36 protein-coding genes, 1 tRNA gene and 2 pseudogenes are annotated in these 46,988 nt (G+C 68.7%); 19 read left to right on the forward strand and 20 right to left on the reverse strand.

All coding sequences use genetic code 11. The features are described from left to right. Nucleotides 1-244: 244 nt before the first annotated feature. Nucleotides 245-628 carry a nitrite reductase small subunit NirD gene (gene nirD / locus JZ791_RS25540; protein ID WP_216897765.1) on the forward strand — a complete coding sequence of 128 codons (384 nt, stop codon included), beginning with the start codon at nucleotides 245-247 and terminating at the stop codon, nucleotides 626-628. Beyond that, nucleotides 625-1,953: a uroporphyrinogen-III synthase gene (locus tag JZ791_RS25545; RefSeq protein ID WP_216897766.1), complete on the forward strand. Its 1,329-nt coding sequence runs from the start codon at nucleotides 625-627 to the stop codon at nucleotides 1,951-1,953. Before nirD ends, JZ791_RS25545 begins: the two co-directional genes overlap by 4 nt. Nucleotides 1,954-2,308: 355 nt before the next feature. Here JZ791_RS25545 and JZ791_RS25550 read toward each other — a convergent pair whose 3' ends face one another. Beyond that, nucleotides 2,309-3,394, reverse strand: coding sequence for an aldo/keto reductase (locus JZ791_RS25550; RefSeq protein ID WP_216897767.1), 1,086 nt, complete (start codon nucleotides 3,392-3,394; stop codon nucleotides 2,309-2,311). A 136-nt stretch (nucleotides 3,395-3,530) separates the two neighbouring features. Between JZ791_RS25550 and JZ791_RS25555 the strand changes: the two genes are divergently transcribed. The 3 genes from JZ791_RS25555 (at nucleotide 3,531) to JZ791_RS25565 (ending at nucleotide 5,867) form a co-directional block, all read left to right on the forward strand. Beyond that, complete coding sequence (locus tag JZ791_RS25555) at nucleotides 3,531-4,364, forward strand: helix-turn-helix domain-containing protein (RefSeq protein WP_254206290.1); 834 nt, start codon at nucleotides 3,531-3,533, stop codon at nucleotides 4,362-4,364. 190 nt (nucleotides 4,365-4,554) lie between these two features. Beyond that, nucleotides 4,555-5,529 (forward strand): alpha/beta hydrolase, encoded by a 975-nt coding sequence (locus tag JZ791_RS25560; protein WP_216897769.1) that lies wholly within the window; start codon nucleotides 4,555-4,557, stop codon nucleotides 5,527-5,529. Nucleotides 5,530-5,531: 2 nt separating this feature from the next. Further along, complete coding sequence (locus tag JZ791_RS25565) at nucleotides 5,532-5,867, forward strand: TfoX/Sxy family protein (RefSeq protein ID WP_216897770.1); 336 nt, start codon at nucleotides 5,532-5,534, stop codon at nucleotides 5,865-5,867. A 5-nt stretch (nucleotides 5,868-5,872) separates the two neighbouring features. Here the strand turns inward: JZ791_RS25565 and JZ791_RS25570 are convergent, their stop codons facing one another. Further along, on the reverse strand, nucleotides 5,873-6,490 hold the full coding sequence (locus JZ791_RS25570; RefSeq protein ID WP_216897771.1) for a TetR/AcrR family transcriptional regulator: 618 nt from the start codon (nucleotides 6,488-6,490) through the stop codon (nucleotides 5,873-5,875). A gap of 55 nt (nucleotides 6,491-6,545) precedes the next feature. On the opposite strand from JZ791_RS25570, the pseudogene JZ791_RS25575 reads away from it, so the two are divergent. From JZ791_RS25575 to casG, 3 genes and pseudogenes are all read left to right on the forward strand, one after another. Beyond that, nucleotides 6,546-6,803, forward strand: a pseudogene (locus tag JZ791_RS25575) (NAD(P)-binding protein); the annotation flags it as partial. A gap of 24 nt (nucleotides 6,804-6,827) precedes the next feature. Further along, nucleotides 6,828-7,146: pseudogene (locus tag JZ791_RS25580) on the forward strand (serine hydrolase); the annotation flags it as partial. Between the two features lie 106 nt (nucleotides 7,147-7,252). Then, nucleotides 7,253-8,914, forward strand: a complete 1,662-nt coding sequence (gene casG, locus JZ791_RS25585) for a steroid-24-oyl-CoA synthetase (protein ID WP_216897772.1) — start codon at nucleotides 7,253-7,255, stop codon at nucleotides 8,912-8,914. A gap of 13 nt (nucleotides 8,915-8,927) precedes the next feature. Here the strand turns inward: casG and JZ791_RS25590 are convergent, their stop codons facing one another. Together JZ791_RS25590 and JZ791_RS25595 are read right to left on the reverse strand one after the other, a co-directional pair. After that, a complete protein-coding gene (locus JZ791_RS25590; RefSeq protein WP_216897773.1) occupies nucleotides 8,928-9,809 on the reverse strand; it encodes a TIGR03854 family LLM class F420-dependent oxidoreductase in 882 nt (293 codons plus the stop codon). A 92-nt stretch (nucleotides 9,810-9,901) separates the two neighbouring features. Continuing rightward, complete coding sequence (locus JZ791_RS25595; RefSeq protein WP_216897774.1) at nucleotides 9,902-10,477, reverse strand: TetR/AcrR family transcriptional regulator; 576 nt, start codon at nucleotides 10,475-10,477, stop codon at nucleotides 9,902-9,904. Between the two features lie 120 nt (nucleotides 10,478-10,597). Here JZ791_RS25595 and JZ791_RS25600 point away from each other — a divergent pair, with 120 nt between their 5' ends. Continuing rightward, the gene (locus tag JZ791_RS25600; protein ID WP_216897775.1) at nucleotides 10,598-11,332 is read left to right on the forward strand and encodes an SDR family NAD(P)-dependent oxidoreductase; all 735 of its coding nucleotides are present in this window, start codon (nucleotides 10,598-10,600) and stop codon (nucleotides 11,330-11,332) included. Between the two features lie 28 nt (nucleotides 11,333-11,360). After that, entirely contained in the window at nucleotides 11,361-11,795 is a 435-nt protein-coding gene (locus JZ791_RS25605; protein WP_216897776.1) for a YdeI/OmpD-associated family protein, read from the forward strand. A gap of 257 nt (nucleotides 11,796-12,052) precedes the next feature. Here the strand turns inward: JZ791_RS25605 and JZ791_RS25610 are convergent, their stop codons facing one another. The 5 genes from JZ791_RS25610 to JZ791_RS25630 all read right to left on the reverse strand — a co-directional run bounded on the left by JZ791_RS25610 (nucleotide 12,053) and on the right by JZ791_RS25630 (nucleotide 16,340). Then, a complete protein-coding gene (locus JZ791_RS25610) occupies nucleotides 12,053-12,424 on the reverse strand; it encodes a nuclear transport factor 2 family protein (RefSeq protein WP_216897777.1) in 372 nt (123 codons plus the stop codon). 67 nt (nucleotides 12,425-12,491) lie between these two features. Next, nucleotides 12,492-14,219, reverse strand: coding sequence for an NTP transferase domain-containing protein (locus JZ791_RS25615; RefSeq protein ID WP_216897778.1), 1,728 nt, complete (start codon nucleotides 14,217-14,219; stop codon nucleotides 12,492-12,494). A 264-nt stretch (nucleotides 14,220-14,483) separates the two neighbouring features. Beyond that, nucleotides 14,484-15,218 (reverse strand): VOC family protein, encoded by a 735-nt coding sequence (locus tag JZ791_RS25620; RefSeq protein WP_216897779.1) that lies wholly within the window; start codon nucleotides 15,216-15,218, stop codon nucleotides 14,484-14,486. A 61-nt stretch (nucleotides 15,219-15,279) separates the two neighbouring features. Beyond that, nucleotides 15,280-15,579 carry an MGMT family protein gene (locus tag JZ791_RS25625; RefSeq protein ID WP_216897780.1) on the reverse strand — a complete coding sequence of 100 codons (300 nt, stop codon included), beginning with the start codon at nucleotides 15,577-15,579 and terminating at the stop codon, nucleotides 15,280-15,282. Beyond that, a complete protein-coding gene (locus JZ791_RS25630) occupies nucleotides 15,579-16,340 on the reverse strand; it encodes an alpha/beta fold hydrolase (RefSeq protein WP_308163091.1) in 762 nt (253 codons plus the stop codon). Before JZ791_RS25630 ends, JZ791_RS25625 begins: the two co-directional genes overlap by 1 nt. Before the next feature lie 467 nt (nucleotides 16,341-16,807). Between JZ791_RS25630 and JZ791_RS25635 the strand changes: the two genes are divergently transcribed. Together JZ791_RS25635 and JZ791_RS25640 are read left to right on the forward strand one after the other, a co-directional pair. After that, entirely contained in the window at nucleotides 16,808-20,494 is a 3,687-nt protein-coding gene (locus JZ791_RS25635) for an ATP-dependent helicase (protein WP_216897782.1), read from the forward strand. Between the two features lie 237 nt (nucleotides 20,495-20,731). After that, entirely contained in the window at nucleotides 20,732-24,736 is a 4,005-nt protein-coding gene (locus JZ791_RS25640) for an ATP-dependent helicase (protein WP_216897799.1), read from the forward strand. Nucleotides 24,737-24,782: 46 nt separating this feature from the next. On the opposite strand, the gene JZ791_RS25645 is transcribed toward JZ791_RS25640, so the two are convergent. Further along, nucleotides 24,783-25,172 (reverse strand): DoxX family protein, encoded by a 390-nt coding sequence (locus tag JZ791_RS25645; protein ID WP_216897783.1) that lies wholly within the window; start codon nucleotides 25,170-25,172, stop codon nucleotides 24,783-24,785. Between the two features lie 126 nt (nucleotides 25,173-25,298). Between JZ791_RS25645 and nudC the strand changes: the two genes are divergently transcribed. Continuing rightward, a complete protein-coding gene (gene nudC / locus JZ791_RS25650) occupies nucleotides 25,299-26,231 on the forward strand; it encodes an NAD(+) diphosphatase (protein WP_216897784.1) in 933 nt (310 codons plus the stop codon). Nucleotides 26,232-26,296: 65 nt separating this feature from the next. Here the strand turns inward: nudC and JZ791_RS25655 are convergent, their stop codons facing one another. Then, nucleotides 26,297-26,527, reverse strand: a complete 231-nt coding sequence (locus JZ791_RS25655; RefSeq protein WP_216897800.1) for a mycoredoxin — start codon at nucleotides 26,525-26,527, stop codon at nucleotides 26,297-26,299. A gap of 60 nt (nucleotides 26,528-26,587) precedes the next feature. Beyond that, a complete protein-coding gene (locus JZ791_RS25660; protein WP_216897785.1) occupies nucleotides 26,588-27,265 on the reverse strand; it encodes a DUF4189 domain-containing protein in 678 nt (225 codons plus the stop codon). A 338-nt stretch (nucleotides 27,266-27,603) separates the two neighbouring features. On the opposite strand from JZ791_RS25660, the gene JZ791_RS25665 reads away from it, so the two are divergent. Together JZ791_RS25665 and JZ791_RS25670 are read left to right on the forward strand one after the other, a co-directional pair. Beyond that, nucleotides 27,604-29,775, forward strand: a complete 2,172-nt coding sequence (locus JZ791_RS25665; protein ID WP_216897786.1) for an ATP-dependent DNA helicase UvrD2 — start codon at nucleotides 27,604-27,606, stop codon at nucleotides 29,773-29,775. Between the two features lie 602 nt (nucleotides 29,776-30,377). Next, on the forward strand, nucleotides 30,378-30,644 hold the full coding sequence (locus JZ791_RS25670) for a WhiB family transcriptional regulator (protein ID WP_216897787.1): 267 nt from the start codon (nucleotides 30,378-30,380) through the stop codon (nucleotides 30,642-30,644). 82 nt (nucleotides 30,645-30,726) lie between these two features. Here JZ791_RS25670 and JZ791_RS25675 read toward each other — a convergent pair whose 3' ends face one another. Both JZ791_RS25675 and JZ791_RS25680 read right to left on the reverse strand, forming a co-directional pair. Further along, nucleotides 30,727-32,070, reverse strand: coding sequence for an ABC1 kinase family protein (locus JZ791_RS25675; RefSeq protein ID WP_216897788.1), 1,344 nt, complete (start codon nucleotides 32,068-32,070; stop codon nucleotides 30,727-30,729). 104 nt (nucleotides 32,071-32,174) lie between these two features. Then, nucleotides 32,175-32,864 carry an SDR family oxidoreductase gene (locus JZ791_RS25680; protein WP_216897789.1) on the reverse strand — a complete coding sequence of 230 codons (690 nt, stop codon included), beginning with the start codon at nucleotides 32,862-32,864 and terminating at the stop codon, nucleotides 32,175-32,177. A gap of 76 nt (nucleotides 32,865-32,940) precedes the next feature. On the opposite strand from JZ791_RS25680, the gene JZ791_RS25685 reads away from it, so the two are divergent. After that, the gene (locus tag JZ791_RS25685) at nucleotides 32,941-33,513 is read left to right on the forward strand and encodes a TetR/AcrR family transcriptional regulator (RefSeq protein WP_216897790.1); all 573 of its coding nucleotides are present in this window, start codon (nucleotides 32,941-32,943) and stop codon (nucleotides 33,511-33,513) included. A gap of 97 nt (nucleotides 33,514-33,610) precedes the next feature. Here the strand turns inward: JZ791_RS25685 and JZ791_RS25690 are convergent, their stop codons facing one another. The 3 genes from JZ791_RS25690 to JZ791_RS25700 form a co-directional block, all read right to left on the reverse strand. Next, nucleotides 33,611-34,540, reverse strand: coding sequence for a hypothetical protein (locus JZ791_RS25690; protein ID WP_216897791.1), 930 nt, complete (start codon nucleotides 34,538-34,540; stop codon nucleotides 33,611-33,613). A 206-nt stretch (nucleotides 34,541-34,746) separates the two neighbouring features. Next, nucleotides 34,747-35,469 (reverse strand): ROK family protein, encoded by a 723-nt coding sequence (locus tag JZ791_RS25695; protein ID WP_308163093.1) that lies wholly within the window; start codon nucleotides 35,467-35,469, stop codon nucleotides 34,747-34,749. Beyond that, a complete protein-coding gene (locus tag JZ791_RS25700) occupies nucleotides 35,373-36,764 on the reverse strand; it encodes a zinc-dependent metalloprotease (protein WP_216897793.1) in 1,392 nt (463 codons plus the stop codon). The genes JZ791_RS25695 and JZ791_RS25700 overlap by 97 nt, the downstream gene beginning before the upstream one ends. Nucleotides 36,765-36,814: 50 nt before the next feature. Between JZ791_RS25700 and JZ791_RS25705 the strand changes: the two genes are divergently transcribed. Continuing rightward, nucleotides 36,815-37,840 carry a YlbL family protein gene (locus JZ791_RS25705; RefSeq protein ID WP_216897794.1) on the forward strand — a complete coding sequence of 342 codons (1,026 nt, stop codon included), beginning with the start codon at nucleotides 36,815-36,817 and terminating at the stop codon, nucleotides 37,838-37,840. Between the two features lie 30 nt (nucleotides 37,841-37,870). Here JZ791_RS25705 and JZ791_RS25710 read toward each other — a convergent pair whose 3' ends face one another. Next, nucleotides 37,871-38,470 (reverse strand): PPA1309 family protein, encoded by a 600-nt coding sequence (locus JZ791_RS25710; RefSeq protein WP_216897795.1) that lies wholly within the window; start codon nucleotides 38,468-38,470, stop codon nucleotides 37,871-37,873. 213 nt (nucleotides 38,471-38,683) lie between these two features. On the opposite strand from JZ791_RS25710, the gene JZ791_RS25715 reads away from it, so the two are divergent. Then, nucleotides 38,684-41,686 (forward strand): UPF0182 family protein, encoded by a 3,003-nt coding sequence (locus JZ791_RS25715; protein WP_216897796.1) that lies wholly within the window; start codon nucleotides 38,684-38,686, stop codon nucleotides 41,684-41,686. 108 nt (nucleotides 41,687-41,794) lie between these two features. On the opposite strand, the gene JZ791_RS25720 is transcribed toward JZ791_RS25715, so the two are convergent. Continuing rightward, entirely contained in the window at nucleotides 41,795-42,343 is a 549-nt protein-coding gene (locus JZ791_RS25720) for a transglycosylase family protein (RefSeq protein ID WP_216897797.1), read from the reverse strand. 568 nt (nucleotides 42,344-42,911) lie between these two features. Between JZ791_RS25720 and JZ791_RS25725 the strand changes: the two genes are divergently transcribed. Next, nucleotides 42,912-42,985: transfer RNA gene (locus JZ791_RS25725), tRNA-Met, on the forward strand. Between the two features lie 85 nt (nucleotides 42,986-43,070). Here the strand turns inward: JZ791_RS25725 and JZ791_RS25730 are convergent. Beyond that, nucleotides 43,071-46,385, reverse strand: coding sequence for a hypothetical protein (locus JZ791_RS25730; RefSeq protein ID WP_216897798.1), 3,315 nt, complete (start codon nucleotides 46,383-46,385; stop codon nucleotides 43,071-43,073). Between the last annotated feature and the right edge of the window lie 603 nt (nucleotides 46,386-46,988).

Genomic DNA, 46,988 nt, shown 5'->3' on the forward strand with positions numbered 1-46,988 from the left:
AAGACGAATGGGCCGCAGTCCTGGAAGACCCACAGAAACTCTCCCGATTCGTCTCATTCGTCAACGCCCCCGACCAAGCCGACCCCACCATCGCCTTCGACGACACCGGAGAACGCAAGGTACCGGTGCTGCTCGGCCTGCCCGAGATGCCCCGTAATACCGCCATCCATGGGAAATAGGCGCGTAATCACGCCGAAACACTGCGTCTGTACCAATAGGTAAGGCGTTCGGAGGAGACAGACCGATGACCGTGATCGATACACCCGTACTAACCCCCGCTCGCACGGTTTCCTGGACTCGTGCCTGCCGGTTCGAGCAGCTGATCCCTGGTCGGGGGGTCGCCGTGCTACTGCAGGGCGGCCGGCAGGCTGCGCTGTTCCTGCTGCCCGAGGGCACCCTCTACGCCCTCGGCAACGTGGACCCGTTCGGGCGGGCGGCGGTCATGTCGCGCGGTATCGTCGGGGATCGCGCCGGGGAGCCGGTGGTGGCCTCGCCGCTGTTGAAGCAGGCGTTCTCCCTGGTGGACGGCCGGTGCCTGGACGACGACGCGGCGGTGCTGCCGGTCTACGCCGTGCGCGTGGACTCCGGCATCGTGTCGGTGTCCAGTGAACCGGTGGAGTGTCCATGACCGATCGCCCGATCAGCGCCACACCCGACAACACTCCGCTGGACGGCTTCACCGTCGGCATCACCGCCGCCCGGCGGGCCGAGGAACTCGCCACGATACTGATCCGCCGGGGCGCGACCGTCATCGCCGCGCCGGCCATTCGCATCATCCCGCTGGCCGACGACACCGAATTGGAGCGGGTGACGCGGCAGTTGGTCTCGGAGCCGCCGCAGATCACCGTCGCCACCACCGGAATCGGCTTCCGTGGCTGGATGGAGGCCGCGGAGGGGTGGGGCCTGGCCGAAGATCTGCGCGCGACACTGGGCTCCACGCGTTTGCTTGCCCGCGGTCCGAAGGCCAAGGGCGCCATCCGCGCCGCCGATCTGCGGGAGGAATGGTCGCCCGGCTCGGAATCCTCGGCCGAGGTGTTGGACCACCTGCTCGCCGAGGGGGTGGAGGGCGTCCGGGTGGCGGTGCAGTTGCACGGCGCCACCACCGAATGGGAGCCGGTGCCCGACTTCTGTGAGGTATTGCGTTGCGCGGGAGCCGATGTGGTGCCCGTGCCGGTGTATCGCTGGATCCCGCCGGAGGATCGGGCCCCGATGGACCGGATGCTCGAGGCGATCATCACCGGCGGATTGGACTGCGTCACCTTCACCAGCGCACCCGCGGTGGCCTCGATGTTGATGCGCGCCAAGGAAACCGGGCTGCTCGAGGCGGTGCTGCACGCTCTTCGTACACGGGTGCTGCCCGCCTGCGTCGGGCCGATCACCGCCGCCCCGCTCGAGGAGCTGGGCGTGCGCACGACGATGCCGGAGCGGGCCCGGTTGGGGGCGCTGGCCCGGCACGTCGCCGAGGAACTTCCCCGGCGCGCCAACCGGATGCGCGCGGCCGGACATGATCTGAGCGTGCGTGGGGGATGCGTGGTCGTGGACGGGACGCCGCGTCTGCTCGCGCCCGCGCCGATGGCGTTGATGCGGGCGTTGACCCGCCAGCCGGGCCGCGTGGTGTCGCGGGCCGATCTGCTGGCGGTGCTGCCCGGCGGCGGTGACGACACCCATGCTGTGGAGACCGGGATCGCGCGGTTGCGGGCCGGGCTGGGTGCGCCGAAAGTCATTCAGACGGTGGTGAAGCGGGGTTATCGGCTGGCGATGGATCCGACCGACTGTGTGGACAACACTCCGCAGCGGGTGGACAGTAGTCCGCGTCCGGTCGAGCGCACCCTGCGCGCTGTCGATGAGCCGTTGCGTCCAGTGGGCAATGCTCCGCGTCCTAACCCGATGCCCCCGGGAGGGGCAGGTTACGGCTCGTCGGCGCAACCGGTTTCGATCGCCAGGGTGTGGTGACTGCGAACCTTGCTGTGCCCCGTCATTCCCGCGTGCTGACCCGAAAATCAACGCGATCGGGCACGCGTCAGCACCCGGCGGAGCCGCATCGGCGAGCGCCACACCGATTTCAGCTTTCAACAAGCTCCCGCGCCAGCGGGGACAAAGGTCTTTGGCGGGAATCCACCTGGTACGCATAGGGTTACGGTGGATCCCGGCCAAAGCACGCCAGGATGACGGGGTTCGGGTGTCCTGCTGATGCGGCTCGGTGCCTGGTTGATGGGGCGTATGAGCCCGGTTGATGGGGCTGGGTTGCTCGGCTGACGGGGCTTGGGTGCCCGGATGATCGGCTGGGTGCCGGGGATGACGGGCTGGGTCAGGCGTGGGTCTGGATCTTCAGGTCGCCGCTGATCACGGTGCGGGTCATGTCCCGGCCGAGCATGTTGTGCGGGAAAATCGGTGTGACGGCACTGATCTCGTCGAGGCGGGCCAGGTGGGTGGCGTCGAATTCGACGTCCAGCGCGCCCAGGTTGTCCTCGAGCTGGGCGGGGGTGCGCGCGCCGATGATGGGCGCGGTGACCGCCGGGTTGCGCAGTGTCCAGGCCAGGGCCACCTGGGCCGGGGACTTGCCCAGCTCCGCCGCGACCTTCGTGACCTCCTCGGCGATCCGCAGGCTGCGCTCGGTGAGCGAGCCCTGGGCCAGGGCGACGTCCTTGCGCGTGCCTTCGGGGGAGGTCGTCCCCTGCGCCGTGATGTCCGTGACCTGCGCTCGCAGGTCCGCGGCGGTGTACTTCCCGGTCAGCACCCCGCTGGCCAGTGGGGACCAGGGGATCACACCCAGACCCATCTCCTGCGCCATGGGGATCAGATCATGCTCCACGGTGCGTTCGGCGAGGCTGTACTCGATCTGCAGCGCCACCAGCGGTGACCAGCCGCGCAGGTCGGCGATGGCCTGCATGCGGGAGACCTGCCAGGCCGGGGCGTCGGAGATCGCCACGTACAGCAGCTTGCCCTGGCGGACCAGATCGTCCATCCCGCGCAGGATCTCCTCGACCGGCGTCGTGAAGTCCCAGGCGTGCAGGTAGAGCAGGTCGATGTAGTCCGTATTCAGCTTCCGCAGGCTGTCTTCCACCGAGGCGACCATGCTCTTGCGGCTGTTACCACCGGAATTGGGGTCGCCCGGCCGCCGCAGCATCGTGTACTTGGTCGCCAGGACCAGCGCCTCGCGATTATCGCGCGTGAACTCGCCGAGCAGGCGCTCGGAGCTGCCGTTGGTGTAGACGTTCGCGGTGTCGATGAAGTTGCCGCCGCGTTCGACGTACAGATCGAACAGCTTGCGCGCGTCATCGGTGCCGGCGCCCCAGCCCCAATCGTCGCCGAAGGTCATCGTGCCCAGTGCCAGCGGCGAGACCCGCAGTCCGGAGCGTCCCAGCAACCGGTAGGTGTCCAGGGTGAGGGACATCGTGTCCTCCTGTATTCGTATTTTCTATGTCGGAATCCAGTCTGTTTCGCCGCGCGGACCGGGGTAAGGGAGAGATCTGCCCAGGAAGAATGTGCCTGGGAACGCCGGTCCCACCCTCGCCGTAGGATCGATCGTGATGACCCGCACCGTGGATACCACCCAGGAGTTGGCCGCTTTTCTGCGGACCCGGCGCGAGCGCCTGGACCCGCGCGATTTCGGCCTGCCGCAGCGGCGTCAGTCCCGGCGTACCCCCGGCCTGCGCCGCGAGGAGGTCGCCGACCTGGCCGGGGTCAGCACCGACTATGTGGTCCGGCTGGAGCAGGGCCGCGGGCTGCGACCCTCGGCCGAGGTGCTCGAGGCGCTGGCCCGGGCGTTGCGCCTGGCCCCAGACGAGCGGGTGTATCTGTTCGACCTGGCCCAGCACCGCATGCCCAACGCCGATAAACCGGCGATGATCCCGGACCCGGCGCTGGTGCGTCTCATGGCCGACCTGTCGCCGCGTCCGGCGATGCTGGTCAACCATCGCTTCGACGTGCTGGCCTGGAACCGCGAAATGACCCTTCTGCTGGTGGATTTCGACACCCTGCCCTTGTCGCAGCGCAATTCGATGTGGCTGTGCCTCAATCATCCGCAGCTGTGCGGGGATTTCTACGTCGAGCGCGAACGCGTGGTGCGCGAGGGCATCGCCGATCTGCGTGCGGCGTGGGCGGCGCACCCGGACGATCAGGCCCTGGCCGATCTCATTCACGAATTCACCACTGGTGATTCGGAATTCGCCCGGCTGTGGGCGCGGCGCGATGTCAAGGTCAACGGCCGTGGGACCAAGGTGATGCGGCATCCGGAGGTCGGGCGGGTCGCGGTGGAGTTCGAAGTGCTGATACCGGTGGAGGATCCGGATCAGCGACTGGTGATCTACCGGGCGGCCGACGCGGACAGTCAGGCCGCGCTGGATCGGCTCTGCGCGGAATAATGTCGAGGGTGTGCGCCTGACTCGGGCGTGACGAGCCGGTCTGCCCCGGCGCCTCAGATGGCTGATCGCGCAAAAATTGCTGCTCGGGGGAGACGGCGCGGCCGACATCACCGCGCTGCGTGCGCACGGGCAGGACGAACACGCGCGCTGATGCGGGCGGGGGTTCTTCTGCTCGAGGCATACTCGACATATGCACCGGCCGCTACGTTGCCTGTTCGTCCTGTTAGCTGTGGTCGCCTCACTGTTTCCCGCGGTCGCGTCCGCCGACACCGGCCGAGGTCCGGCGATCCTGGATGTGCGGCCGCTCGGTGGGCGTCAGTATCAGGTCGTCGTCTACTCCGCCGCGATGAACAGGCCGATCGCGCTGTGGGTTTCGCATCCGGATGCGCCCGCTCCCGCGCTGTATCTGCTCAACGCCGTCGACGGCGGTGAGGACGGCGGTCCGTGGAACGTCCGCACCGACGCGGCGAAGTTCTTCGCCGACAAGCCGGTCAATGTGATCGTGCCGATCGGCGGGCGGGCCAGCTACTACACCGATTGGCTCGCCGATGACCCGGTGCTGGGCCGCAACGAGTGGGCCACCTTCCTGACTCATGAACTGCCGCCGCTGTTGAACGCGCGTTTTCACATGACCGGCCGCAATGCCGTCGCGGGAGTGTCGATGTCGGGCACCTCGGCGCTGGATCTGGCGATCCAGGCGCCGGGGATGTATCAGGCCGCCGGGGTGTACAGCGGCTGCCCCGCCACCAGTGATGCGACGGCGCGGGCGCTGGTGTACTCGCAACTCGCGACGTTCGGCGCGAACGCCGCCAATATGTGGGGCGCACCGGGAAACATCGACTGGACCGCACACGATCCGGTGGTCAACGCGGGCCGGTTGCGCGGGGTGGCGATGTACATCTCGGCCGGTACCGGCGCCGCGGGCGCGCACGACACCCTGGCCGATCCCTCGATCGGCGGTCCCGGCGGACTGGTCAACCGCGTCACGGTGGGCGGCGTGATGGAGAGCGTGGTGAACAACTGCACCCGTACGTTCACCGACCGGCTTGCGGCGCTGGGGATTCCGGCCACCGTGGTCTTCCACCCCGGCACCCACTCGTGGCCGTACTGGCAGGACGACCTGCACAACTCCTGGCGGGTCTTCGCCCCGGCGCTCGGGGTGTGATCATGGCGTACGACGAGGAACTGGCCGAGCGGATCCGGGACCTGCTCGGTCCCACGTTGCCGGAGATGGCCGAGAAGAAGATGTTCGGCGGGCTGGGCTTCATGGTCGGCGGCAATATGGCGCTGGCGGCCAGCGGGCGGGGCGGGCTGATGGTGCGGGTGGATCCCGAGGAGGCCGAATCGCTCATCGACGGCGAGTCGGTATCGCCCATGGTCATGGGCGGTCGTCAGATGAACAACTGGCTGCAGGTCACCCTTGGAGTTGTCGAGGACGACGCGGCGCTACAGGAGTGGATCGAGCGTGGTGTCGCGTACGCGCGCACCCTCCCGCCGAAGTAGCCGGCTCAGTCCCGCGGCGCCTGCAGGGCCGGGAACCAGATGTCGGTCAGCACCTCCGCGGCCTGGGCGGCGGTGACATCGATGGCGCCCTGCATGGCCCACCGGGTGAAGAAGCGTTCAAGCTGGGCGACCAGCAGTTCGATGCGCAGCCGGGCCTCGTCGCGGCGCTCGCGCGGCCAGCGGGACAGGTAGGCGGGCATGCCGTCGGCGAGGGTCATGATGCCCTCGCGGGCCACTTCGCGGAATTCGGGTTCCAGGGCGGTCGCCTCGTCCCAGGCGGGCAGCAGATCCTTGTTCTGCACGAACCATCCGATCGCGCGGGTCATCCAGGCGCCGAATTCGCCGCGTGATCCGGTGAGCAGCACTCGGTCCAGATCCTCGTAGAACTGGCGGACGCCGGCGAGCGTGCCCTCGGCGCCGATCGCGCGCAGCACCTCGGTCTTCCCGGTGAAGTGCAGGTAGAAGGTGGCGCGGCTGCATCCGACCGCGGCCGCGATGTCGTCCACGCGCACGCTCGAATAGCCCCGGGTGACGAACAGCTCCCGAGCGGCCTGGAGGATGCGCTCATGGGTCAGGCGTTTCTGTTCCTCGCGAAGCGAGCCGCGACGGGGTTCCTCCGGCATGTCAGTCATAGTAGACGATCTGTAACTCACTAGACGCTATGTCTAGTGAGTGTTAGTGTGGCTCGCGTCACGCGAACTGCCCCGGGTGTGCGTCATCGGCGCCGGTCCGTCGGGGATCACCACGGCGAAGCGGCTGGCCGAACACGGCATTCCCTTCGACTGTTACGAGGCCTCCGGCGAGGTCGGCGGCAACTGGTATTTCAAGAATCCGAACGGCATGTCGGCGTGCTATCAGAGCCTGCACATCGATACCTCCACGTACCGTTTGCAATTCGAGGACTACCCGGCGCCCGCGGACTGGCCGGACTTTCCGCGACAGCGCGTTTGGTGGTCAAGGCTGAGCGGACGAAGGTTCCTCTCGCCGGAGGCCATCGGGCTCATCTTCGACCAGCAGTCCGACGGCGTCGACCTGGCGCTGCTGATCCCGCTGCGGTTCGGCATCGGTTTACGGCCTGCCGCATCCGCGGACCGTGCCACACGTGCCGCCGGGGCGGGTGTGCTGGTGGGCCGGATACGGCGGGGCCATGGTCGTCAACGACCTGGATCGCCGGATCACCTTCGTCTATGTCATGAATCGCATGGCTGACGGGCTGATCGGCTCGGACCGCTCGGATGCGTATCTGAAGGTCACCTTCGACGCCGGTTCCACTCTGTGAGGCATGTGCTCGACAAGTGCGGAAATGTACTGGTAGGGGTCTGGGTGGCAGCGTGCGCGGCGTGATCCGCAGTGGTGCTGCGCTCGACTCGAGAGAGAGGATGTCGATGGCTGAGACCACCGGCTCGCAGACCGTGGACCCGCAGGCCGCTGCCGCGCGGATCACCGCCGCCCTCACCGGGCCGGGCGGGCCATTCGAGATGATTGTCGAGCAAGTGCTCGGTGCTCCGATTCCGGTGGTACGAAACCGGCACCGATCGCTGATCGGGCTGCTCGACGCCTCGGAGGCTTGGGGTGAGCGCGACTATCTGGTGACCGCGGAGCGGCGGATGTCGTTCGCCGAGCACCGGGCCGCGGCAGGGGCGCTGGCTGCCGGGTTGGCGCAGCGATACGGCGTGGGTAAAGGCGACAGGGTCGCGATTCTGGCCGCCAACGCGCCCGAATGGGTCGTGACCTTCTGGGCCGCGCAGTGCCTCGGCGCGATCGCGGTCGGCTACAACGCGTGGTGGGCTCCGCGCGAGATCGACTACGCACTCGGGCACACCACGCCGACGGTGGTGATAGCGGATGCGAAAAGAGCTGCGCTGCTACAGCGGACCGATGTGCCGGTGCTCACCATGGAACGGAATGTGCCCGAGCTGATCGCCGCCCACCCCGGTGCCGCGCCGCGAGCGGTGGTCGCCGAGGACGATCCGGCGGTGATCCTGTACACCAGCGGCACCAGCGGGCGACCCAAGGGTGTGGTGCACTCGCATCGAAATCTGGTGGCGGTCACCGACTATCACCGCTTCACCGACGCCCTGTCGGCGGCGTTCCGGGGGCAGGAGTTCGCGGAGCCGAGCGATAAGCGATTCCTGTTGACCTCGCCCCTGTTCCACATCGCCAGCCTGCACAATCTGGTGATCCCGCGCCTGGCGACCGGCGCGGCCGTGGTGATTCACGAGGGCTCGTTCGAGGTCGACCGGGTGCTGCGGCTGGTCGAGAGCGAACGGGTCAGCAATTGGGGTGCGGTGCCGACGATGGCCGCGCGCATGCTCGATCACGATCTGAGCGGTTACGATCTGTCGTCCCTGGCCGCGTTCTCGCTCAACGCCGCTCCTTCCTCGCCGGCGTTCCATCGGCGGCTGCGCGAGCAGTTGCCGGTCGCGCAGGTGGCGCTGACCACCAGTTACGGACAGACCGAAAGCGGCACGGCCGCGACGGTCGCCACACCGCCGGAACTGCGCGCGCATCCGGAGACGGTGGGGCGGCCCATCCTCGGCGTCGCGGTGGAGATCCGTGACGAACAGGGCCGGGCCGTACCCGACGGCGACGAGGGCGAGATCTGTGTGCGCAGCCCTTACGTGATGCTCGGCTACTGGAACGACGATGCCGCCACCGCCGCCGCGATCGACGGCGAACGCTGGTTGCGCACCGGAGATTTCGGGATCCTCGAGGACGGTCGCCTGCGATTGTCCGGCCGCCGTACCGATCTCATTCTGCACGGCGGGGAGAACGTGTACCCCATAGAGATCGAGAACGCCCTGGACGAGCACCCCGCGGTGGTGGAGTCCGCGGTGCTCGGCATCCCGCACGAGGACCTCGGGCAGGAGGTCGCGGCAGTCGTCGTCGTCACCGGCACCGGGGTGGTCGACGAGGCCGAGCTACGGGGGTTCGTCGCCGAGCGGCTCGCCTACTTCAAGGTGCCCTCGCACTGGGTGATCACCGTGGAACCGTTGCCGCGCAACGCCACCGGCAAGGTTGTGCGGCGGGAGATAGAAATGAAGTGAGAACGAACTCGGGTCAGTTCTGGCGCGGGATCAGTTCGGCGACAAAGCGATCGATGAACTCGTCGTACGGACGGGTGCTGGAGGTGCTGACGACGAATTTGGTCAGTCCTGCCTCGATGTACCCGTCGAGCAATCGATGCAGCTCCGGCCAGCTGGTGGCGACGAGTTCGCTCGGATCGACATCGGGACGCCTGGCTCGAATCGCGGCCGTCCGCTGCTCGGGGATGCCGTCCTCGGCCAGGAACACGCTGATCCCGAAGTGGTCGGCTTCGATCTCACGGCCCGCCTCGTCGGCCGCGGTCTGGATGGTCTCGCGGGCCCGTCCGGCCTCGGCGGGCGTCAGAAAACTGCCCAGCCACCCGTCGGCCAGGCGACCGATCCGGCGCAACGCCGCCGGGGCCGACCCACCGAGCCAGATGTCCAGAGGCCGGCTCGGCCGAACCCCGATGCCGGTTCCCGCGACGGTGAAGAACTCGCCCGCGAAGTTCACCTCGTCATCGTCCAGCGCACTGCGCAGCAGGCGCAGCGATTCGTCGAATACCTTGGCGCGCTGCCCTTCCGGCACGGGAAACAGGTCGTGCTCGGCGGCCTGCGCCGGTCGCAGCCCGAACACCGGAAGCACCCGCTTGGGCGCCAGGGCCGCCAGCGTGGCCAACTGTTTGGCCACCAGAACCGGATGCCGCCCCGGCAGAATCGTCACCGACGTCCCCACCTTCAGCCGGCTCGTGCGCGACAGCGCGAACGACATCCCGACAACCGGGTCCACAGCCTTCGAATACACCAGCTCGGGCAGCCACAGCGAGTCCACTCCGGCCGCCTCGAGCTCGTCGACGATCCCGGCGAACTGCTCGGGTTCGGCGCCCGCGCCGACCGCCACCCCGAAACGAACCTTCATGCGCGAACTCCTCTGCCGGATGCATCCCTCATGCGCAACCGGTCGACGGCCACCATCCATTCCCGCGGTCTCGCCGCGCCGTAGCGTATTCGTCATACCGCCGTCGTGGCGATGGCGTTGTCGACGAGGACGGCTGCGATGGCGGCGGCGGTGGCGAGGGTCTCGGTGTTGAGGACTCGGCTGCGGGCCGAGGCGCCGTCCAGCAGCAGTGCCAGTTGCTCGCCGAGCTGTTCGGGGTTGGTGGCGCCGGCCTCGCGGGCGGTATCGACGAGCCGGGCGGCGAAGGCTTTCTTGTAGTCGCGGGCGTATACGCGTGCCGGGTGGTCCGGGTCGGGGATTTCGACGGCCGCCGCGATGAACGGGCACAGGGGCGCGTGCACCTCGAACGCGGCAAGGAGCCGTTCGCGAGGTGTGAGGTCGGTGCGGTCGAACACCTCGGGCAGGACGTCGGGATCGAATCGGCGTAGACATTCGGCGATCAGCTCGTCCTTGCCGCCGAAGTGCTGGTAAAGCGTGCGCTTGGACACCTCGGCCACCGCGCAGAGCTGGTCCGTGCCGGTGCAGTTGATGCCCTGATCGCGGAACAGCTGTTGTGAAGCGCTGACGATGCGCTCTCGTGCGCCCCTGCCGCGGCGCAGGCCTCGCGGCCCTTTCTCCAACTCTGTCACACACCCAGCGTAGCCCACTTGGGTACAGATCGGTGTGCATAGCTTGCGTCCCGGGCGGTCGTTCGATACTTTAAGTACTCAGATCGGTGTACATAAAATCGGCATGTGAATGGAGTAATCATGGGAAAGCTCGATGGCAAGGTTGCGGTGATCACGGGCGCGACCAGTGGGATGGCGCTGGCCGGTGCGAAGTTGTTCGTCGACGAAGGGGCTCACGTCTTCATCTCGGGCCGGCGAAAGGACGCGCTGGACGAAGCCGTCAGCCTGATCGGCCGGAATGTGACCGGCGTGCAGGCCGATTCGGCCGACCTCGATGATCTGGACCGTTTGTTCGAGACGGTCGAGCGGGAAAAGGGCACGCTCGACGTGTTGTGGGCAAGTGCCGGGATGGGCGAGCAGGGCAGGCTCGGCGAGATCACCGAGGCGCAGTTCGACGCCGCCTTCTCGGTGAACGCGCGCGGCACGCTGTTCACGGTCCAGAAGGCGCTGCCGCTGTTCAACGATGGCGGCTCGATCCTCATGACCGGGTCGAACGCGTCGCTGCGGGGCTACCCCGATTGGAGTGTGTACGCGGCGAGCAAGGCCGTGCTGCCCGCCTACGCGCGGGTGTGGGTGTCCGAGCTGAGGGACAGGAAGATCCGGGTGAACGTGCTGACTCCCGGCCAGGTCGCCACGCCGATGATGGAGGAGGTGATGGACGAGCAGGCCAAGGCGCAGTTCGAGTCCGTGATCCCGCGCCGGGAGATGGGCCGCCCCGAGGAGATCGCGTCGGTCGCGTTGTTCCTCGCCTCGGACGACTCGAGCTACGTCAATGGCATGGAGGTGGTCGTCGACGGCGGCACCACGGTGATCTGAGCGCGGGCCACTCCTCTACGCTGCGGTTATGCGGCGATTCGAGGCGAGGATCGAAAGTGCTCGCGGTGGTGGCGCGGTGGTGCCGGTGCCCGCCGACGTCGTCGAGGCCCTGGGGGGTGGCGGGCGCATACCGGTGCGGGTCACCTTCGACGGCGTCGAGTATCACGGGTCGATCGCCTCGATGGGGGCGGGACCGTGCATCGGGATGCTGAAAGCGATTCGCGCCGAACTCGGCAAGGGGCCGGGGGACACCGTCGAGGTGACCGTGGAACGGGATACCGCCGAGCGGACCGTGGAGGTGCCCGGCGATCTGGCCGCGGCACTTGCCGAGGCCGGGGTGCGCGAGGCGTTCGACGCCCTGTCCTACAGCCGTCGTCGTGAGCAGGTGACGGCGATTACCGAGGCCAAGCGCCCGGAGACCCGGCGCCGTCGCGTCGAGCAGACGGTCGCCGCGCTGCGGTAGTCGCGTACCGCCGGATCTCCGGTTGGTGTCCGGAATATGTCGGTACTACCCGGAAAGGCTGCTGAGGCTCAAGAGACTGCTGCCGAAGCTCAGAACACTGCTGCCGGCGCTCAGCGCCGTAGACAGAATGCTTTGGATATTCACTTCACTCTTTTCGAAGACGTCGCGAAATGTATCGATGACGATCGAAGCGTAGGTGCTCGGACACCCTCCCTGCGCGGCATACTTCTCAGTACCGGTGAGTGTGTTCGGCCATGCTATTGCCCGCCCAGCGCGGTCAGCGGGGCCATGTCGAAGTAGTCGCGCCAGGCGGCGATCTTGCCGTCGCGCACCTCGAAGGAGCCCATGACCGGCAGTTCGATCTTGTTATCGTTGATGGTGAAACGGTCGACGCGCTCGTTCATCACCGTGTCACCGATTTCGGCCTGATGGTGGATGTCGAAGTCGATATTGCCGAAGTTGGCGAGGAATCCGCGCAGAAATTCCAGAATGGCGGGCTTGCCGACCAGCGGCTGCATCGGAATGTTGTGGTAGACCGCGTCGTCGGTGAAGTACTCGACGATGGATTCGGGTGTGCCGGTGCGCCATTCGCTGCAGAACTCGGTGACCAGTTCGCTGGGTGTTGTCATATGAGCCTCCTGGTAGTTAGAACCTGTTCCAGAATGCTCAGTCGGGGTGGTGTGCGCAACCCTCGGCTCAGCTCGGCAGCGGCAGGAATTCGACCAGGTCGCCGTCGGCGGCGTGTGCCGGGACGACGGCCAGTCCGTCGCGGTCGAGCAGGCCCGCCAGATGGGCGGTGCGGATGTTCGGATCGCCGAGCCAGCCGCCCTCGGCCGCGGCACGGGCGGGCACGATTCGCGGTGCGGAGCCGGATATTTCGGCGGCGTTGTGCAGCGGGCCGGTGAGCGCGCGGCGCGGCGGGCGTGTGGTGCGGCCCTCGACGATCGACGGCGCCAGCGCCAGCAGCGTCGCCACCGCCGCGAACGGGTTGCCAGGTAGCCCTAGAACCGTTGTCCCACTGCCGATTTCGGCAACCACCGTGGAGCCGCCGGGGCGCAGGCGCAGTCGATGGACGGGAATGTGCGCGCGGGCCCGGTCCAGGGACGCGCGAAGCTGGTCCGCCGCACCGCCGCCGGTCGCGCCGACGATCACCAGCAGCTCGCAGTCGTCGGTGCCGGCCAAGACCTCGTCGAAGCCGTTCGGGCTGTCGCGCAGATGAACTCGGCCCAGGGGTGCAATTCCACACCAGGACAACAGGTCCGGCAGTACCGGCCCGATCGAGTCGCGGGTCTGTCCGGTGTGCAGCGGACCGTCGCCGCGAATCTCGTCGCCGGTCATGATGATTCGGGCGCGGACCGGCCCGCGCACCAGCGCGGTGGTGACCTCCGCGGACGCCGCGACGGACAGCAGCGCGGGCGAAACCGGCGTGCCCTCGGCGGCGACGATGTCGCCCGGGTTCCAGTCCTCGCCGCGACGGCGCACGTCGTCGCGGATCGGCGTGCCGGGCAGCCGGTGCAGCAGACCATCCGGGTCGACATGGACGAATTCGTCGCGGACCACGGTGCCGGTGCCCTCGGGAACATGAGCGCCAGTGGCGATCCGCACCGCCTCCCCGGCTTGCAGCCCGGCGGGGCGCGCACCGCCCGCGAAGCCGATATCGCGGCGCAGTTGCCACGGTCCCGCGCCCGCGACGGCGTAACCGTCCATGGCCGACACGTCGAACCGGGGCAGCGCCTCGACCGCGAGCAGCGGTTCGGCGAGCGTCGCCCCGCTCGCCGTGCGCAGCGTAACGCGCCGAGCGTCTAACTTGGATAGTTTGTGCCGCAGCACATTCCGAGCCTCGTCCAGTGACAGTGGCGGGGCCTGCGCGCGGGCACGGGCGATATCGTCCGGTGTGTCGCAGTCGGCCACGGTGTCCAGCGCGAGTGTCGCGGTGTGCGCCGGGATCAGGGCCTTCATCGGCTGGTTCACCGGTGTGCCGAGCCGCTCGAGCCCGGCCAGCAGGGCCGCGCGCCGCCACACTCCGACCAGGTATTGGGGTCGGCCGGAGTCGTCGGCCGCGAACGTCGCATCGGCTCCGGTGGCGCCGACCTGGGAGATCAACTGCTCGACCGCGCCCGCGGTGAGGAACGGCATATCGGCCGCCAGCACGACGACCAGGTCGGCGGTGTCGGCCAGGGCGGTCAGCCCGACCGCGATCGCGGCGACCGGCCCGGACCCGGCCGGGACCTCCCGGGCCTGGAGGATCCCGGGCCCCAGCTCGGGGCGATACGGACCGACCACGACCGTGTGCGCACAGGAAGCGACCGCCGACAGGGCCGTCTCCAGCATGGACCGCCCGCCGACCACGAGCGCCGGCTTGTCCACGCCACCCATCCGGGTGGCCCGTCCACCGGCGAGCACGATCGCGTCGACTGTGGTCACGCTCGCGCCTCGCCAGCGCCCCGCGCAGCCGTGACCAGGGGTGCTGTGCCCGCGGTTGCCTCGCCGCGCTCGGTCACGACCATTCGTCCGAGTAATAGCCCATATCGCCGATCGTAGTTTGTCTCGCCCGCCGGTCGGTACGGCCGTCCCGGTCGGCAATACGATACGGCTATCGGTGCCGCGATTGGACGGGTGCGAATCGCCGGGTTCGAACCACGCGTGTGGGCGGTTCTCTCAGCGGCTGGGTGATGCTGCGGTGCGGGCTCATTCGGTGTGCGGGCGCAGCAGGCAGAATTCGTAGGTCTCCGGATCGGCCAGGACCACCGGCGGTGTGCGGAAATAGTTGGGCTGCGGCGTCATCGCGCCGGCTTCGCGTAGTCGTTCGATCTCTTCGGCCGGATCGTCGGCCGCATACGGGATCAGGTCCAGGTGTAGTCGACCGGGCTGGCTCGGATCCTGCGGCGCCCGAAGGAATTCCAGCCACGGGCCCTGCTCGGTCTCCGAACGGATACCGGCGAAACGGCCCGCGGAGTGGGTGACCGGCCAGCCCGCGGCCGCCGACCAGAAATGGGCCAGCCGTGGCGGATCGGCGGTGTCGACGACGATCGCGGCGACCGCCCCGGTGTCGACGTATTCCTCACGCGGTTCCAGCACACAGAATTCGTTGCCCTCCGGGTCCGCGAACACCGCCCAGGGCACCGCGCCCTGCCCGACGTCCAGGCGGCGGGCGCCCAGGGACAGCGCCCGATCCACCTGCACGCCTTGATGATCCAGCGACCGGCTGGCCAGATCGAGATGGATGCGATTCTTCCCGGACTTGGGCTTGCGTGTGGGCAGGAAGGTCAGCGCGACATCGGGTGCGTCCGGATCCGGCGCCGACACGTCGACCCCGCCGTCCGGATCCTCGCTCATCCGCCAGCCCAGCAGTTCGGCCCAGAAACGGGCCACGGCACGCGGTTGATCCGCATCGAAGACCACACACGCCAGACGGGTGGACATGACTCCACCGTAACCGCCGCGCGCCCGCCCGCGGACCGAGTTGGGCGGCGCCGCAGCAGGACTAGGTATCGAATCGGTATCGAGCGGCGGCCAGATCCACGCGATCTCCGCGAACCGGGCAGCCCTCCTCGGCGAGGCGGGCCAACTGCCGGTGCGCCAGATGCGGGGCCGGCGTCCCGTCGGCGCGCAGCACGCGGTGCCAGGGCAGATCACCGGAGTCGGTGCGCATGATCCAGCCGACCGTGCGCGGGGTGGACAGCCCGGCCACCGCGGCGATATCGCCGTAGGTGGACACCCGGCCCGGTGGGATCGCGGCGACGAGTTCGCGCACCCGCTCGACTTGCGCCTCGGTGGTGGGCATTACAGCACCGAGCGCACGATGGCGGCGGTCTCGGCCGGGAGCGCCAGGGGCACCATATGGCCGCAGTTGAATTCGTGCACCGTGAGTCTGTCGCCCAGATGCGCGGCGAGTGCCGGTCGGAGTTGTGGAGTGACCCAGGGCGAGTCGAGCGCGTGCACCAATACGGTCGGCGTCGAGGCCGGGGGCAGGACGAGTTCGCGGGCCAGCTGACCGAAATAGGAGATGATCGCGGGCAGACTCATGCGCCAGGTCCGGCGGCCCCGCGCGGTGGTGACCAGGTGTTCGGCCAGTTCGGCATCGATCAGCCTGGACTCGACCTCGCCCCAATCGGATTCGACCTTGTCGCGGCGCGCGGCCTCGGCATCCGGATAGTCCGGATCGGCCAGCACCTGATCGGTGATCTCGCCGATCCACCCGGGCTCCTGCGCGATCGCCGGGTCCAGCAGCACCAGCGCCCGCACCAGGTCCGGGCGATGCCGGGCCATGTGGACGGCGATCGCACCCCCGAACGAATGCCCGACCACCACGGCCGGTGCGTCGTCCAGCAGCCGCACCAGATCCTCCACCACCGCCTCGAATGTCCATGGCGGCAGTGATGTGGATCGCCCGTGCCCGCGCAGGTCCGGCGCGATGAACCGCACGTCGGGCAGATGCTCGGTGGCCAGCGTCTCCCACCGCTTGCCGTGCCCGGTCAGCCCGTGCAGGGCCAGGACGCGGGGACCGTCGGCGGGGCCGTATTCGTACACCTGGAGTTCGGACACCGGTTCATTGTGCCGGTCCACGCCGAGGGGCGCCGCCCGGCCGCCGGTCATCGATCGGCGCCCGGGACACTCCTGCGGGTCGTGCTGCGGCCGGCTCCGGCAACCTGCTCCGGTAGTGCCGTCAACCACTCTGAGCTGCATGGACCCGAGACGCCGGATAATTGCCACGTGTCCTGGATGAATCACGGTTCGACACACCGATGCTCGCGCCCGGCGGTGTATGACGACTCGGCGGTGCGAAATCGGAATACCGGACACCAGTGCCCGGCCCGGTGCGGTCGACGCAGTTGACGCGCATCGTGTGCGCCTCGGACGGCTGCGGGTGCGTACGTGAGATAATTCGCGTCGTTGTTCGATTCGAGGGAGTGGGATGCCGATCACAGGACGGATACGTCGGCCCTGCGCGTCACAGTTTGCTGCGGCGAAATCAATTTCTGTCGGCGGCGTCTGTTGAAATAGCGGCCGTGATGCGATCGGATAGCCCGGTGCGACTCGTGCGCCGGGGCGAGACGGCCCCCCGCCAGCGGGAGTGGGGAGCCGGTGTCCGGACGCTGTTCGCCGGTGGTTCGGCCGTGGAAGCGGGTTGGCGGCCGTGGCAGGTGCTCGGCGGGCCCGGCGCGGGCAAGACCTCGTTGCTGATCGATCTCGCCGCCGACCGGATCGTCGCGGGCGCCGACCCGGAGTCGATCCTGGTGCTGACGCATGCGAAACCGGCCGCGGTGCGGGTGCGCAACGCCATCGCCCGGCAGGTCCGCGCCGCGACCGCGGAACCGGAGAACTCGCTGGTCGGCGGTGTTCCGGGCGCCACACGCGAGCCGCTGGTGCGGACCGCGCACTCCTATGCCTTCGCGATCCTGCGCCGCCACGCCGAGGTGAACGGCAATCCGCCTCCGCGGCTGCTCACCGGCGCCGAACAGGACGTGGTGCTGCGCGAAATGCTGCGCGGCGAGCTGGACGACATCCAGTCCGGGCCGGGCGGCCCGCACGGCGGCGCGATGGAGCTGTGGCCGCAACGGTTGCAGCCCGCGCTGGGCACCCTCGGATTCGCCGAACAGCTGCGCGATCTGATGTTGCGCGCCACCGAACGCGGTCTGGGCCCCGAGGACCTCATCGCGTTGGGCGCACTGCACGAGCGCGCCGAATGGATCGCGGCGGGCCGTTTCGCCGAGCGGTACGAGCAGGCCATGCTGCTGCGCTGGTCGGTCGGCATCGAGGCGCCCGAGGCCAGTGCGCCCGCCCTGGACGCCGCGGAACTGGTGGGCGCCGCGCTGGACGCATTCGCGCTGGATCCGAGCCTGCTCGATGCCGAGCGCGAGCGCATCCACTGTCTGCTCGTGGATGATGCCCAGCACCTGGATCCGCTCGCGGCACAACTGATCCAGGTCGTCGGCGGCGGCGCGGCCACGACCGTGGTGGCCGGTGATCCGGATCAGGCGGTGTACACCTTCCGCGGCGCGGATCCGCGCTTCCTGGTCGATCTGCCCGCTTCGGACGGGCGTCGAATCCTGTTGCTCGACAACCATCGATCCGCGCCGATCGTGCACGATGCCGTCGCCCGGATCGTTACCCGCATGCCCGGTCACGGGCCGCACCGAATCGGGCCCGGCGACACCAATCATGATGACGGACAGGATGATTCCGCCGATTTCGCGGTGCGGGTGCTGACCACCCCGGCGAAGGAGGCGGCGCTGATCGCCGACCATCTGCGCCGCGCTCACCTCACAGACGGTGTGCCGTGGTCCCGGATGGCGGTGATCGTGCGTTCGGTGCCGCTGTCGCTGGCCCCGCTGCGCCGCGCCCTGCTGGCGGTGGGAGTGCCCGTACTGCAACCGAAACCGGACGTGCCGCTGGCCCGCCGTCACGGCGCGGCCTGGATGCTTCAAGCACTGCGCGCCCTTCTGGCCGGATCCCGCGCCCGCCCCGACCTGTTCACCGAGGACGACGCGCTGGACCTGCTCACCGGCCCACTCGGCGGCGCCGACCAGATAAGCCTGCGCCGCCTACGCCGCGGCATCCGCAGAACGGTCCTGGAGCGCGGTCGGCGCGAAGACCCCTCCGACCCCTGGGCGGATGCCGCGGATCGCGCCGACGAAGGGCTCGTCGAGGGCGGCCCGCCGCTGACGAACCAATCCGCCGGTGCCGCTGATGGTTCGGCTGCGGACGGAGGCGAGGAGCCGTCCGGCGTCGATGGCATCGGAGTCGATATTTCTGGCGAGGCCGAGGCGTCGAACCGGGCTGCCGTGGCGGATTCGGCGCGGGCGATCGCTGGTGATCGGCCGACGGGACGACGCCGGCCCGCGGACGATGCTTTGGGTGGGGAATTCGGTTCCGAGGCGGACGATTCCGTGCGTTTCGCCGATCTGGATCGTTCCTCGGCGCAGGTGTTGCGGGATCTGATCACCGATGTCGGGGACGCCTCGATGCTCGAGCGGCTCACCGATGTGGAGTCCGCGCCGCTGCGGCGGGTGCTCTCGGCGGTGCGGCGGGCGCGTAAGGCGATGGAGCGCGGGGCGGGGCTCGAGGATGTGCTGTGGGCGCTGTGGACGGCGTCAGGTCTGGAACGGCGCTGGGTCGGGCAGTCCGAGCGCGGCGGCGCCTCGGCGATGCAGGCCGATCGCGATCTGGACGCGGCGGTCGGCCTGTTCGACGCCGCGGCCGCGTATGTGGACCGGCTGCCGCGCGCGAGGGTCGAGGGTTTCGTCGAGTATCTGGAACAGCAGGAGATTCCGCAGGATTCGGCTCCGGTCACCGACCCCGGCGGTGCGGTGGCGATCCTGTCGGCCCACGCCGCGGTCGGGCGGGAATGGGATGTGGTTGTCGTCGCCGGTGTGCAGGAGGGGATCTGGCCGAACCTGCGGCCGCGCGGCACGCTGCTCGGCGTCGAGGATCTGGTGGATGTCGCCAGGGGCATCGGCGATTTCGGTGAGCGGATGAGCCGGTCCGCGCCGATCCTGGCCGAGGAGCGGCGGCTGCTGCTGATCGCCTGCGGCCGGGCGCGACGCTCGCTGCTGGTGACGGCCGTGGAATCCGTTGCCGGGGACCGTGATCTGGTGCCTTCGCGCTTTCTGGCCGAACTCGACGTCGCTACCGAATCGGGCGAGCCGGGCCGCATCCCGACGCCGGTGGATCCGGGACGGGCGCTGGTCATGCAGGCATTGATCGCCGAATTGCGCGGCGTGGCATGCGATCCCGAGGAAGCGCCGCCGCGGCGGCAACACGCGGCGCACCAGCTGGCCCGCTTGGCGAGTGCGGGCGTACGCGGTGCGCACCCCGACGACTGGTACGGCACCGCCGAACTCAGCTCGCAACTACCACTGTGGGGCGAAGATCAGGGCCCGGTCGCACTCTCACCGTCCACGGTGGAGCTGCTGAAGACGTGCCCGCTGCGCTGGGCGCTGGAGCGTCACGGCGGCAGCGACGGCGAAAATCCCTACGCGGTCAAGGGAAATCTGGTGCACACCCTGGTGCAGGCGCTGTCCGGGCAGGTGACCGAGGATCAGGTCAAGGCCGCCCTCGTGCGGGCATGGAAGGCGGTGGATCCCGGTTCGAGCGAGTCCGGTCCGACGAGCTGGCATTCGCGCCAAGACCTGCGCCGCACCGAAACCATGCTGGACACCTTCGTGGCCTGGCTGCGCAACACCCGCGACGAACTCACTCAGCTGGGCGTGGAGGTGCCCGTCGACTGCGTGCTGCCCGCCCGCACCCCCGACGAATATCCGGTGCGCATCCGCGGCCGGGTGGACCGGGTCGAGCGAGACGCGTTGGGGCGCTTCGTCATCGTCGACGTGAAAACCGGTAAGACGCCGATCTCCAAACAGTCCGCCGCCGAACACGCCCAGCTGGCGACCTACCAGGTTGCCGCGGCCGCCGGTGCGCTGGACGACGTCGCCGCCGATCCGTCCGCCGATCCGCAGCCCGGCGGCGCTCGCCTGGTGTACGTCGCCAAACCCAGCGCCAAGGAGGGCGCCGCGCAGCGAATGCAGGGTGCGCTGGACGACGAGTCGATCGCCCAATGGCGCGACACCATCCACGACGCCGCCGAATCCACCCGCGGCCCCAGTTATCTGGCCATGCGCAACGACGGCTGCCGCCACTGCACGGTCGCGGGCAGCTGCCCGGTCCAGGACACCGGACGACAGGTGACCGACGAGTGAGCGCGTCGTGAGCGGAGCGCAGCGGAACGAGCCATGCACGGCATTCGGCGGAGGCGGGCGCTCATGGTGCGGAGTTGTGGGCGGCGTGTGGCGGGGCGGGCCACATGCGGTGTTCGGTCACTGTGGTGGAGGCAGTCGCTCGCATGGTGAAGCTGTGGGTGGAGCGCGGCGGAGTGTGCCAGGGGTGCAGCATTGTGTGACCGCGGCGGAGCTGACCGTCGGCGAGGTGGTGTCGTGATCAGCCCGTGGCAGCTGGCCGAGGCACTGGGGTTGCCGTCGCCGACCGACGAGCAGGCCGCGGTGATCGCTGCCCCGCCCGGTCCGACGCTGGTGGTCGCGGGTGCGGGGGCGGGGAAGACCGAGACGATGGCCGCGCGTGTGGTGTGGATGGTCGCCAACGGCCTGGTCGTTCCCGACGCTGTGCTGGGGCTGACCTTCACCCGAAAAGCAGCGCAGCAGTTGACGACTCGGATTCGGACCCGGCTGGCGCGGCTGGCCGGCGCGGCTGTGCTGCGCGAGATCGACCCGAGCGGGCGGCTGCGCGGCCTGCTGACCGGTTCCGAACCGGAGATCAGCACGTATCACTCCTATGCGGGCCGGTTGCTCACCGAACACGGGCTGTTGTTGCCGGTCGAGCCGTCGGCGACCCTGCTGACCGAGACGCAGCTGTGGCAGCTGACCCACCGGGTGGTCACCACATGGGACGGTGACCTGGATACCGAACGCACCCCGGTCTCGGTCACCGAGGCCGTGCTCGCGCTGTCGGGGCAACTCGCCGAACACCTCGTGGAACCCGAACAGTTGGTCCAGGCACACGCCGAACTGGAGAAATTGGTGTTCACCCTGCCGAAGGGCCCGCGGCAGCGCGGCGGCCCCAGCCAGGAGTTACAGAACATCGTCGCCGCGCAGACCGAGCGCGTCGCACTGCTGCCTCTGGTGCAGCGCCTGACCGAGGAACTACGCCGCAGGGGCGCACTGGATTTCGGTTCACAGATGTCCCTGGCCGCGCGCCTGGCCGCCGAACACCCCGAGGTCGGCGCCGCCGAACGCGCCCGCCTGCGCCTGGTCCTGCTCGACGAATATCAGGACACCGGCCACGCCCAGCGCATCCTGCTCGCGGCCCTGTTCGGCGACCTCAACGGAACAGAAACGAGTTCGTCGCCGACGGTGGAATCGGATCTCCTTGCTGGTGAACGGAATTCGTGGCCCGAGCGAGCGGCGAAATCGCGCGCGCATGAGGGCCGGACGAATCGTGCTCCGGCGGGCGCCGGAACGGATCGCACTCCGGGCGAGGAGTTCGAAGGTGATCAGGACGTAGCACCGGATGGCGAGTCTGGGTTCGTTCGTGATGGTTCGAGGGACTCGACCAAGGCGAAGCAACTCGAGGGGGGCCAAGACTTACCTCTGGATAGCAGGCCGGGGTTTGTCGGGGATGGATCGACGGGCTCGGCCGAGACGGAGCAAGCGGATGCTTCCCCGATGGCGACTCGCGTAGGTGGATCATCGAATACTGTTGGGGTGGCAGGTGAGTCGTCCGGGGGGGACGCCAGGCTCGGCGCCGCGCGCCGACTGGCCGTGACGGCGGTGGGCGACCCGATGCAGTCCATTTACGGATGGCGCGGTGCATCGGCGGCCAACCTGCCACGGTTCGCCACCGACTTTCCCAGTGCCCCCGGGATTCCCGCGCCGATCCTGCCCTTGCTCACCAGCTGGCGCAATCCGCCCGAGGCGCTGGATCTGGCTAATCTGGTGGCGGAACCGCTGCGGCACACCGAGGGCGGGGTCGACGTGGACGCACTGCGCCCCCGGCCGGGTGCGGTCCCCGGCGCGGTGGCGCTGGCGCTCACCGAAACCGTTGCCGACGAACGGGATTGGATCGCCGAACAGGTCGCGGCGCAGTGGGAGGCGCATGCCGACGCCGGCGCACCGCCGCCCACCTCCGCGGTCCTGGTGCGCCGCAACGCCGATGCTGCCCCGCTGGCGGAGGCGCTGCGCGAGCGCGGATTACCGGTGGAGATCGTCGGTCTGGGCGGGCTGCTCGCCACTCCGGAGGTGTCCGACGTCGTCGCGACGCTGCGACTCATCGCCGATCCGGCCGCCGGGAGCGCGGCCATGCGCATCCTGACCGGCGCCCGCTGGCGTATCGCCGTCGCCGACCTGGCCGCGCTGTCCCGGCGCGCACGGGACCTGTCGATCACCCGGCCGCCCGAACAGGCCACGGGAATCACCGACGCCGCCGCCCTGGACGAGGCGCTGCGCGCGGTCGCGCCGGAACCCGCGGAACGGGCAGGGCTCGCCGACGCCATCGCCGATCCCGGTACGCCGGAACAGTATTCGGACTTCGGCTATCGGCGCATCGTGGCGCTCGGGCAGGAACTGGCCGCGCTGCGCGAGCGTGGCGGCCAGTCGCTGCCGGAGCTGGTGTCCGATGTCGAGCGCACCATCGGCGTGGGCGTGGAGACGCAGGCGCGCCGCGCCACGGCCGGTGGTGGCGCGGGGCGAGAACATCTGGACGCCTTCGCCGAGGTGGTCGCCGGGTATGCGAGCGATCATCGGGCCACGCTGCCGGGCCTGCTTGCCTTCCTCGCGGCGGCGGAGGAGGTCGAGAACGGCCTGGAACCGGGCGAGGTCGAGGTCGCCCGCGACCGGGTTCAGGTGCTGACCGTGCACGCTGCCAAGGGGCTGGAATGGGAGGTGGTGGCCGTTCCGCACGTGGTGCGCGGGGTATTCCCGTCCGGCGCCGCAGCCGGGACCTGGCTCGGCGCGCTGGCCGAATTGCCCACCGCGCTGCGCGGCGACCGGCAGCGCGCGGACGCCCGCGACGGCGTCCCGGTGCTCGACCTGAGCGACGTGAACGACCGCGCCGATCTGGAACATGCGATCAAACAGCACCGGGACGCGCTCCACCGCCGCCGGCTCGACGAGGAACGCCGCCTGTTCTACGTCGCGCTCACCAGAACCGAACGGGCCCTGTTCGTCTCGGCCCATCACTGGGCCGAGACCGGAACCTCGCCCAAGGGGCCCTCGGACTTCCTGCTGGAACTGAAGCACGCCACCGAGGTCCCGGGCTCCGACCTCGCCGCCGCCGTGCGCATCGACCGCTGGGATCAGGGTCCGCCGCCGGACGCGGTCAATCCGTTCACCGACAATCCCGCCACCGCGCAGTGGCCGCGAGATCCGCTCGGCAAGCGCCGCGCGGCCGTGGAATCGGGTGCGGCCCTGGTGCGTTCGGCGCTGGTGGACCTGCCACGGGAGAGGGAAGTCGAGCCGGGGGGTGAACCCGCGAATAGTGGCCCACGGCGTTCTTCATCGATGGGTGTCGATGCCGCGCCCGAGGAGGGCTCGGCGAAATCGAGGGCTTCCACACCGCCGGAGATCGATACGGCCGGTGAGCAACTCTCGCTGTTCTCCGACGCCGCAGATACCTCAGGGGCACAGTCGGATACGACCGATACTGCTTCCATCGGCGCCGACGGTGCAAACGACCCGGACGAATGGTCCGACCCCGACGGCTGGGCCGCCGACGTGGACGCCCTGCTCGTCGAGCATTTCGCCGCCGACGACACCGTCCGCGAGGTGGAACTACCCGAGCAACTACCCGCGACCGCGCTGGTGGAGCTGCGGGCGGATCCGGCGAAACTCGCGGCCCGGCTGCGTCGGCCGCTGCCGTACCCGCCGAGCCCGTTCGCCCGGCGCGGCACCGCATTTCACGCCTGGCTGCAACGCTGGTTCGGGGCCGACCAGTTACTGGATCTGGACGTATCGCCGGACCCCGAGGATTCGGCGGACCCGGTCGCCTCGGATGCCGAGCTGATCAGGCTGCAGGAGGCGTTCCTGTCCTCGTCGTGGGCCAACCGCAATCCGGTGGAGGTGGAGGTGGCATTCGAAACCTCCGTCGCGGGAACGCTGCTGCGCGGGCGCATGGACGCCGTCTTCGCCGAACCGGGCGGGCGCTGGCTGGTGGTGGACTGGAAGACCGGTGCGGAACCCACTCGGGCACAGGAGAAGTCGGTCGCCATGCAATTGGCGGTCTACAGGCTGGCCTGGGCCAGGCTGATGGCCGCCCGCACCGGCGCCGACGAGGCCGACATGCTCGAAAGAATCGGCGCCGCATTCCATTACGTGCGCACCGGCCGTACGATCGCGCCGCCCGCCCTGCCCGGACCCGCCGAACTCGCCGAGCTCATCATCTCCACGCCGCTGGCCGGGGTGTCTGCGGACGCGGGCGAACAGCCCGAATAAGTCGTTCCCCGGCCGCGATCGCGCACCGCGGCCCGGGTTGTGTACGTCAGGCCGCGCGGCGGATCTGCAATGCCGAGGTCACCAGCGGTACCTGCAGCGGCAACCGCAGCACGGAGATCAGTTTGACCGGCAATCCGGCCTTGGGGTTACGCAGTGAATCCGCCGTGTACTGCACGTTCGCCGGGAAGACCGCGATGAACAGCAGTGCGGCCAGCAGCCCGCCCAGACGCCGGGTGCGCGGCACGGCGAGCGCGGTCGCGACCGTGAGTTCGGCAACCCCGGAGAGGTAGGTGTACGTGCGCGCGCTGCCGGGTAGCGAGGGCGGCACGATCGCGTCGAAGAACTTGGGCGTCACGAAATGCAGCGTGCCGGCGCCGAATAGTAATGTGACAAGCAGAAATAGACGACCACGCCGGGCCGGGGATTCATCGCTCATGTTGTGTCATTCTTGCATGTCGGCGCGTGGAGGTCGTTGTCGCCCGGACTCGTTGTTCACGGCATGATCTCGGCCCGCTGTCCTATGCCTGACCGAGCCGTCATCCAGGACGGTTAGTCTCGACGTGTGGCTGCTTTCGAATTGAATCAAGTTCCGATGCTGTCCCGGTCCGGACTCGACCGCACCGAGGAGTTGCGCAAGAACGAACAGGCCCTGAAGGAGGGCTGGGCCACCGCGCGGTTACTGCGGCTGAACCGGCGCGGGCAGTTTCGGGTCGAGGAGGCCGAGGTCGTGCTGGAGCCGGCGACCTCGCTGGCCGCCGAACCGATTCCGCAGGCGGTATTTCTCGGCATCGATGGCGGCAGTCACATCTGGGCGGTGCGCGACAACGATCTCGCCGGTCAGCTGACGGATCTGCGCACCGCGGGCATGGGCACGGTGCGGCTGGACGACGCGCTGCTCGGTGTCCTGTCGAGCGCGCTCGCCCTGCTGAACTGGCACGACCGTGCCGGCTTCAGCGCCGCCGACGGCACCCCGACCACCCCCGTGAACGGCGGCTGGTCGCGTCTGGACGAATCCGGCCACGAGGAGTTCCCGCGCATCGACCCGGCGGTGATCTGCCTGGTGCACGACGGCGCCGACCGGGTGCTGCTGGCCCGCCAGCAGACCTGGCCCGAGCGCATGTTCTCGATCCTGGCGGGATTCGTGGAGGCCGGGGAATCGCTGGAGCGCTGCGTCCAGCGCGAGATCCTCGAGGAGGTCGGCGTCGATCTCCACGACATCCGCTACCTGGGTAGCCAGCCCTGGCCGATGCCGCGCTCGCTGATGCTGGGCTTCACCGCCATCGCCGACCCGGACCAGCCGCTGGTCTTCTCCGACGGTGAGATCGGCGAGGCGCACTGGTTCACCCGCGACGAGGTCCGCGCGGCCCTGGCCGCGGGCGCCTGGGGTTCGGTCGTGGGCACGACGAGCGCGGACGCGGCCGAGCATCGCCTGCTACTGCCCGGCTCGATCTCCATCGCCCGCACCATCGTCGAATCCTGGGCAGCCGCAGAGTAATACCGGCAAGCGCGAGTGCGGCCGCAGGATCTGCGGTCGCACTCGCGCGTTGTTCGGTTGCCGGCTCAGGCTATGGCGGCCAAGGCCTGTTTGACCTGGACCAGGCTGGGGTTGGTGGCGGTCGAGCCGTCGCTGTATCGCACTGTCGGCACCACGTGGTTGCCGCCGTTGACGCTGCCGACGAACTCGGCGGCCTCGGGGTTCTGCTCGATATCGACCTTGGTGTAGGTGATACCCGCCTCGTCGAGTTGCTTCTCGAGGCGGCGGCAGTAGCCGCACCAGGTCGTCGAGTACATGGTCAGGTCGGTCGCAGTCACAGTTGATTCAACCTCGAACGAGGTCCCGGTGTTCCCGGGTCAGTTGTCGGAGGCGCACTTGGACCAGGTCTTGTACGGGCCGACGACCTGATAGTCGTTCTGTGCCGCATTGATCGCCGCGTTCAGTGCCTCGGTGGCGGTGTTACCCGTGGACGAGGCCCAGCCGTCGTTGTTGTGCCCCACGGCGACGGCGACACAGCCGTTCTCGATCGAGATGGCGGGCTTGCAGGCGCCGCCGCAGTCGCTCTCGGCGCGCGCGGTCGCGGCGTCGGCGCTGATCGGGCTCGTGGCCCAGACCGCCTGCTGGGTGGTGTCGCTGTAGGTGACCGCGATCCATACGTTCGCAGGCTCGGGCGTGGTGGTATTCGGCGGGGTCGTGTCGGTCGTCTCCGTCGTCGCGACCACGGACGAGGTGCTGGACCCGGCCGCGACGTTGTTGTCGTCCTTGTGGTGCGGGCGCAGCACGAAGAAGGCCGCCACGCCGACCACGATCAGGCCGACCACCGCCACGGCTATGACCAAGGGGATGTTCGTTCCGCCGCCACCACCACCGGAGCCGGGCGCCGGGCCGACGCCGTACGGCGGGATTTGGCCGGGCGGGACCTGCCCGGGTGGATAGGACTGCGTCGGCGGGTACTGCCCCGCTGGATATTGGCCCTGCTGATACTGCTGACCAGTTGGATATTGCCCTGGTGAAGGGTTGGGCGGGTAGCTCACGACCCCACCTCGCTGGCGCTCGGCTCCGTCGTGCGCAAGGCGCGCTGGCCTGATGGTTCGCTCCGCTTCGCTACGCTCACGACTCTGCCTCACGGGTATTCGGTTCCGCTGTGCGCAAGTAATACGGTGAATCGGGTTCGCTTCGTTCGATGCGAGAAGTCCGCTGAGCCGTTGTTGGTGCCTTCACCGAAGCACCCCCGCCATTCTTGTGGTCCACCCGTTTGATTCGTCACTGTAGCGCACGTCGGCGTCCTGTTTCTCACCGAATTCACGTGCGGTGCGGTCGGTTCGTCGCACTTGCGCCGACGGTTGCGGCGGACCTGTCGTACCCCACTGTCATGATGGAGCGCGTGCCGGTCTCCACTCCTTCGCCCCGCCCGCTGCTCGCCGGTCTCGACCCCGAGCAGGCGGCCGCCGTGCGTGCACCGCGTGGTCCGGTCTGCGTGCTCGCGGGCGCGGGGACGGGTAAGACGCGCACCATCACCCATCGCATCGCGCATCTGGTGTCGGCCGGACACGTGCGGGCCGATCAGGTGCTCGCGGTCACCTTCACCGCCCGCGCGGCGGGGGAGTTGCGGGGCCGCCTGCGCACCCTGGGCCTGGGCGAGGCGAATGCGGTGCAGGCCCGTACCTTTCACGCCGCGGCCCTGCGTCAGTTGCGTTATTTCTGGCCGCAGGTCGTCGGGGAGGTGCCGTGGCGGCTGATCGACAGCAAATTCCCGATCGTCTCGCAGGCCGCCCACCGCGCGGGCCTGTCCACCGTCACCGAGAGCGTGCGCGACCTGGCCGGTGAGATCGAGTGGGCCAAGGCCTCGCTGATCGCCCCGGAGGATTACCCGGCCGCCGCCGCCCGCCAGCGCCGCGATACCCCGTATGAGCCGAGCCGCGTCGCCGAGGTCTACATCGGATACGAGGCGCTCAAGTCCAGCGCCGAGGGCATGCTGCTGGATTTCGACGATCTGCTGCTGCACACCGCCGCGGCGCTGGAGGAGTATCCGGCCGTCGCCGAGGAGTTCCGCGGCCGCTACCGCTGTTTCGTGGTGGACGAGTATCAGGACGTCACCCCGCTGCAACAGCGCGTCCTGGACGCCTGGCTGGGCGGGCGCGACGATCTGACCGTCGTCGGCGACGCCAACCAGACCATCTACTCCTTCACCGGCGCGAGTCCCGCCTACCTACTGGATTTCTCCCGTCGCTTCCCGGAGGCGACGGTGGTCCGCCTGGAGCGCGACTATCGCTCAACCCCGCAGGTGGTCTCGCTGGCCAACCGGGTCATCGGCGCGGCCCGTGGCCGCATCGCGGGCACCCGGTTGCAGTTGATCGGCCAGCGCGCCGAGGGCCCGGAACCGGTATTCGCCGAATTCGACGACGAACCGGCCGAGGCGCTCGCGGTCACCAAGAGCATCGCCCGGCTGCTGGGCTCCGGCGTGCCCGCCGCGGAGATCGCGGTGCTGTACCGCATCAACGCGCAGTCCGAGGCGTACGAGCAGGCGCTCACCGAGGCCGGGATCGCCTATCAGGTGCGTGGCGGCGAGGGCTTCTTCCAGCGGCCCGAGGTCCGTCAGGCGGTGCAGGCATTGCGCCAGACGGCCAACCGCGACGATCTCCCCGATGCCCGCGGCGCCGATCTGGTCACCCTGGTCCGTGCGGCACTGGCGCGACTGGGTCTGACCAGCGAGGAGCCCACCGGCGCGCAGGCGCGCGAACGCTGGTCCTCGCTCGTCGCGCTGGTCCAGCTCACCGAGGAGTTGGTCGAGCAGGACTCCGATCTCGAACTTCCGGCTCTGCTGCGCGAACTCGCCACCCGCGCCGAGGCGCGGCACCCGCCGACCGTGCAGGGTGTCACGCTGGCCTCGCTGCACGCGGCCAAGGGCCTGGAGTGGGATGCGGTATTCCTGGTCGGTCTCGCCGACGGCACCCTGCCGATCGCGCACGTCCTCGGTGAGGGCGGCACGGTCACCGACGAGTCCGCGCTCGAAGAGGAGCGGCGGCTGCTGTACGTGGGCGTCACCCGGGCGCGCGAACACCTGCGCCTGTCGTGGGCCCTGTCACGCAGCGCGGGCGGCCGCAAGTCCCGCCGTCGCAGCCGGTTCCTGAACGAACTGGTCCCCGAGAATTCGCCCGCGTCGCGGATCGCGCAGCCCGCCGACAGGCGTGCGCCCACTCGTAAGCATCCGACGTGCCGGATCTGCGGCCGCCCGCTGCTCGGCACGACCTCCACGATGCTCGGGCGCTGTTCGCGCTGCCCTGCCGATCTGGACGTCGGACTGCTGACCGCGTTGCAGGACTGGCGCAAGGAGAAGGCCGACGAGCTGTCGGTGCCGCATTTCGTGGTGTTCAGCGACACCACGCTGACCGCGATCGCCGAGCAACGTCCGGGCGACGATCGCGCGCTGGTCTCGATCCCGGGAATCGGGGCCAAGAAGTTGCGTCAATTCGGCGCCGACGTACTGGCCCTAGTGCACTCGCGCGAGCGCGCGCAAGCCCATAAAAGTGCAGGTGAAAAATAGGTTGTGCGTATGTGTAGAACGCCCGTAGGGTTGATCGCATGCACCGGGAGGTCATCCCGGCGCGCACAGTGATCCAACGGATACGAGTTATGGAGGGAGGCAGACCAATGAACGGCATCGTGAACTTCATCGCCCCAATGGGCGTTGGCGCGTCGGTTCCGTGCGTGCCCGCCTCCCGGGGGGTCCTCATGCAGGGGACCGGGCTGTCCGTACGCATTACAAGCGTTTTCGGTGCCGAATTGCAAGCGCCGAAGCATGTGATCAAAGCGGATAAGCCCCAGCGGAGCTGGCACCCGACATTTGCCAACCTCGGCGCCCAGGCAACGCATGCCGGAATGCACCCGGCATACCTGCCGCAGGCAGCCCGCCTCCGCGAGGCAGACCCAGCGACCGTGATCAGGAGTCGACACCGAAGTCGACTCAGGTAGGGAAACTTCCCACCAGCCTCCTGGCCACGGATCGCATAAAGCGAAACCGTGGCCATAGTTTTATCGGCTCTCAGCCACCGGCACCGGTTCCGCAGAAAGAAACGACCGCTGCACGAGCTGAAGGAGCACCACGTGTCTACCGCGACCGTTACTCGCGTGACATGCCGTCCATCCGTGGCCCCTACCACCCGTAGCCGGGGAGTCTCGCTGACCCTGCCCTGCCGGGCAGGCAACCCCGACCTCTGGTTCGCCGAGAACCCGGCGCAGCTGGAGGAGGCGAAGGCACTGTGCGCCTCCTGCCCGATCCGCAAGGGCTGCCTGAGCGCCGCTCTGGACCGGGCTGAGCCCTGGGGTGTCTGGGGTGGAGAGATCTTCGACCAGGGTGTCGTGATCGCCCGCAAGCGGCCGCGTGGCCGCCCGCGCAAGGTGTCCGCGGCATGATCCGCCCCGTGCATCACGGGGGACCAGGCCAAGCCCCGCATCTCGGTGAGAGATGCGGGGCTCGGTGTGTATCAGGGGGTGTTCAGCTGGCGGAACGGTGCTCGGCGTATCCCGGCACCCAGTCGTTCGTCAGCTTCATGAACGGGACCTCGGCGTCGAGCTGGGCGCAGATGCCGATGGAACCGGCCAGCACCCGGAAGACCATGATGTGCTCGGCCGGAAGTTGCAGCGCCATACCGGTTTTCATCTCCGGCCGGTTGACGTCGGTGGCCTTGCCCGCAACACGCTGCATCCACTTGCGGGTGAAGTGGAACGATTCGGACCGAATCGGATCGGTGAACGGTCGCAGATAGTCGGCGATCTCCTGGTGGGTCACCGTGCGGCCGGGAATGACCCAGCCGTTGTCGTACATCAGGGTGGTCAGCTCGTCGAACCGTTCGTCCACCGCCATCGCCATCATCTGACCCAGAATCGGCGGGAATCCGTGGGGCAGTGGTGCGCATGCCCCGTAATCGATGACCGACAGGCGGCCGTCGCCGAGCATCATGAAGTTGCCCGGGTGCGGATCGGCGTGCAGCAGTCCGACGATCGCCGGCGAGGAGAAATGGAATTCGCCCATCAGCGCGGCCACATGGTTGCGCAGTTCGACGGTGCCCTCGGGATCCTCGGCGCCCTGCCTGATGATGGCGGAAACCGGTGTGGCGTCCAGCCATTCGCTGACGAGCACCTTGGGTGAGCTCGCGACCACCCGGGGCACCACGAACCGGGGATGCGCGTCGAATGCCTTGGCGAACTGGCGTTGGTTGGCGGCCTCGTGACGGTAGTCGAGCTCTTCCTCGGTGCGCTCGGTGATCTCGGTGAGGATGGGTTTGACGTCGGCGCCCGGAATGACCGCGCTCATCATCCCGGCCATCCGATTCAGGGTCTTCAGATCCGCGCGCAGTGCCTCGTCCGCGCCCGGATACTGCACCTTCACCGCGACCTCGCGCCCGTCGGACCACACCGCCCGGTGCACCTGGCCGATACTGGCCGAGGCGGCCGGCTCGTCGTCGAACTCGCGGAAGCGCTGCCGCCACGCCGTGCCGAGTTGCTGATCCAGCATTCGATGGACCGCCGCGGCGGGCATCGGCGGTGCCGCGGATTGCAGCTTGGTCAGCGCCTCGCGGTAGTGCTCGCCGAATTCCTCCGGCACCGCGGCCTCCATCACCGACAGCGCCTGCCCGAATTTCATCGCCCCGCCCTTGAGCTCACCCAGGACGGAGAACAGCTGCTCGGCGGCTCGCTGATTCAGCTGCGCGTTGATCTCCTGCTTATCGCCCCCGGCGAGCCGGCGGCCGAACCCCACGGCCGCGCGTCCGGCGATACCCAGCGGGATCTTGGCCAGCTTGGCATTGCGGGACGACCGCCGACTCACAATCTCAGACACCTCCCCATTCTGTCGGACAGACCGGCCGGTGTGCCATGAGAATTAGGTAAACCTCTCACCGTGCGGTGAGTCACAGCGTATGCGGTGAGTCGCAGTGGATATGGTCAGCGCGCGACGGTGAAGCCGCCGTCGACCGGCAGGATGACGCCGGTGGCGTAGTCGTTGCCGATCAGGTAGCCGATGGCCGCGGCCACATCCGCGCCGGTGCCGACGCGTCCGGCGGGCACTTGTTGCCCGGCCGCGGCGAATTGGGCCTCGCGCTGATCGGGCGGCAGGAAGGACCACCACGCCGTATCGACGATGCCGGGGGAGACCGCGTTCACCCGGACCGGTGCCAGCTCGGCCGCGAGCGGCGGGACGATCCGCTCGATCGCGCCGTTGACCGCGGCGAGGGTGACCGTCCCCGGCAGCGCCGCGCGGGCCGAGGCCGCGGACACCATGGTGATCGACCCGCTCACCCGCGCTTTCTGGATCGCGGACAGGTATGCGAACAGCTTGCCGTCGAAGCCCGCCCGCAGATCGGCCAGGTCGATCTCGCGCAGGTTGCCGATGCCGACCGCGCCGGGACTGAAGGCCAGTACCAGATGGTCGATGCTGCCGAGTCGGTCGAAGAACGCGGCGACCTGCTCGACGGAAGCGCCGTCCACCGACTCCGCGGCGTGCACGCGATCCTTCACCGCGGCCAGCCTCTCCGGATCACGACCGGTCACGGTGACCTCGTGGCCCTCGGCGGTCAGGTGTTCGGCGGCAGCCAGTCCGATGCCGGAGGTGCCACCCATGATCACGATGCGCATTGCGCGCCTCCTTCTACTTACTAGACGTTACGTCTCGATAGTATTCCGGAACGTAGCGTCTTGTAAAGTGACATCCATGGTGGGTGACAAACCGCTCGGTCGGCCCCGCAGCGAGGACCGGCGTCGCGCGATCCTGTCCGCGGCCGTCGACGAACTGCGTGACAAGGGATACGCGGCGCTGACGATCGAGGGGATCGCGGCGCGGGCGGGCGCGGGCAAACAGACGATCTACCGCTGGTGGCCGTCGAAGGCCGATGTGGTGCTGGAGGCGATGCTCGACGAGGCCGCGACCGCCATCGCGATACCCGATCGGGGATCGTTGTCGCAAGACCTGCGGGGCTTCCTGGTCGAGACGTTCCGTCAGCGCGGACAGCGACCGGTGCTGGTCGGCCTGATGGCGCAGGCGCTGCTGGATCCCGTGTTCGCCGAGGCGTTTCGGGACCGCTTCCTGTTCGGCCGCCGCGCCGCGCTGCGGCAGATCTTCCAGCGGGCGGCCGCGCGGGGAGAGATCGCGGCGGATGTGGACCCGGAGTTGCTGATCGACGTGGTGTACGGGGTGCTGTGGTACCGCTTGCTGCTGGATCACGCGCCGCTGGACGACGACGCGGGAAGGCAGCTCGCCGAGCTGGTGTTACGGGCCGTGCGCTGATTCGCTCGCCCCGCCGCCTCCATGAGGTCCGCAGGCTCACCATCTTCGAGGCTCGCCCATCCGCCCGGCTCCGCACGGTCTTCCGGCGGACCATCCCCTAGCGCTCACCCGTGCCGCTGGGGTTCGGCTTACCGTCCGCTGAAACAGGCTGTGCGCTTTCAGGTGCATTATCGGCGAGGATCCGACACCCGCACGCGGCGTGGGCTGGCCAGTACCGTATGCGGACGCGGTGTGAGTCGGGATCCAATTCCAGTGTGGTGTCGAGGGTTCGGGGCGGTCGCGCGGGTACGCCCTCGATGACGGTCTCCAGATCGCGCAGTGCGAGCGCGGCGGTGGCGGCGATCGCCGCGGTCGAGCCGTGCCCGATCCGGCCGAGCAGTTGCGCGGCCAGGTGCGGCCAGTCCGGGTCGAGGTCGCCGCGGGTCAGGTCCGCGCAGCGCAGGCAGCTGGTCCCGCCCGGCAGTACGAGCGGGCCGACGATGCCGCGGCCGTCGCGCATGCGCACCGGCAGATGCGGAATCCGGTACAGCACAAGGTCATTGACCAGGATCGGATCGGGCACCAGCGCATCGGCGAGGACCACCATATCGGCCGACCACCCGGCGACCGTGGTCGCGGCGAGATACTCCCGCGAACGGCTCGGACGCAGCCCCAGTCGGCGCACGCCCGCGGCGATGGCCTCCGAGAGCGGCCCGCGACCGTGCACATGGACCCGGCGCACCCGGATCGGCCGTTCGACCGGGCGGATCAGCAGCCCGGCCCGCTCGAGTTCGGCGAGTATCTCCAGTGCGTCGGCACTGCCGATACCCAAACTACTGGCCGCCCAGGCGATCTGGGGATGGCTGCGTAGCCCGTCCAGCAGCCTCAGGAACTCCGCGACGGTATCGGCGGTGATCCCGGGCGGTTCCAGCAGCAGCGCTCGTTCGGGATCCCAGCCCAATTGCACCGCGCCGGACGGCCGGCGCAGCACGGTCACGCGCGGATGCAGCATAGGCCCGCGTGGACGCGGTGCGCTCGGTTCGCTCATGCGCATCAGTGTGGACGGCTCCGGACGGACGAAAGTCGCGGTGAACCCCGCCTGTCCACAGGGGTATCGGTATTCCACAGGACATTTCGACAGGACGCTCGCGTGTCCCCGGCCGGTCATCGGCGTCGTGCTCGTTCCCGCTCGGAGTCGCTGTCCGGGTTCGCTCGAAATTTCGACCTCGATCGCGTGCGGGTGCGAATGTCCGGTCAGTTCGCCTGTGACAGTCCTGCTTCGGCGTTGCCGGGCACCGGCGGTACCGTCGCGGGGTCGGAAAGCACGGCGCGGCGGGCGAATTCGATCGCCCCGAGCAGGATCGCATCCGCACCCAGTAGGGCGGGTGTGATGTCGAGTTGGATGGTCGGGGCTATTGCCCGCCGCTGGGACAACTCGCGGTCGATCGCCGGGTACAGGTGCGGATACCACTGTGCCAGTACGCCGCCCAGCACGATCTCGTCGACGTCCAGCAGCGAGGTGATCGCCACGATCCCCGCACCGAGTGCGCGGCCCGCGGTGTCGAGGGCGGCCAAGGCGGCCGGATCCGCGGCGGATGCGGCCGTGGCGAATCGGTGCAGGGTGGACTCGAGCCCGTCGCGCGTCAGCGCGTCGCCCAGTCCGGCGGCGGTGAGCACGGCCTCGGGTCCGGCGTAGCAGACCAGGCAGCCGCGAGCGCCGCAGTCGCAGCGGGGACCGTCCATCGCCACCGGGATATGGCCGGGCTCACCGGCGATCCCGTGGCTGCCGAGATGGATACGCCCGTCCAGCACCACGCCGCCGCCGATGCCGGTGCGCGGTATTGAAGTGGCTCCGACCGGGCTGGGCGTTGTCGCGGCCTCTACTCCGCCTCGCCCGTACCCGGGTCCGACTTGCCTTCGCGCTCCTTGCGCTCGCGCTCCTCGGTCTCCGCGAGCTGCGCCAGCGGATCGTCGAATTGTCCTGTGCCGCCGCCGATCACAGCGTCGATGAAGCCCGCCGGATTGTCCAGATCGGCCGAGCTGGGTAGCAGATCCGGGTGGGCCCAGACGGCGTCGCGAGCTTCGATACCGGCATCGGTGGTCAGCCGCCGCCACAGCTCGGCCGCCTCGCGTAGTTTGCGGGGCCGCAGCTCCAGGCCGACCAGGGTCGCGAACGTCTGCTCGGCCGGACCGCCGGTGGCGCGGCGGCGACGCAGGGTCTCGGCCAGCGCGCCCGCGCCGGGCAGCCTGTCACCGACGGCCTCGGCGACCACGATCTGCACCCAGCCCTCGATCAGTGCCAGCAGCGTCTCCAGCCGATCCAGCGCGGCCTTCTGCTCCGGGGTGGTCTGCGGTTCGAACGTGCCCTGCGAGAGCAGTTCCTCCAGCTTGGACGGATCGGCGAGCGCCATCGGGTCGATGTTCTGCGCGGCCTGCTCGATGGCCGAGAAGTCCATGCGGATGCCGCGCGCGTAGTCCTCCACCGCACCCAGCACCTGCTGACGCAGCCACGGCACATGCCCGAACAGCCGCTGATGCGCGGCCTCGCGCGCGGCCAGATAGACCACGATCTCGCTCTCGGGCCGCTCGAGGCCCTTGCTGAACTCCGCGATCGCCGCCGGGAGCAGCGCCGCGGTGCCGTTCGGGCCCAGCGGCAGCCCGATATCGGTGGAGGTCAGCACCTCACCGGCGAGCTGGCCGAGGGCCTGGCCCAGCTGCGATCCGAATGCGAGTCCGCCCATCTGGCCCAGCATGCCCAGCATCGGCCCGGCGAATTCCCTGGCCTCCTCCGGCATGGTCTGGGTCCACATGCCCGAGACCTGCTCGGCCACCGGGTCGCACAGCCGCTTCCAGGTGGGGACCGTCTCCTCGATCCAGTCGTTGGCCGTCCACGCCACCGTCTTGGTCGCGCCCGCGGGCAACGTGGTCGCCGCGTCGAGCCACAGCTCGGCCAGGTGCGAGGCCTCGGTCACGGCCTTCTGCTGGCCCTCGGAGATCGGCGTCAGATTCGACCCGAGCTGCTGGCGGGCCAGGCGCTTGGCTACGTCGTAGTTGACCGGACCGGCCTGCGGCGAGCCGGGCTGGCCCATGGTCGAGAACATCTGCCCCAGCTGGGTCAGCATCTGCCCGAGCTGCGACGGATCGAAGCCCTCGCCCGAGCCGCCGGCCATGAATCCGAACGGATTGTTCGCACTGGAACCGCTTTGATCCTCGCCGCGTTTGCGGTCGTCGTCATCATCGCGGTTCGAGAATCCGAAGGGGACATCGCTCATACCCCTTAGGCTACGCGGGTGGCAAAATCCGAGCCGCTACCCTGGGCCGGGTGAATCGCCGGATCCTCACCCTGCTGGCCGCCCTCGTGCCAGTACTCGTGCTCGGAATCGTGGGCAGCGCCGTGACGGTGCCCTTCGTGGCGTTAGGCCCCGGTCCGACCTTCAATACGCTAGGCGTGGTCGAGGGCAAACAGGTCGTCGACGTGCGGGGGGCGGCGGTGAATCCGACCTCCGGCAATCTCAATATGACCACCGTGTCCGTTCGCGACGGGCTGAATATCTTCGAGTCGTTCGGGCTCTGGGCGGACGGGAACTACGGTCTGGTGCCGCGCGCGGAGGTGTACCCGCCGGGAGTGCCGCGCGACCAGGTCGACAAGTCCAATCAGGCGGACTTCAAGAGCTCCGAGGACAACGCCGAACTGGCCGCGCTGCACTATCTGAAGTATCCGACGAGCGTCGAACTGGCCGTGGTCGCCGACAACGGTCCGTCCAAGGGGCTGCTCGACAAGGGCGACCAGGTGGTCAGCGTGGCGGGTAAGCCCGTCGCGACCTCGCAGGACGTGGTGAGCGCGGTGCAGGGCGCCAAGCCAGGGACGGTCGTGCCGATCGTGGTGCGCCGCGGCGGGGCCGAGCAGACCGTCCAGGTGACGCTGGGCGCCCGCCCCGACGACGCGTCCAAGGGCTACCTCGGCGTGACGCCCGACGAGCAGGCGCAGGGCCCGATCAAGGTCGATTTCAACCTGGCCGACATCGGCGGGCCCTCGGCCGGGCTGATGTTCAGCCTGGGCCTGGTGGACAAGCTCAGCACCGGAAAACTCAACGGCGGCAAGTTCATCGCCGGGACAGGCACCATCGATCCGGACGGTAAGGTCGGCCCGATCGGTGGCATCCAGTACAAGATGATCGCCGCCCGCGCGGCCGGTGCGCAGACCTTCCTCGTGCCCGCGGACAACTGCAACGAGGCCCGCCAGCGCACGCCCAAGGGGCTGCGGCTGATCAAGGTCGACTCGCTGACCACCGCGGTCGACGCCCTGAACGAGCTCAACGCGGGTAAGCCCACCCCCGCCTGCGGTTAGACCGCCCGCGCGGTGGGGTGAGCGGTCCGGTCAGAAGTCGTCGGGGTCGTTTTCCAGGGTGTGGGCGAGGGCTTCGACGATGTTCGGGGCGAGGTTGGGGGCGGTGCGCAGGTCCAGTTCGTCGCCGAAGGGGTTCTCCTCGTCCTCCTCGGGACGGATCTGGAGCAGGCACAGCGAAACGCCGTCGCGCAGGACGCCCGCGAACAGGCGGGCGTCGCGGCGGCCCGGATGGGTGATGGCGGCCTCGCGTCCGGCGCGGTCGGCGGCGTCGTTGTCGGCCAGCAGCGGGGCGATGGCGTCGTCGAGGGTCTGTTCGGCGTCGGGCGGCAGCACCACGATCTGCTGGACCAGCACGCAACCGTGCACGGCCTCGGGCCAGCTGGTGGTGGCCAGGAATTCGTCGAGCGCGAGTTCGCCGTGCACGTCGTCCGGAAAGGGTTCCTGCGCAATGGGAGTCAGCACCGCGCCGTCGTCGAGCTGGTCCTGCAGCGCCGGTTCGGCAGCCACCAGATCCGCCGTCGGCACCAGGGCGAACATCTGCGGTGGCCGGTCCCACCCCTCCGCATCGGCGAACTCCGCCACCTCACGAATGCAGCGGTACAGGGCGGAGGCCGGGTTGTCTACGGTCACGCGCGCTGAGTCTAGGGCGTGCGACCATGTCTGCCGAACACATCCCCCATCAGCACGTACACGCGCATGGGAACCAGATCGGTGCACGTTGTTCGCTTTTCCGTAGAGTGGGGCCGAACGGTCCGCCAGGACCACCCCGCCACCAAGACGCAACTGCGGTGCACCGGACGTTGATTCACGCCCGGACGCCGCCGGACCTGGGAGAGTGTCATCGTGGGCATGCGCCCCCCGACAGGCTTACCTTCGCTGTCCCGCCGCAGCCGGATACTGCTGCTGACCGCCCTCGTACTGGCCGCGCTGCTGCTGGTCGGGCCTCGGCTGACGGATGCTTACACCAGCTGGCTGTGGTTCGGCGAGGTCGGATTCCGCCAGGTCTTCACCACGGTCCTGGTCACCCGGATCCTGTTGTTCCTGGTGGTGGCGATCGTGGTCGGCGCGATCATCTGGCTGGCGATGCTGGCTGCGTACCGGGCGCGTCCGGTCTTCGTGCCCGTCTCGGGCCCCAACGATCCGATCGCGCGCTACCGCACCACCGTGATGGGCCGCCTGCGGCTGTTCGGCATCGGCCTGCCGCTGGTGGTCGGTCTGCTGTGCGGGCTGGTGGCGCAGTCGAGCTGGGTCACCGTGCAGCTGTTCCTGCACGGCGGCGCGTTCGGGGTGAAGGACCCGCAGTTCCATCTGGACGTCAGCTTCTACGCGTTCAATCTGCCGTTCTACAAGATGATGCTGAACTGGCTGTTCGTCGCCGCGGTGATCGCGTTCTTCGCGAATCTGGTGGCGCACTACATCTTCGGCGGTCTGCGGCTGTCCGGGCGCGAGGGCACGCTGAGCAGTCCGGCGCGGATTCAGCTGGCGGTCACCGCCGGGATCTTCGTGCTGCTCAAGGCGATCGCCTACTGGTTCGACCGGTACTCGCTCCTGATGAGCACCCGTAAGGAGCCGACCTTCACCGGTGGGTCGTACACCGATATCAACGCCGTGCTGCCGGCCAAGCTGATCCTGCTGTCCATCGCGGTCATCTGCGCGGTGGCGTTCTTCGCCGGCGTGGTGCTGAAGGATCTGCGGGTTCCGGCGATGGCCGCGGCGCTGCTGGTGCTGTCCTCGATCCTGGTCGGCGCGGTCTGGCCGCTGATCGTGGAGCAGTTCGAGGTGCGCCCGAACGCGGCCACCAAGGAGGCCACGTACATCTCGCGCAATATCCAGGCCACGCGCGCCGCCTACGGACTGGGCGGTAACAAGGTGCAGTACGTCCAGTACCCGGGCGTGCAGACCAAGGATCCCGCGACCATCCCGGCCGATCAGCAGACCATCGCCAACATCCGCCTGCTGGATCCGAATGTGCTGTCTCCCACCTTCCTGCAGAAGCAGCAGCTGCAGAACTTCTACGGCTTCCCCGACACCCTGGACATCGACCGCTACACCGTGAACGGTCAGCTGCAGGACTACATCGTGGCGGCCCGGGAACTACAGCCGCAGAACCTGTCCGGCAACCAGCTGGACTGGATCAACAAGCACACCGTCTACACGCACGGTGACGGATTCGTCGCCGCACCGGCCAACCGGGTCAACCAGGCACCGCCCAAGGAGACCGAACAGGCAGCCTCCGGCGTCACGAACAACAGCAGCGGCAGCGGCGCGGCCTCGGGGACCTACGGTTATCCGGTCTTCAACGTCGGCGACAAGACGACGGTCAGCGACCTGTTCTCGACAATGCCCCAGGCGATCCCGGTCACCCAGCCGCGTATCTACTACGGCCCGCTGATCTCCAAGTCCGACGCCGACTACGCCATCATCGGCGGCAATCGCCAGCCGCCGCGCGAATACGACACGAGCACACAACAGTTCACCTACGGCGGCAAGGGCGGCGTGCCGATCGGCAACTGGTTCAACCGGTTGACCTTCGCCGCCAAGTACGCCGAGCGCAACATTCTGTTCTCCGGTGCGATCGGCTCGGATTCGAAGATCATCTTCAACCGGGATCCGGCCACCCGGGTGCAGCAGGTCGCGCCGTGGCTGACCACCGACGGCGATGTGTACCCCGCGGTGGTGAACGGGCGCATCCAGTGGATCGTGGACTGCTACACCACGCTCGACAACTACCCCTACGCCCAGCACTCCTCACTGGACGGGCTGGCCCAGGACAGCATCGACGAGACCACCGGCCGGGTGTTGCCTCGCAAGGAGGTCAGCTACATCCGCAATTCGGTGAAGGCCACCGTCGACGCCTACGACGGCACGGTGAGCCTCTACGCGACGGATCCGACCGATCCGGTGCTCAAGGCGTGGGAGGGTGTGTTCCCCGGCACGGTCAAGCCCGCCAGCGCCATCACCCCGCAGCTGCGCGCGCACTTCCGCTACCCGCAGGACCTGTTCAAGGTGCAGCGGGACATCCTGGGCCGCTACCACGTGGACGATCCGCGGGAGTTCTTCACCAACAACGCGTTCTGGTCGGTGCCCAACGATCCGACCACCGACACGCCGACCAATGCGAATCAGCCGCCGTATTACGTGCTCAAGGGCAATCCGGCGACGGGGCAGCCGTCGTTCGACCTGACCAGCGCGATGGTCGGCTACAAGCGCCAGTTCCTGTCCGCCTATATCTCGGTCAGCTCCGATCCGACCGATTACGGCAAGTTCACGGTGCTGGAGCTGCCGCAGGATTCGCAAACCCAGGGCCCGGCGCAGGTACAGACGTCGATGACCACCGACGCGCGGGTGTCGAACGAACGCACGACCCTGACCGGCGGCAATACGAACAAGATCAGATATGGCAACCTGCTGACGTTGCCGATCGGCAACGGCGGCATTCTCTACGTCGAGCCGTGGTATCTGGAACGCAACAGCTCCAATGCGTCGTTCCCACAGTTGGTCAAGGTACTGGCCAGCTATAACGGCAACGTCGGCTACGAGGCGACCCTGGGCGACGCGCTCAACAGCATGCAGTCGGGTCTGGGCGGGGCCGCGACCCTGCAGCCCGGACAGTCCTCGAGTCCGCCGCCGAGCCAGAGCACCCCGTCACCGGGCCAGGGCGGCACGCCGCCGCCGGCGCTCCCGCCGACCGGTTCCTCGGCTGCGCGCGATGCGGCGGTGCAGGAGCTCAACTCCGCGCTCAAGGGAGTGAACGACGCGCAGAAGTCCGGTGATCTCGGGCAGCTGGGCACGGCCTTCCAGGCGTTGCAGAAGGCGATCGACGACTACAACAAGTCCGGGGGATAGGGCTCGGTAGTTATACGAACGGCGTCGCCATCGATCACGATGGCGACGCCGTTCGCTGTCCCGGTATGGACGGATATGGGCCGGTCGGGGCCGGTCGGGGGGACTCGCTCAGCGCCCCAGAAGCTCGATCAGGCTGCTGTTCTGCTGCAGGAGCTGCTGGTACTGCGGATCGAAGCCGAGCTGCTTGGCCATCTGGGTTCCGGTCCCCTCGGCCTGCAGGATCATGGCCTGGTGGCTGCCGGGCGCGGGCTGCGGGACCACGGCCGGCTCCGGAGCGGGGGCCGGGGCGGGCTTGGGAGCCACCTGGGTGCTCGGGCCCCAGCGCAAGTACTTGCCGCAGACCGGCCAGGCGCCGGACCCCTGGGTGTCGAGCACGTTCTCCGCGACCCGGACCTGCTCGTCCTTGCTGGCGCTGCTGGCCATACCGGTGCCGCCGTTGGCCCGCCAGGTGCCCTGCGTGAACTGCAGGCCGCCGTAGTAGCCGTTGCCGGTGTCGGTGTGCCAGTTGCCGCCGCTCTCGCACTGAGCGACACCGTCCCAATCGTGGGCGGGTGCGGCCGAGGCGGATTCGGCGAATGCGAACGGGACGGCAACAAGAGCGCCGGTGACGGCTGCGAGGCCGAGGGCGCGACTGCTGATCTTCCGGTTCTTGTTCATGTGGTTGTCCCTCCCCGCGCCCACCGGTCCTGGCGGAAATGCTCGCCGCGTCCCTGCCCCCGGGTCGTTGGGGTTTGCCGAACCGCGGGGCAGGGTAGTCGGTGTGCAGCGGTTCGAACTGGGTGCCCTTCTCGTTTCGAGCCGGGCCGTCCACGACCATAACGAATAGATTTCGGCAGATCACGTCTTGATAACATGCGTAATTGCATGAAGCGTATAACCGGAATTCAGGTGTTGATGCAGGCTGGCTATGCCATATTCGGCAATTCTGGACGGTCTGTTATTCGACCGTTATGTGTTCCAAATCACGTGCGCATGTGATATCGGTCACGCGGTATTTTGGGCATATGCGAGCGGCGCGCCGATTTGCAAGCACCATATAGGGCGTGTGCGCCATCCGAACGGTTTCAAATATTGGACGAAATGTGATCCGCATCACCGTATTTCGCGGGCGCCCTCGGATGTGATCGCAAGATCGTCTGGGAGTCCCTTCGGATCCGTCCGATATGGGTCTTGACCAGCCGATTTGCCATCTCCGAACACCCCTGTGTAATGTTGTGTTCACCGACGCGGGGTGGAGCAGCTCGGTAGCTCGCTGGGCTCATAACCCAGAGGTCGCAGGTTCAAATCCTGTCCCCGCTACTAGTGAAAAAGGTCCGGAACCACCAGGTTCCGGACCTTTTTCATATCTATCGGTCCGCGGCCCGGAGGGTGCCGGTTGGCTCTTTCATTCGGGCAGGGTGAAGACGTTGTGCGCGGCGCGTCGCACGTCGGGATGGGTGTGCGAGCGCAGGCTCGACAGCAACTCGGGCCACGGCGCATCCCAGAGGTAGGCGCTGCCGCACCGCCCGATCAGCGCCACGGCCGCCAGTGCCGTGGCCGGATCGGATGCTCCGGCGAGGTCTCGTGCCAGCGGAATCAGGGTGACCGCGGGGGTTCTGTCGATGTCGTGGCTCAGCCGGTCGAGCAGATACCGGGAGGGGCCGGTCAACAGGGCGCCGACGGCCAGTGGGGCCAAACCGGCGATCGCGCGGGCCGCCGACTCCGGTTCGGTCCAGCGAACCGCGGCGAGAGTCAGCTCGATGATCTGCTCGTGCCACAGCGGATTCGCCCCCAGCGGCCGACAGACCGCGGTGGCGACGGGGCGGGCGACGTCGCGGGTGCGAATCGTGGGTGTCAGCCACTTCAGGACGATGGTGAGCCGCTGGCGAGCGGGCAGGTCCCGGTCGGGGAGCGGTTCGGCGTCCTCTGCGCGCAGTAGCCGCTCGACCACGGCCGTCACGGTCGCGGGATCGCCGTCGGCGGCGACCTTGGCCAGCATCGCGCGCATCGCGGTGGTCCACAGACCGAGCTCGGACAGATCGGTGAGCCGGGTGAGCAGGACGGCACCGGTGTCCGGTGGGGACCAGCGGTACCACCGGGCGAGGGCGTCCAGGGCCTGACCGGCCACCCGGTGATCGGCGCTCGCCGCCAGATCACGCAGGAATGCGGCGAACCGACGCCGCTGCCCGATGGCCAGTACCAGCGGCGAGATGCCGAGTACGGCCGCCGCCACGTCGGGATCGGCGGCGCCCTCCGCGAGCAGCTGCCATGCCCGCTCGTGCCCGAGCAGCGAAGGACTCGCCGACATCACGGTGCGGCGGACGTCGCGGTGCAGTCCGGGGCGCTGCCACAGCGCATCGATGATCGCCATCGCGTCGGGGGCGCGTAGGTCGGCCAGCAGTCGCACGCCCTCCTTCACCGCGGTGATCTTTGGCGAATCCAGCAGCGGCGCAACGGCTTCGCCGAGTCGATCCGGTGGAAGCGAGCCGGCGCAGGCGGCGATGGAGCCGACCGCGACCCGAGCGCGGTCGCCATCGGTGTAACGGGCCAGCACGGCGATGGCGCGGGAAGGTTCGTCGCTGTTGCTCAGGGCGGTCAGCGCCGCCTCTGCCACGGTGGGGTCGTCGTCGCCCGCGAACCGCTCCACCAGCTCGAATGTGCCGGGCAGCCTGCCCAATCGGCGTACGGCGCCGATGCGTTCGAAGCGCGCTGCCTTTTCCTGTCGGGCGTATGAATCCAGCAGGCGCGCATAGCGATTCACGAATAATGGCGCCCAGTGTTCGAATCCGCCGGGGAACATCGGGACGAAGACGGTGGGCGGCGACCAGAATCGGCCCCGAGGCGAGGAGTCCAGCACGGCGTCGAGCAGATCGGTGCGACGATACGCGATCATGGCCAGCACCTGCGGGAGCGTGACCACCGAGGCGTCACGGCGCAGCAGTTCGTCCAGATGGTCGTCACGGGTGGCGGGATCGGCGCATTCGCCCAGGACCAGCCGTACCGCGCGGTCAACCTGATAGTCGGCGTCGGCAGAGCAGGCCCGCACGAGTAGACGCTGCAGGCCCGGGACGGTGCGGGCGCGCCGCGCCAGTCCCTCGGCCAGTTCCAATGTCAGGTCCCAGCGGTTGCGGGCCGCGTCGTCCGCCAATCGCTTCTCCAACGCGTCGAACAGGCGCTGTTCGGCGCCGCGGGGCAGGTTCTGGTGCAGCCCATACAGATTCAGCGATACGGACAGCTCACCCAGGCGCGTGGTGATACGCAGTGCGCAGTCGGTGAAGTCGGTGTCGCCGGTCTGCGCGCCGCGTATCAGCAGCGTGCTCGCTATTGTCGTCACTACCGAGACGGTCGAATACGAGCGGTCGCGGGCGGCGAGGGCATCCCCGGTGATTGTGTCGAGCGCGGTGAGTGCGGCGGGTGTCAGTAGTGACATCGGAAGGGCCGCGATAGCGTGTAAGGCGCTCGCGCGCACGGGATCCTGCTCGTTGCGCAGACGAGTCGACATGCTCAGCAGGTCCAGGATCACCTCCGGGTCGCGGGTTCCGGCGGCCGCGGTCGCGAGCAACTGGTAGCCGCGTGCCCGCTCGTCCGCATCCGGCCGCCGGATCGTCTCGGTCAGAACCGGTTTCGCCTCATCCCACGGCAGGCGCGCGGTGAGCAGTTCGGCGACGTCGGGCAGGTCTGCGCCACCCGGGCGGGCCAGCAATTCCCGTGCCACGGCGGCGCGTTCGCCGCGGGGCAGGGCGTCGAGAATGAGCGTATCCACCTGGCCGGGAGCGATTCCACGCCGGGTGAGCAGGGCGCGTGCGATCGGGCCGCGTCGAGCGGGTGGCACGGTGAGCAGGAATCGATGCCGGTCCCTGGGCGTGCATGCGGTGTAGATCTCGCGGAGCGCCTCGTCCGGCAGGGTCAGCAGGGCCGCCCACAGCGCATGGCCGGCCAGATCGCGGCCGTGCCCTGTGGGATGCAGGACGAGCGCGCGCATCGCCCGGGCGTCGTGCCTGGCCAGCAGGCCGGCCACCGGTCGCAGGCTGGATATCGGCACCTCGGTGACCGCCTGCGCGGCCAGCGACAGGAGTAGCCCCGGATCGTGCTGCGCCGCCGCGGTCACATTCGTGGTCAGCCATTCCCACAGCTCCCGCCACTCGTCCCGGCCCGCCCCCGGCGCGCGAGAGACGACGAGATCGAAGACGACCCCGATATGCCTACGGCCCAATACTCGCCACCCCGTCATCGCATACGCCAGTTCAGGCAGGGCCGCGGCGACCACGTCGGTGGAGCAGTACGGCAGTATCTTCGCCGCCTCGGCCGCGCCGAACAGCTCCCGTGTCGGCTCCAACAGCGCATCGGCCAGCCGCGTCCGGTCGCCATGCCCCAGGGCCCGCCGCATTCGCACGCGGGTGCGCCGGGGCAGTCGCGGCAGCCGGGCCAGCACGACGTCCGGTTCGACGTCCAGCCGGATCAGGGCGCTCAGAGCCCTCCCCGTGCACTCGGGATCTTCCGAATCCAGCTGGGTGAGAAGATAATTGCGACTCCCTGCGACGAACGCCAGCTGAATGGCGATCAGCCGCTCGTAGCGCACGCCCGCGGAGAACTCGTCCAGCAGTTCGTCCATTGCCGGACTCCCGGCCAGCCGCCGAGCCTCCCGCGCGATCGCCGCGTACCGCCGCGGCACCGACAGCGCCGCCGTCTCGCGCAGAAGATGGTTCCCCAAGCCGCTCATGGGGGCCTACGGTACTGCCGTCGCCGCGCTGGGGCACGGGTATTTCGGGCTCGATGCCGAAGGATGTGCGTGCCCCGTGCGTCTCGCTGGGCGTTCTGGCCCAGGATGGCTGTTACACAAAGGATGTCGTGTCGATGTCGAGCGAGCACTAGCCGACCGGCGGTCGCAACGGCATGCATGATCAGCGGAGCCTCATCGACGGGGCGCGCCTGGGCCATGAAGTCTCGCGTGTTCGCAGAGTCTGGAGGTTCGACGTCGTCGGGATGCTTGGTCAGGCCGCATTCGTTGGACCGGTCGACCGGCGTAGGTCGATCAGTGGGGCCGCGACTGTTTCATGGCGACCCATCGGGATCTTCGATCGGTTCAACCCTGTCGGGCGGCGCGAGCGAGAGTCACCATGGACGGCGACACGATGTAGAGGAGTGTGAATGGTTGTCTCGGCGCCTGGGCTGGGGTCAGTGACGGGTACGGTGCTGACCGGTGCTCAGATCTCGCCGGCCTATCGGGTGGATCGGTCGGGGTACGTTCCGGACGGTGCGCCGGAGGTGGTCATCGTCGCGGCGGACGTCGAGGATGTGCGCCGCGCCGTGAGCTGGGCGGGGG

Source organism: Nocardia alni (assembly GCF_019038435.1).
In the GTDB taxonomy this organism is placed as follows: Bacteria; Actinomycetota; Actinomycetes; order Mycobacteriales; family Mycobacteriaceae; genus Nocardia; species Nocardia alni.

Excerpts from the sequence above, each read along its gene's own strand:
- nirD (WP_216897765.1), top strand. The coding sequence starts at position 245 with ATGACCGTGATCGATACACCCGTACTAACCCCCGCTCGCACGGTTTCC.
- JZ791_RS25545 (WP_216897766.1), top strand. The coding sequence starts at position 625 with ATGACCGATCGCCCGATCAGCGCCACACCCGACAACACTCCGCTGGAC.
- JZ791_RS25550 (WP_216897767.1), bottom strand. The coding sequence starts at position 3,394 with ATGTCCCTCACCCTGGACACCTACCGGTTGCTGGGACGCTCCGGACTG.
- JZ791_RS25555 (WP_254206290.1), top strand. The coding sequence starts at position 3,531 with ATGACCCGCACCGTGGATACCACCCAGGAGTTGGCCGCTTTTCTGCGG.
- JZ791_RS25560 (WP_216897769.1), top strand. The coding sequence starts at position 4,555 with ATGCACCGGCCGCTACGTTGCCTGTTCGTCCTGTTAGCTGTGGTCGCC.
- JZ791_RS25565 (WP_216897770.1), top strand. The coding sequence starts at position 5,532 with ATGGCGTACGACGAGGAACTGGCCGAGCGGATCCGGGACCTGCTCGGT.
- JZ791_RS25570 (WP_216897771.1), bottom strand. The coding sequence starts at position 6,490 with ATGCCGGAGGAACCCCGTCGCGGCTCGCTTCGCGAGGAACAGAAACGC.
- casG (WP_216897772.1), top strand. The coding sequence starts at position 7,253 with ATGGCTGAGACCACCGGCTCGCAGACCGTGGACCCGCAGGCCGCTGCC.
- JZ791_RS25590 (WP_216897773.1), bottom strand. The coding sequence starts at position 9,809 with ATGAAGGTTCGTTTCGGGGTGGCGGTCGGCGCGGGCGCCGAACCCGAG.
- JZ791_RS25600 (WP_216897775.1), top strand. The coding sequence starts at position 10,598 with ATGGGAAAGCTCGATGGCAAGGTTGCGGTGATCACGGGCGCGACCAGT.
- JZ791_RS25605 (WP_216897776.1), top strand. The coding sequence starts at position 11,361 with ATGCGGCGATTCGAGGCGAGGATCGAAAGTGCTCGCGGTGGTGGCGCG.
- JZ791_RS25610 (WP_216897777.1), bottom strand. The coding sequence starts at position 12,424 with ATGACAACACCCAGCGAACTGGTCACCGAGTTCTGCAGCGAATGGCGC.
- JZ791_RS25620 (WP_216897779.1), bottom strand. The coding sequence starts at position 15,218 with ATGTCCACCCGTCTGGCGTGTGTGGTCTTCGATGCGGATCAACCGCGT.
- JZ791_RS25625 (WP_216897780.1), bottom strand. The coding sequence starts at position 15,579 with ATGCCCACCACCGAGGCGCAAGTCGAGCGGGTGCGCGAACTCGTCGCC.
- JZ791_RS25635 (WP_216897782.1), top strand. The coding sequence starts at position 16,808 with ATGCGATCGGATAGCCCGGTGCGACTCGTGCGCCGGGGCGAGACGGCC.
- JZ791_RS25645 (WP_216897783.1), bottom strand. The coding sequence starts at position 25,172 with ATGAGCGATGAATCCCCGGCCCGGCGTGGTCGTCTATTTCTGCTTGTC.
- JZ791_RS25655 (WP_216897800.1), bottom strand. The coding sequence starts at position 26,527 with ATGTACTCGACGACCTGGTGCGGCTACTGCCGCCGCCTCGAGAAGCAA.
- JZ791_RS25665 (WP_216897786.1), top strand. The coding sequence starts at position 27,604 with ATGATGGAGCGCGTGCCGGTCTCCACTCCTTCGCCCCGCCCGCTGCTC.
- JZ791_RS25680 (WP_216897789.1), bottom strand. The coding sequence starts at position 32,864 with ATGCGCATCGTGATCATGGGTGGCACCTCCGGCATCGGACTGGCTGCC.
- JZ791_RS25685 (WP_216897790.1), top strand. The coding sequence starts at position 32,941 with ATGGTGGGTGACAAACCGCTCGGTCGGCCCCGCAGCGAGGACCGGCGT.
- JZ791_RS25690 (WP_216897791.1), bottom strand. The coding sequence starts at position 34,540 with ATGAGCGAACCGAGCGCACCGCGTCCACGCGGGCCTATGCTGCATCCG.
- JZ791_RS25700 (WP_216897793.1), bottom strand. The coding sequence starts at position 36,764 with ATGAGCGATGTCCCCTTCGGATTCTCGAACCGCGATGATGACGACGAC.
- JZ791_RS25720 (WP_216897797.1), bottom strand. The coding sequence starts at position 42,343 with ATGAACAAGAACCGGAAGATCAGCAGTCGCGCCCTCGGCCTCGCAGCC.
- JZ791_RS25730 (WP_216897798.1), bottom strand. The coding sequence starts at position 46,385 with ATGAGCGGCTTGGGGAACCATCTTCTGCGCGAGACGGCGGCGCTGTCG.